30 protein-coding genes, 2 pseudogenes and 1 riboswitch (1 of these 33 running past the window's edge) are annotated in these 57,671 nt (G+C 75.6%); of the genes and pseudogenes, 19 read left to right on the top strand and 13 right to left on the bottom strand.

From position 1 onward, the window contains the following. Positions 1–702 carry the 3' portion of an SAM-dependent methyltransferase gene (locus ACWD4U_RS26275; RefSeq protein WP_363459386.1) on the top strand. It extends 111 nt beyond the left edge of the window, so the window shows 702 of its 813 coding nt (coding positions 112–813); its start codon lies beyond the left edge, outside the window; it ends in the stop codon at positions 700–702. 105 nt (positions 703–807) lie between these two features. On the opposite strand, the gene ACWD4U_RS26270 is transcribed toward ACWD4U_RS26275, so the two are convergent. Next, positions 808–2,646: a cellulase family glycosylhydrolase gene (locus tag ACWD4U_RS26270; protein WP_363459388.1), complete on the bottom strand. Its 1,839-nt coding sequence runs from the start codon at positions 2,644–2,646 to the stop codon at positions 808–810. Positions 2,647–2,889: 243 nt separating this feature from the next. Between ACWD4U_RS26270 and ACWD4U_RS26265 the strand changes: the two genes are divergently transcribed. Both ACWD4U_RS26265 and ACWD4U_RS26260 read left to right on the top strand, forming a co-directional pair. Next, positions 2,890–3,990 (top strand): class I SAM-dependent methyltransferase, encoded by a 1,101-nt coding sequence (locus tag ACWD4U_RS26265; protein ID WP_363459390.1) that lies wholly within the window; start codon positions 2,890–2,892, stop codon positions 3,988–3,990. After that, entirely contained in the window at positions 3,984–4,526 is a 543-nt protein-coding gene (locus tag ACWD4U_RS26260) for a hypothetical protein (protein WP_363459392.1), read from the top strand. Before ACWD4U_RS26265 ends, ACWD4U_RS26260 begins: the two co-directional genes overlap by 7 nt. Here the strand turns inward: ACWD4U_RS26260 and ACWD4U_RS26255 are convergent. Together ACWD4U_RS26255 and ACWD4U_RS26250 are read right to left on the bottom strand one after the other, a co-directional pair. After that, complete coding sequence (locus tag ACWD4U_RS26255; RefSeq protein WP_449787320.1) at positions 4,497–5,429, bottom strand: aldo/keto reductase; 933 nt, start codon at positions 5,427–5,429, stop codon at positions 4,497–4,499. The two genes, ACWD4U_RS26260 and ACWD4U_RS26255, sit on opposite strands and share 30 nt — an antisense overlap. A 116-nt stretch (positions 5,430–5,545) precedes the next feature. Continuing rightward, on the bottom strand, positions 5,546–6,475 hold the full coding sequence (locus tag ACWD4U_RS26250; protein ID WP_363459395.1) for an NAD-dependent epimerase/dehydratase family protein: 930 nt from the start codon (positions 6,473–6,475) through the stop codon (positions 5,546–5,548). Positions 6,476–6,807: 332 nt separating this feature from the next. Here ACWD4U_RS26250 and ACWD4U_RS26245 point away from each other — a divergent pair, with 332 nt between their 5' ends. Then, on the top strand, positions 6,808–7,737 hold the full coding sequence (locus ACWD4U_RS26245) for a LysR family transcriptional regulator (RefSeq protein WP_363459435.1): 930 nt from the start codon (positions 6,808–6,810) through the stop codon (positions 7,735–7,737). Here ACWD4U_RS26245 and ACWD4U_RS26240 read toward each other — a convergent pair. Then, complete coding sequence (locus ACWD4U_RS26240) at positions 7,727–8,023, bottom strand: hypothetical protein (RefSeq protein WP_363459397.1); 297 nt, start codon at positions 8,021–8,023, stop codon at positions 7,727–7,729. The two genes, ACWD4U_RS26245 and ACWD4U_RS26240, sit on opposite strands and share 11 nt — an antisense overlap. Before the next feature lie 191 nt (positions 8,024–8,214). Between ACWD4U_RS26240 and ACWD4U_RS26235 the strand changes: the two genes are divergently transcribed. Continuing rightward, positions 8,215–9,153: a carbohydrate kinase family protein gene (locus ACWD4U_RS26235; protein ID WP_363459398.1), complete on the top strand. Its 939-nt coding sequence runs from the start codon at positions 8,215–8,217 to the stop codon at positions 9,151–9,153. A gap of 25 nt (positions 9,154–9,178) precedes the next feature. Here the strand turns inward: ACWD4U_RS26235 and ACWD4U_RS26230 are convergent, their stop codons facing one another. Together ACWD4U_RS26230 and ACWD4U_RS26225 are read right to left on the bottom strand one after the other, a co-directional pair. Continuing rightward, entirely contained in the window at positions 9,179–9,616 is a 438-nt protein-coding gene (locus tag ACWD4U_RS26230; protein WP_363459400.1) for an SRPBCC family protein, read from the bottom strand. Further along, on the bottom strand, positions 9,613–9,936 hold the full coding sequence (locus ACWD4U_RS26225) for an ArsR/SmtB family transcription factor (protein ID WP_363459401.1): 324 nt from the start codon (positions 9,934–9,936) through the stop codon (positions 9,613–9,615). Before ACWD4U_RS26225 ends, ACWD4U_RS26230 begins: the two co-directional genes overlap by 4 nt. 107 nt (positions 9,937–10,043) lie before the next feature. Here ACWD4U_RS26225 and ACWD4U_RS26220 point away from each other — a divergent pair, with 107 nt between their 5' ends. From ACWD4U_RS26220 to ACWD4U_RS26210, 3 genes are all read left to right on the top strand, one after another. After that, on the top strand, positions 10,044–10,625 hold the full coding sequence (locus ACWD4U_RS26220; protein WP_363459403.1) for a TIGR03086 family metal-binding protein: 582 nt from the start codon (positions 10,044–10,046) through the stop codon (positions 10,623–10,625). Positions 10,626–10,713: 88 nt separating this feature from the next. Further along, entirely contained in the window at positions 10,714–11,274 is a 561-nt protein-coding gene (locus tag ACWD4U_RS26215; protein WP_363459405.1) for a GNAT family N-acetyltransferase, read from the top strand. Between the two features lie 197 nt (positions 11,275–11,471). Continuing rightward, positions 11,472–13,499, top strand: coding sequence for a HelD family protein (locus ACWD4U_RS26210; protein WP_363459436.1), 2,028 nt, complete (start codon positions 11,472–11,474; stop codon positions 13,497–13,499). On the opposite strand, the gene ACWD4U_RS26205 is transcribed toward ACWD4U_RS26210, so the two are convergent. After that, on the bottom strand, positions 13,480–14,166 hold the full coding sequence (locus ACWD4U_RS26205; RefSeq protein WP_363459407.1) for a response regulator transcription factor: 687 nt from the start codon (positions 14,164–14,166) through the stop codon (positions 13,480–13,482). The genes ACWD4U_RS26210 and ACWD4U_RS26205 overlap by 20 nt on opposite strands. Continuing rightward, positions 14,163–15,344 (bottom strand): sensor histidine kinase, encoded by a 1,182-nt coding sequence (locus ACWD4U_RS26200; RefSeq protein ID WP_363459409.1) that lies wholly within the window; start codon positions 15,342–15,344, stop codon positions 14,163–14,165. Before ACWD4U_RS26200 ends, ACWD4U_RS26205 begins: the two co-directional genes overlap by 4 nt. 208 nt (positions 15,345–15,552) lie before the next feature. On the opposite strand from ACWD4U_RS26200, the gene ACWD4U_RS26195 reads away from it, so the two are divergent. Both ACWD4U_RS26195 and ACWD4U_RS26190 read left to right on the top strand, forming a co-directional pair. Further along, the gene (locus tag ACWD4U_RS26195) at positions 15,553–16,473 is read left to right on the top strand and encodes an ABC transporter ATP-binding protein (protein WP_363459411.1); all 921 of its coding nucleotides are present in this window, start codon (positions 15,553–15,555) and stop codon (positions 16,471–16,473) included. Next, positions 16,470–17,303 carry an ABC transporter permease gene (locus tag ACWD4U_RS26190; protein ID WP_363459413.1) on the top strand — a complete coding sequence of 278 codons (834 nt, stop codon included), beginning with the start codon at positions 16,470–16,472 and terminating at the stop codon, positions 17,301–17,303. Before ACWD4U_RS26195 ends, ACWD4U_RS26190 begins: the two co-directional genes overlap by 4 nt. A gap of 73 nt (positions 17,304–17,376) precedes the next feature. Here ACWD4U_RS26190 and ACWD4U_RS26185 read toward each other — a convergent pair whose 3' ends face one another. The 3 genes from ACWD4U_RS26185 to ACWD4U_RS26175 all read right to left on the bottom strand — a co-directional run bounded on the left by ACWD4U_RS26185 (position 17,377) and on the right by ACWD4U_RS26175 (position 20,805). Further along, positions 17,377–18,093 carry a class I SAM-dependent methyltransferase gene (locus tag ACWD4U_RS26185; RefSeq protein WP_363459415.1) on the bottom strand — a complete coding sequence of 239 codons (717 nt, stop codon included), beginning with the start codon at positions 18,091–18,093 and terminating at the stop codon, positions 17,377–17,379. A gap of 40 nt (positions 18,094–18,133) precedes the next feature. After that, the gene (locus ACWD4U_RS26180; protein ID WP_363459417.1) at positions 18,134–19,477 is read right to left on the bottom strand and encodes a glycosyl hydrolase family 28-related protein; all 1,344 of its coding nucleotides are present in this window, start codon (positions 19,475–19,477) and stop codon (positions 18,134–18,136) included. A 146-nt stretch (positions 19,478–19,623) separates the two neighbouring features. Then, positions 19,624–20,805 carry a MerR family transcriptional regulator gene (locus tag ACWD4U_RS26175; protein ID WP_363459418.1) on the bottom strand — a complete coding sequence of 394 codons (1,182 nt, stop codon included), beginning with the start codon at positions 20,803–20,805 and terminating at the stop codon, positions 19,624–19,626. 148 nt (positions 20,806–20,953) lie between these two features. Here ACWD4U_RS26175 and ACWD4U_RS26170 point away from each other — a divergent pair, with 148 nt between their 5' ends. Continuing rightward, entirely contained in the window at positions 20,954–22,288 is a 1,335-nt protein-coding gene (locus tag ACWD4U_RS26170; RefSeq protein ID WP_363459420.1) for a cryptochrome/photolyase family protein, read from the top strand. A 228-nt stretch (positions 22,289–22,516) separates the two neighbouring features. Then, positions 22,517–24,022: an SDR family oxidoreductase gene (locus ACWD4U_RS26165; RefSeq protein ID WP_363459422.1), complete on the top strand. Its 1,506-nt coding sequence runs from the start codon at positions 22,517–22,519 to the stop codon at positions 24,020–24,022. Here ACWD4U_RS26165 and ACWD4U_RS26160 read toward each other — a convergent pair. Next, the gene (locus ACWD4U_RS26160) at positions 23,982–24,194 is read right to left on the bottom strand and encodes an STAS domain-containing protein (RefSeq protein ID WP_363459424.1); all 213 of its coding nucleotides are present in this window, start codon (positions 24,192–24,194) and stop codon (positions 23,982–23,984) included. The genes ACWD4U_RS26165 and ACWD4U_RS26160 overlap by 41 nt on opposite strands. Positions 24,195–24,637: 443 nt before the next feature. Continuing rightward, complete coding sequence (locus ACWD4U_RS26155) at positions 24,638–25,276, bottom strand: PASTA domain-containing protein (RefSeq protein WP_363459426.1); 639 nt, start codon at positions 25,274–25,276, stop codon at positions 24,638–24,640. Between the two features lie 193 nt (positions 25,277–25,469). Here ACWD4U_RS26155 and ACWD4U_RS26150 point away from each other — a divergent pair, with 193 nt between their 5' ends. The 7 genes and pseudogenes from ACWD4U_RS26150 to ACWD4U_RS26120 all read left to right on the top strand — a co-directional run. Continuing rightward, complete coding sequence (locus tag ACWD4U_RS26150) at positions 25,470–26,117, top strand: protein kinase domain-containing protein (RefSeq protein WP_363459427.1); 648 nt, start codon at positions 25,470–25,472, stop codon at positions 26,115–26,117. 152 nt (positions 26,118–26,269) lie between these two features. Then, positions 26,270–26,398: a hypothetical protein gene (locus ACWD4U_RS26145; RefSeq protein WP_363459428.1), complete on the top strand. Its 129-nt coding sequence runs from the start codon at positions 26,270–26,272 to the stop codon at positions 26,396–26,398. Positions 26,399–26,510: 112 nt separating this feature from the next. Continuing rightward, positions 26,511–27,326: a glutathione S-transferase C-terminal domain-containing protein gene (locus tag ACWD4U_RS26140; RefSeq protein ID WP_363459429.1), complete on the top strand. Its 816-nt coding sequence runs from the start codon at positions 26,511–26,513 to the stop codon at positions 27,324–27,326. A gap of 86 nt (positions 27,327–27,412) precedes the next feature. After that, positions 27,413–27,525: riboswitch (SAM riboswitch) on the top strand. A 256-nt stretch (positions 27,526–27,781) separates the two neighbouring features. Next, positions 27,782–30,577 carry an AAA family ATPase gene (locus ACWD4U_RS26135; RefSeq protein WP_363459430.1) on the top strand — a complete coding sequence of 932 codons (2,796 nt, stop codon included), beginning with the start codon at positions 27,782–27,784 and terminating at the stop codon, positions 30,575–30,577. Positions 30,578–30,653: 76 nt separating this feature from the next. Further along, positions 30,654–39,971 (top strand): SDR family NAD(P)-dependent oxidoreductase, encoded by a 9,318-nt coding sequence (locus ACWD4U_RS26130; protein WP_449787319.1) that lies wholly within the window; start codon positions 30,654–30,656, stop codon positions 39,969–39,971. Between the two features lie 57 nt (positions 39,972–40,028). Continuing rightward, positions 40,029–52,589 (top strand): annotated as a pseudogene (locus ACWD4U_RS26125) (type I polyketide synthase); the annotation flags it as partial. A 309-nt stretch (positions 52,590–52,898) separates the two neighbouring features. Further along, positions 52,899–57,638, top strand: a pseudogene (locus tag ACWD4U_RS26120) (SDR family NAD(P)-dependent oxidoreductase); the annotation flags it as partial. Positions 57,639–57,671: the final 33 nt, after the last annotated feature.

Raw genomic sequence — 57,671 nt, 5'->3', positions numbered from 1 at the left:
GCCCTGGCCTTCGTCGCGGCCTCCGGCGTGCCGATGGACAGCACCGGACCGACGACCCCGTTGGCCCGCCGGCTGGTTGCGCAGGGCATCCTGCGTACCTGCTACTACGACGACCGGCTGCTCGCCTCGGGCGCCCGTCAGGTGGTGCTGCTCGCCGCCGGACTGGACACCCGCGCCTTCCGCCTGGCCTGGCCGGACGGCACCCGGATGTACGAGCTGGACCTGCCGGCGGTGTTGGCGTTCAAGGACCGGGTGCTGGACCAGCAGGGCGCCAAGGCGACCTGCGAACGGACGGCGCTGGCCGTGGACCTGGTCGATCCCGGCTGGCCGGACCGGCTGCTCGCGGCCGGGTTCGACCCGGAGCAGCCCACGGCGTGGCTGGCGGAGGGCCTGCTGGTCTACCTGGACGCCGCCGAGGCGGCCGAACTGCTGGGCTCGGTCGGCCGGTTGTCGGCACCCGGAAGCCGACTGCTGCTGGAGCGCGGCCGTGACGTCACCGGCACCCCGCACGAGCCGGAGCTCGCCCACATCACCGAACTGTGGCGTGGCGGCCTCGGCCCGGGCACCGGCGACTGGCTCGACTCGCACGGCTGGACCACGGAGTTCACCGCACTCGTCGACGTGGCCGCCCAGCGCGGCCGCCCGCTGCCGCCGCGCTCCGGCCCCGAGACGACCGGGTTCCTGGAGGCGCGCCGGGGGTGACGCTCCGGGGCTCGGTGGATCGAAGGGAGCGGCTTGCCGCCGCAGACCAAAGGGTCTGCGGCGGCGAGGCGACATCCGACGGGGGAGGTCACGCCTGACGATGTGTCAGGAGGTGGCGGTGCAGGTGGCGGTGGCGGTGGCCACGGCGGTCGAGTCGGTGCGGGAGGCCTGGACGCCGAAGGTGGTGGCGGCGCCGACGGCCAGAGCGCCGTTGTAGGGGAGGCTGGCCGCGGTCAGGGTCTGGCCCGACCGGGTCAGGGTGGTGTTCCAACTTCCGGTCACCTGAAGGGTGGTGGGCCAGGTCCAGGCGACCTGCCAGCCGGTGGTCGGCCGGGTGCCGGTGTTGGTGACGGTGACCGTGGCGGTCAGGCCCGAACCCCAGTCGTTCAGGCTGATCGTCGCCGAGCAGCCCGAACTGCCGCCGCTCGCCGAGGTCGTCGCGGTGACCGAGGCCGAGGCCGCCGAGACGTTGCCCGCCGCGTCCCTGGCCCGGACGGTGTAGGTGTAGGCGGTGGCGGCGCTCAATCCGGTGTCGGTGTAGGAGGTGCCGGTGGCGGTGGCCACCTTGGTGCCCGACCGGTACACGTCGTAGCCGGTGACCGCGGTGTTGTCGGTGGCCGCCGTCCAGGACAGCGACACGCTGCTCGCGGTGGTGCCCGTGACGGTCAACCCGGCGGGGACGGTGGGGGCCTGGGTGTCGCCGCCGCCGGTGGAGCCGCCGAAGCCGGGCGCCTTGATCGAGGCCAGGTAGCCGTCCTTGACGGTGTTGACGGTGGTCCAGTCGTCGTTCAGGATGCCGCCGGTGTCACCGGAGTTGGGGTTCCACGACCAGAACGTCCACTGGAAGGAGTCCGCTCCGCTGGTGGCCGTCGGGCGCAGGTACTGCACGATCGCCTTCAGCCAGGTCTGGTCGACTGCGGACTGCAGGGTGGTGCCGAACTCGCCCACCCAGACCGGGGCGAGGTTCTGGTTGAACAGGTAGCCCCAGTTCTTGTCCCAGATGCCGGGCATGTTGGCCGGGAAGCTCGGGTCGGAGAACCAGGTCTGCTGCGCGACGCTGGTGGCGTAGTCGTGCGCCGAGTACACCACCCGGTTGGGGACGCTCAGTTGGACCGGGTACTGGCCCGCTCCCTGCAGGTTGCCGCCCCACCAGTACGAGCTGCCGTTGAAGGTCTGCACGCCCTCGACGAAGATCAGCAGCTTCGGGTTGGCGGCGAGCACCGCCTCACCGCCGCGCTGGGCCGCCAGCCGCCAGTCCACCGTGGTGTCGCCGCAGCCCCAACAGGCCGGGTCGTGCGGCTCGTTGTGCAGGTCGATGCCGACCACGGCCGGGTTGCCGTTGTACCGGGTGGCGATCGACTTGAGGTTGGCCAGCCAGGTCGACTCCGGCACCGCGGAGGTGTACCAGAGCGCCGACTGCCCGCCAGAGTCCGGGCGGTGGCGGTCCAGGATCACCTTCATGCCGATGCTTCCGGCGTAGTTGACGAGCTTGTCCATCACGCCGAGCGAGTCCAGTCCGACCAGGTCGGCGTTCATCCCGTTCGCGGTGTTCAGGCTGGCCGGGGTGGTGCCCTTGAAGATGTCGTCGCTGTACGGCAGCCGGATCGTGTTGTAGCCCAGCGTCTTCATCTGGTCGATCATCGACTTGTAGTCGCGGCTCCACAGGCCGTGGGCCACGTAGTTGCCGGTCTCGAAGCCGAACCAGTTGATCCCGGCGATCCGGACCGGCTGGCCCGCCTCGTCGAGGATCTGTCGACCGCTGGTGTGCCAGTACCCGGCCCCGGCGGCGGAGGCGGCGGCGTTGGCAGTGGACGCGGTGGTGGCGGCGGTGGCGCTCGTGGAGAGGGCCGCCGGGGGGACGGCGACGACGGCGAGCGCGGCGGCGAGGGCCGCCGCACAGCTCGCCAGCCGGCGCGACAGGCGCCGGCGCAGCTGGAGGCGCATGGGTCTCGTTCCTCTCTGGACGCGGGTGGGGGCGTCCGGTGGGGGTGGGGTGGTACGAGACGGTCATCCGAGTAGCTTTGGGGAGCGCTCCCATGGTGTGAGGTGAGGGCAGCCCTTATGAAGCCAGACAGCGCATGGTCGCGTCAAGAGGCTTGGGAGCGCTCCCACTTGAGTTTGGGTGAGCAGTGGACGAATGGGTGGCGACTGGTCCGCCGATCGGCGCGGCACGTAGGGTGCTGCCTCGTGTCCCCGCTCGAGATCTCCGACCTGATCACCGCCGTCGACCCGGACTCGGGCCGCCGGCTCCCGGTGCGGCGCGCGGACGTCACACGGCGACTGCTGGAGAACGGGGACCGGCGGGCCGCCCGGATCGTGGCCGACCTGCCGGTGGACGGGGACGGCGTGCTCGACCCGGACGCCGTGGACGCGCTGCTGATCGGCGTGCACACCGAGCTGCAGCGGCTGAGCGAGGAACTCCGCATCGGCGACCGGATGCTGGAACTGCTGCGCCCGCTGTTCGCGGCGATCCGCGCCACCGGCACGCACCCCGGGCCGTACCGCCTGGTCGATGTGGGCTGCGGCCTCGGCTACGTGGTCCGGAGGCTCGCCGCGACCGGCGCGCTCGGCCCGGACGTCGAGCTGGTCGGCGTCGACCTGGACGGCGGCCTGGTCGGCGAGGCCGAGCGGCTGGCCCGGGACGAGGAGCTGGACTGCCGGTTCGTCCGCGGAAACGCCTTCGACCTGGCCGAACCCGCCACCGTCTACGTGTCGACCGGCGTGCTGCACCACTTCAGCGCCCCCGCGCTGGCCGACTTCTTCCGGGCCAAGGCCGCCTCGCCCGCCGCCGCGTTCTGCCACTTCGACATCGCCGCGAACGGCCTCGCCCCGATCGGCGCCTGGGTCTTCCATCGGGCCCGGATGCGGCACCCGCTCGGCCGCCACGACGGCGTCGCCTCCGCGCGGCGAGCCCACCCCGACGAGACGCTACTGCGCGCCGCCACCGTCCCCGGCATGAACCCGTTGATCTTCGAACCGCGCGGACGCTCGAACCCGTTCTGCACCACGCTGCGACCGGTGATCGGCGTGCGGCCCGAACTGGAGGCGCCGTTTCGGCGGGAGTTGGGGCGGGCGGCGCGCCGGCTGGCCGGCCCGGGGTGGGAGAGCGGCGGCGGGCCGGGGAGCGATCGGGGGTCGGGGAACGGCTCCGGGTGGGGGATCGGGCGTGGGCGGGAGAGCGGTTCCGGGTGGGGGAGCGGCCGGGGGCGGGAGAGCGGTGGCGGGTCGGATGGTGGCCTGGTCGTCGACGGGAGTGGTGGCGCGGTGGGCGGGGAGGGGGCGTGGTGAGTCCGGCGGTGCCGTTGCTGGTGCTGGGCCTGATCGACGCGTCGTTCAGTGGCTTCCGGGCGTACGCCGGGCGGGATGCGCGGATCCGCAAGCGGCGGGCCGTCGTGCGGTCCGCCGGGCGGGGGCTCGGGGTGGGCGCGGTGCTGCTGCTGGCGCCGGTGCTGACGGCGTGTGGGATCTTGGCGGTGGCGGGCGACTCGGGCCGTGCGTACGCGGTGCTGGCCGCCGGGGCGGTCGGGTACCTGCTGCCGATCGCGGTGTACGCGGCGGTGGTCGCGCTGTCGTTCGCCGGGTACTTCCTGCTGCCGTTCCGGGTCAGCACGCTGGCGGTGGTGATGGGGCTCGGGCCGTTGACGCTGGTACGACCGTTGGTGCTGGTGGCGGCGTGTGCCGGTGCTGTCCTCAACGGTGGCGGGTGGGCGGGACTGGCGGTCGGTGTCGTCGCGGCCGCGGCCGTGCTGACCGTCGAGCCGGTGGTGCACCGTCGGTGGTACCGGTTCGCGCTGTCACCGGGCGGGCGTGGCGTGGTCCGGTGACGGTGTGGCGCTGCTGGTGCCGGTGCGCTGACGGAGGGTCGGGGCGTCGGCGGCGAGGGCGGCGTGGCGGGCGGTCGCGGCTGAGTTGAGGTGGGTCAGGTCGTCGGCGGTGAGGGTGAGGTGGGCGGCCTCGGTCGAGTCGCGGATGGAGGCGGGGCGGCGGGCGCCGGGGATCGGGATCACGGTCGGGGACTGTGCCAAGTGCCACGCGAGGCAGACCTGTTGGGGGCTCACGCCGTACCGGGCGGCCAGCGTGTGGAACGGGGTGTCGCTGGTGGCGGGCCGGATGGTGGTCGGGTCGTCGACGGCGCTGGGTGAGATGCCGCCGAGCGGGCTCCACGGGAGGAAGGCGAGGCCGAGCTCGGTGCAGAGGTCGAGGGTGTCCCGGGTCTCCTGGTGAGCCGGGGAGAACCTGTTCTGGACGGAGACCAGCAGCGGACCGAGGATCCGGTGGGCGGCTCGGATCTGCGCCGGATCGACGTTGGACAGGCCCACCATGCGAATCGTCCCGGCGTCGGCCAACTGGCGTAGTGCGCCGACGGATTCGGCGAACGGGACGGTCGGGTCGGGCTTGTGCAGCTGGTACAGCCCGATGGTGTCGACGTCGAGGCGGGAGGCGGAGGCCTCGGCCGCGCGGCGCAGGTGCTCCGGTCGGCCGTCGACCGTCCAGGAGCCGTCGCCGGGGCGGCCGCGACCACCCTTGGTGGCCAGCAGGACGTGGTCGGCGTCGCGGCTGCGAGCGGCCAGGGCGCGGGCGATCAGCCGTTCGTTGTGGCCGACTTCGTCGGCGTGCCAGTGGTAGGAGTCGGCCGTGTCGATCAGGCGGACTCCCGCGTCGAGCGCGGCGTGGAGGGTGGCGAGGGCCTGTCGCTCGTCCGGGCGGCCCTCGACGGAGAGTGGCATGGCGCCGAGTCCGATCGGTCCGACGGGATCGTCTCCGATCATGCGGGGGACGGGAGTTGGGGTGGTGAGGGGCATGGTGGCCTTCGTTCGGGTGGTGGTGTGCGGCTTGGAGGTGGTCAGCGCTGGGTGCTCTCGCGGATGGTCTGGGGGAGCCAGGTGGTGAGCGGGGCGAAGGTGAACCCGAGGTCGCGGGCGCGGCGGGTGTCCATCGGGTAGGCGCGGTCGAAGGAGAACGGGGAGGGTGGCTCCGTGGTGGCGGTGGCGGTGGCGGTGGCGGTGCTGGTGCTGGTGGGGTGCAGTGTCGGGGTGGGGGAGCCGGTGATGTCGGCGATCAGGGTGCTCAACTCTGCTGCGGTGAGCGTGCCTTGGGAGGAGGCGTTGATCGGGCCGGTGAAGGTGGCGGTGCTGGTCCAGGCGAGAAAGCGGGCGATGTCCGGGGCGTGGACGAAGGACGCGGCCTGCGGGTCGGGGTGGACGGTGACGGGGCGGCCGGCGGTGATGCGGTCGAGGTAGTGGGCGAGGCGGCCGGTGAAGTCGGTACCGCCGAGGACGTGGGCGGTGCGGACGGTCGCGACCGGGAAGGCGGCGTCGCGGAGCAGTACGGCCTCCGCCTGGCGCTTGCCCTCGCCGTAGTGGGACTCGAGGAACTGCGGTTCGTGCCAGGGGAGTTCGAGGTCGATCGGATGCGAGGTGAGGTCGAGGGCGGACTCGGGCAGCAGTGGTCCGCCAGGGCGGCCGAGGTCGGCGTAGACCTCGACGGTGGAGGTCATCACGTAGCGGTCGGTGTGGTCGGCGAACACCCGGGTGGCCAGGGCGGCTTGACGTGGTGTGTAGCAGACCTGGTCGATGACGACGTCGAAGTGGCGGCCGGCGAGGGCGGCGCGGAGGGCGGTTTCGTCGTCGCGGTCGGCGAGGAGGTGGGTGACGCCGGGGGGTGGGGGGACCGAGCCGCGATTGAGGACGGTGACGGTGGCTCCGGCGTCGAGGAGGTGGGAGATGAGGAGGCGGCCGAAGTAGCGGCTGCCGCCGATGACGCACACGTGCATGGGGGCTCCTTCGGAGGGAGGTGGAGTTGGAGCTGGGGAGGGGGTGGGGGATGGAGCTGGGGGAGGGGGTGGAGGTGGGGGAGGCGGTGGAGGTGGGGAGTTGGGAGGGGGCGGAGTTGCGGATGGGGGAGTTGGGAGGTGGGGGAGTTGGGAGTTGGGAGTTGGGAGGTGGGGGAGTTGGGAGGGGGTGGAGATGGGGGCGGGAGGGTGGTGGGGGTGGTGGGGGGCTGGTTCGGATGAGGAGAGTCTGCTGGGGGTTGGTTTACAGCGGTAGTGTGTAGATGGGTGGTTGGTCGTAAGGGGGACTGTTGATCGACGTTCAGCGGTTGGCCGTGTTGCGGGAGGTTGCGCGGCTGGGGAGTTTCAACCGGGCGGCGGCCGTGTTGCACTGCACGCCGTCTGCGGTGTCGCAGCAGATTGCCGCGCTGGAGCGGGGACTTGGCAGTGCGGTGGTGGAGCGGTCCACTCGGGGCGTGACGTTGACGGACGCGGGGCGGCTGCTGGTGGAGGCGGCCGAGGCGATCGCGGCGGAGCTCGTCGACGCCCAGCAGCGGCTCGACCGGTTGACCGCCGAGCGGACGGCGTTGACCGTTGCGACCTTCGCCAGTGCGGGCCGTCGGCTGCTGCCCGCGGCGCTGGCGGGCTTCGTCGCCGACCACCCCGAGGTGGAGCTGACCATCCTGGAGGGCGAGCCGGAGGAGAGTCTGCCCGCCGTCCGTCAGGGCCGCGCCGACCTCGCGCTCGCGTACCACTTCGACGGGCCGCCACCGTCCCGGCCGGGTGACCGTTCGGGCCTGGACTGGACGCCGTTGGGCGTCGACCCGTTGCGGGTGGTGGTGCCGCGAGGGCATGTGCTGGCGGCCGGGACCGGCGGGCCGCTGCACCTGGCTGAACTGGCCGACCAGCGTTGGATCCTGGGCTGCCGGAAGTCGGCGGCGCAGTTCGCGCGGTACGCGGAGCTGGCGGGTGTGGAGCTGCGGGTGTGCTGTACGGCGACGGACTACGACTTCGCGCAGTCACTCGTCCGGGCCGGGGTCGGGATCGCGCTGATCCCCCAGCTGGGGTTGGCGCGGGAGGCGGAACTGGTGGCGCTGCCGTTGGCCGAGCCGAGTCCGCGGCGGCAGCTGGGGTTGGCGCTGTCCCGGCGGCGGCGCGGGCCGGCGGCCCGGTTGGCGGAGGAGTTGGCGGGACGGATCGAGCTCGCCGGGCGGGTGGGGCGGGACGGGCGGATGGAGCGGGACGGGGCGGTGATCAGTACCTGAACCAGGCGCTCTCGCCGTCGACGTGGAGCAGGAACTCGGTCACCGGACCCTTGGGGGAGGCGAGTTGGACGTTGCGGCTGATCTCCTCGACGACCGGCTCCCAGGCGTCCCAGTCCTCCGCCTCGGCCAGCGCGAGTTCCCGTTCGAACAGCGGCCGCAGTGCGTCGAAGCCGGGTTTCGAGGTGAAGTGGCCCGAGAGCCAGGGCCAGTCGCCCTCGTCGACGGCGATCTCGCCCACCACCTCGCCGCCGCTCAGCACCTGCCAGACGTCCCCCGGCTGCCACATCTCGGGTCTCCCTCCCGTTCGGCTGCGTCGTCCGGCCCGGAGCGTTTCACGCGCCACTGACAGCGCGGCACTGACAGGTGCGCATGGTGAGGGCGGCGCGGCACGCGCGGGCGATGGCGTTGACGCTGGTGGGGGGTGGGTGATGGAGTCCGCTGGGTCGGGTGGTGGGCTGGTGGAGAGGGGTGTCGGGGATGGGTGCGGGGTCGATCACGGTGGTGGGGGAATGCGTGGCGGACGCCTTCGTGGAGCGGGAGGCGGGGCGGGCGGGGGAGTTGGTGCTGCGGGTCCTGGCGGGCGGCGGGCCGGCCAACACGGCGGTGGCGTTGGGGCGGCTGGGGACGGCGACGCGGTTCCTGGGGCGGGTGTCGGGCGACCCGTTCGGGGTGCTGTTCCGGGAGCAGTTGGGCGGCGCGGGGGTGGACCTGTCGGGTGTGGTGAGTGCGGCGGAGCCGAGCACGCTCGCGGTCGCGGCCGTGGACGAGCAGGGGCACGCCCGGTACTCGTTCCACGCGGAGGGCACCGCGGACTGGCAGTGGACCGCCGAGGAGTTGGCGGCTGCCGACGGCACGGATGCGGTGTGCCTGCACACGGGTTCGCTGGCGTTGGTCCGGGAGCCCGGCGGGCGGCGGATCGAGGAGTTGCTGGCGCGGGCCCGGGAGGGAGCGACGATCTCGATCGACCCGAACGTACGGCCGTTGCTGGTCGAGCCTGCCGCGTACCGCGAACGGCTGGGCCGGTGGTGCGAGTTGGCGGACCTGCTGCGGCTGAGCGAGGACGACCTGGCGGTGCTGCTGCCCGGCGCGTCGCCGGAGGAGGCAAGCGACCGGTGGCACGCGGCCGGGGCGCGGCTGGTCGTGGTGACGCTCGGCGAACGGGGCGTGTTCGCCTCGCTGGACGGGCGGCGGGTGACGGTGCCCGCGCCGGAGGTGGAGGTGGTGGACACCGTCGGCGCGGGGGATTCGTTCACCGCCGGGCTGCTCCACCACCTGGACGGGCAGGGCCAGTTGGGCGGTCGACTGGAGTCGCTGACGGTGGAACAGGTGGCGGAGGCCTGTGCCTTCGGTACGCGGGTGGCGGCCCGGACGGTGGGCGTGGCGGGGGCCAACCCGCCCTGGGCGTACCAGCTCTGACGGTAAGTCAGAGGCCTGCCGGGGGTTACCCGTTGAGTGTGTCCGGTCCGGGGTCGCCGCCCTCGGCACGGGTGGCCAGGCGGGCGAGGTAGTGCGTCCAGCCCTCGCGGTGCGGGGCGCGGGCCTCCGGTGGCAGGTCGCGGTGGACCCAGGTGAGCAGGGTGCCCTCGCCGTCCGGGGTCAGGGTCACCTCGATGGTGCTGGAGCCGGGCGGCACGGCCATGGCGCCGTCCTCCCAGCCCCAGGTGAAGACCACCCTGGTGTACGGGTCGAGGACCAGGAACTCCCCGACGGCGTGGTGGTCGGCGTTGACGTTGGTGCGGAACGCGCCGCCCGGGGTGAAGGAGAACTCGCCGTCCCGACCCATCCAGGAGAGCCACTTCTCGCGATCGGTGAAGAAGGCGAACACCGTCTCCGGCCGGGCGGCGATCCGCCGCTCCAGCACCACCTGATCGCCCGTCATCCGCCGGTCCCCTTCGACCCCTCGGCCCGTTCGGCGGCCTCCGCCAGCTCGGCGAGCACGTCCAGCTTCTCGGACCACATCGACTGCAGGTAGGCCGCCAGCGGCCCCATCGCCTCCAGGTCGGCCCGGTAGTACCGCTTGCGACCCTCCTGGCGCAGCGTCACCAGGCCCGACTCGCGCAGCACCTTCAGGTGCTGGGAGATCGCTCCGAAGGTGACGTCGAACCGCTCGGCGATGTCGCTCGCGCACAGCTCGTCGTCCCAGACCAGGCGCAGGATCTCGCGCCGGCGGGGTTCGGCTATCGCTTGGACCGCTTCCACGGATGACATTTTAGTCGAGGCTTCAGCTTGCGAGGCAAGGGGGCGTTATTTTAGTCTCGACTAAAGCGATGGGTTCGACTGTTGCCGACTGATTCGAGGAGCCAGCCATGCAGACTGCAATGACCGAGTTCGCCACCCTGTTCGCCGGTGCGGCCGCTGCCGTCCCGGCTGACCGGCTGGCCGCCGCCACCCCGTGCGAGCGGTTCACGGTCGCCGAGCTGCTGGAGCACATCGGCGGGATCCTCGCCGACTCCGAGCGGGCCGCCGCGCGGGTCCCGCGGGGCGAGGCGTCGAGCGCCGCCGGTTCGGCCCCGGCCGAGGTGGCGGCCGGGGCCGAGCGCGCGGCCGCGGCCTGGCTGCGGCCGGAGGCGATGGAGGGTGAGACGGAGTTCGGTCCGGGCCTGATGCCCTCGAGCCTCGCCGCGGCCGTCACCCTGCAGGAACTCGCCATCCACGGTTGGGACTTGGCCCGGGCCACCGATCGGCCCTACCCCGTCGGCGAGGAGGCGGGCGCGGTGCTGCTGGGCGTGGTGGAGCAGCTCGCCGAGCAGGCCCGGGCCACCGGGGGCTACGGGGAGCCGGTCGCCGCGCCGGACGGTGCGAGCGCGTTCGAGCGGGCGCTCGCGCTCAGCGGTCGCGACGCCAGGTGGGGGACGGACGTCCCGGCGGTGGCGGCGGACGCGGTCTAGATGCCGGTCAGGGGCTGGTCAGGGGCCGGCCCGGGTGGAGTTCGGCGTTTTCGGTCGGGTCGGGCCGGTGGCCTGTTAGCGTGCGCGGATGGACGATCTTGGACGCATAGTGTGGCCGCCCGAGCCGATCAGGACCGAGAGGCTGGTGCTCCGTGAGCCCGAGGCCCGGGACCGGGCGGCGTTCGTCGAGTTGCTCGCCTCGCCGGAGGTGCACACCTATCTCGGCGGTCCCCGGCCGCTGGACGAGCTCGAGCGCGAGCTGTCCGCGGTGCCCGAGCGGTGGCCCGGGAGCTTCGTCGTCGACCTCGACGGGCTGATGATCGGTCAGATCCTGCTCAGGCGGGCCACGGGGCACCGCCGCCCGGCCGCAACGGGGAAGGTCGACCTCGGCTACCTCTTCCTCCCGCGGGCGTGGGGGCGCGGGTACGCGGCCGAGGCGTGTGCGGCAGCGCTCGACTGGCTGGCCGGGGTGCTCCCCGGGGAGCCGGTGGTGCTCACCACCCAGAGCGCCAACGTCTCCTCGATGCGGCTCGCGGCGAAGCTGGGCTTCACCGAGGTGGAGCGGTTCGAGGCGTGGGGGGCCGAGCAGTGGCTCGGTATGCGGTCCGGACTCGACGGCGGTGACGGGGAGATTTCCGGCCGATCATGAGCTGCGCGGTATCGGGAGTGCAATTGGCGATATGCGGAACAGCGGAATTCATTTGGCAGGGACATGGATTCGCCGGGTAAGTCAAGACTTACCTTGACGGAACGACAACCGTATGGTGTGGCTCGAACCGAAGGAGCCTGCTGTTGTCGAAAGCGAATGACCCTGCTGCGCGTGCGGTTGACTCGGAGCGGGATTATGTGTCCTCCCTTTATCGGGTGCTCTCCGAGCGGCTGTCCGCGGCGCAAGTAGACCGGGCGAGTGTGCTGAAGGCCCCGGCGGAAAGCGCTGGTGAGGCGTACGAGAGGGAAATCGCCGCCGAGCGTCTGGCCACGGAAATCGGCCGGCTGGAGGGCGCCGAAAAGGGGCTGGTATTCGGGCGCGTCGACTGGGCGGACGGCACGGCCCTGCGTATCGGGCGGATCGGACTGCACAGGGACGAGGACGAGCTGCCGCTGCTGGTGGACTGGCGCGCGAATGCGGCGCGGCCGTTCTACGAGGCGACACCGGTCCACCCGATGGGCCTGCGGCGGCGCCGGCACCTGCGCCTCGAGGAGCGCACGGTCGTCTCGGTGAGCGACGAGTTGCTGGACGGGACCGCCCCGACCGATGAGGACGTGGTGGGGGACGGTCCGTTGACCGAGGCGCTGGCGGCGCGGCGTACGGGCAGGATGCAGGCGGCCGTCGCGACGCTGCAGGCCGAGCAGGACGAGATCGTCCGGTCTGCCCACCGCGGGGTGACCGTGGTGCAGGGCGGGCCCGGCACCGGCAAGACGGTGGTCGCTCTGCACCGGGCGGCCTACGTGCTGTACGCGTTCCCGCGCGCCGCGGAGGAGGGCGTCCTGGTGGTGGGCCCGAACACCCGGTTCCTCGACTACATCTCCCAGGTCCTGCCCTCGCTCGGGGAGAACGACGTCGTGCTGGCGACCTGCCGGGAGCTGGCCGGCGTGTCCACGGACGCGGTGGAGCCGTTCGACGCGGCGCGGCTCAAGGGCGGCTCCGACCTCGCCGACGCCCTGGCCTGCGTGTTGCGCGTCCACCAGGCCCCCGCCGGGGGCTTCACCGTGCGGGTCGGGCAGGAACTGGTCCAGCTGTCCGACGAGGTGGTCGCCACGGCGCGCGACGCCGCCGTGGTGGCCGTACCGGGGCACAACCGCGCGCGGCGGGTGTTCAGGGAGCTCCTGGTCGACGCCGTCACCGACGCGATGCAACGTGACCTGGGCGACGTCCTGGAGCAGATCGACGCCGATGCCGCCAGGATGACGGGCTTGGACCTCGACCGGTTCACGGGCGCCGCCCAGCACCGTGCCGAAGGGGCGGGCGACCCGGGTCCGGGCCATGAGCTGGACGTGGACGCCGTCCGCGCCGAACTCCTCGACGACGCCGGCGTCGACCGAGCGGTCGAGGTGCTGTGGCCGCGGCTGGCTCCCGGTGACCTGGTGAAGGCGCTGCTGACGGACGCCGGTGCGCTCGCCGCGTACCTGCCCCGGCTGACCGCGCAGGAGCGGTCCCTGCTGCTGCGCGGTCCTGACGACCCGTGGACCGATGCCGACGTGCCGTTGCTGGACGAGGCGGCGAGCCTGGTCGACGGTCCCCCCGAGCGGACGTACGGGCACGTAGTCGTCGACGAGGCGCAGGAACTGACGGCCATGCAGTGGCGGATGATCGTCCGCCGGTGCCCGGCCAGGGCGATGACGCTGGTGGGCGACTTCGCGCAGGCGGGCCCGGTCGCGACCGCGCGCGACTGGAAGGAAGCCCTGAGTCCCCACGTCGGACCGCGGTTCAGGCTGCACCACCTGACCGTCAGCTACCGCACCACGCAGGAGATCCTGGAGAGCGTCCGGGACCTGCTCGCGCGGATCGCGCCGGACCAGGAGCCCACCCGGTCACTGCGCAGCGGTGAGGTCCCGCGCATGGTGACCACAGCTCCGGACGGGTTGGTCACCTCGGTCGTCCAGGAACTCCGTGCCCAGAGCGCCGCGCACCCGGGGGAACTGCTGGGCGTGATCTGCGCCGACACCAGGGTGCGCGAACTGACGGAGCGAGGGATCGCTCAGCACGCACGCGTCGTGCCGGCCTCCGAAGCACGCGGGCTGGAATTCGACGGGGTCGTCGTGATGGATCCCGAGGAAATCATCGCGGCTCGCCCCGGCGGGGAAAGGGACTTGTACGTGGCTCTGACCCGGGCCACCAAGCGGCTGTGCACCGTCACAATCCAGCCTGTCTGACGCCCGCGGTGACGAGGCCGCTCTCGTAGGCGGTGATCACGAGCTGGACCCGGTCCCGGGCGCCCAGTTTGGTGAGCAGGCGGGACACGTGCGACTTGGCGGTGGCCACCGTGATGAAGAGGTCTTCCGCGATCTCGGTGTTCGACCGGCCGTGGCCGACCAGGGTCAGGACCTCTCGTTCCCGCTCGGTGATGCCCTCGATCACGTGGGGGGAGCGGGCCGGGGTGGCTGCGGGGCGGCCGGCGAACTCGGCGATCAGGCGGCGGGTGACGCCCGGGGCGATCAGGGCGTCGCCGGCGGCGACCACGCGGACGGCGGCGAGGATGTCGTCGAGTGCCATGTCCTTGACCACGAAGCCGCTCGCTCCGGCCCGGAGCGCGCCGTAGACGTGGTCGTCCTCGTCGAAGGTGGTCAGGACGAGGACGCGCGCCGAGGTCGGCCCGGCGGTGATCAGCCGGGTGGCCTCGATCCCGTCCATGCCGGGCATCCGGACGTCCATCACCACGACGTCGGGGCACAGGTCCGCGACCAGTCGGACCGCCTCGCCGCCGCCGGAGGCCTCGCCGACGACCTCCAGGTCGGGGTGGTCGGCCATGATCACGCGGAGGCCGGAACGCACCAGCGGCTGGTCGTCGACGAGCAGGACGCGGATGTGACGGTCCGTCATCGGGCCGCCGCCGCTGCTCCGGTGGCCGCGGGCAGGGGCAGTCGCGCCGCCACCCGGAAGCCGCCCTCGGGACGCGGCCCGGCGCTGAGGCGGCCGTGCAGCAGCGCGACCCGCTCGCGCATGCCCACGATGCCGAAGCCCTGGGTCGGGCCGTCCGCTGCGGTGCCGCGCCCGTCGTCGACGATCTCCACGGATAGCTCCCCGTCCCCGTCCCCGTACTCGATGGTCACCCGGCAGTGCCCGGTGCCCGCGTGGCGGACCACGTTGGTCAGTGCCTCCTGGACGATACGGTAGGCCGACAGGTCGATGTCGGCCGGCAGCGGGCGCTGGTCCCCGCCGCGGTGCAGGTCGACCCGTACGCCGGCGTCCGCCGTCGCCGCCACCAGCCGTTCGAGGTCCGCCAGGCCGGGCGACGGCGCGAGCGGGGCCCGTGCCGAGACCTCGGTGTCCGGGTCGGTCTGACGGAGTGCCACCAGCGTGCGCCGGAGACCCGACAGGGTCTCCCTGCTGGTGGTTTCGATCGCCCGCAGGGCTTCGCGGGCCTCCTCGGGCTGGGTGCGAATGACCCGGCTGCCCACCCCGGCCTGGATGGCGATGATGCCGATACTGTGCGCGACCATGTCGTGCAACTCCCGTGCGATCCGCAGCCGTTCGGCGACCACGGCCTCCGCCACCGCCTGCGCGCGCAGCTCCACCGCGTGCTCGCGGCGCTCCCTGCTCAGCAGGCCGACCGTGCCGGCCGCGACCATCGCGAGGAGGGCGATCAGGAGGTTGACGGCCAGTCCGTCGCCGTGCGCGAACCCGCCGACGAGCAGCAGTTGGACGGCCAGGGAGACGCCCACCGCGACGGCCGAGGCCCGCCGCGGGCGGGTGGCGACGAGGAAGCCCAGCACCAGGTCCACCGCCAGGAACGACAGGAACTGGCCCTGGTACGAAGCCGACAGGTCCGCACCGGCGGAGCTCGGGGGACCCGCCACCGCGGCCGCGGACCCGAGGAGCGTCAGGGCCAGGGCCAGGACCGGCGCCCTGCGCAGGACGCCGACGAGCAGGCTCGCCGCCAGCAGTGTCCCGACGCCGTGGACCGTGCCGGAAGCCCGCGGCGCGCCGCCCACGAGCAGGGCCACCGCGAGGAGGTACAGCACGCCCCCCGCCCAGGCCGTGAGGTTCGTTCGCGTCATCGGAGGTGCGCCCTCGCGGTGCGAAGGCCGCACGGTGCGACGGTCGCGGGCGGCGGGGCGGTCGGTAGGTTGATCATCCCGCGACACTATCCAGCCGCCGACCCCGCGGCGTCCTCCCGGGGGCTTACGCCCCAGGGCCAACCCGGCCCCGCGATTGCCGTCCCCGGCCCCATGACCGGCCGGGGCCCGTCCCGGCAGTGTGGTCCACATGATCGAAGTACAGGAACTCACCAAGCGCTACGGCGGCAGGACCGCCGTCGCCGGGCTGTCCTTCACCGTGCGGCCGGGCCAGGTCACGGGCTTCCTCGGCCCCAACGGAGCGGGCAAGTCCACCACCCTGCGGATGATCCTCGGCCTGGAGGCGCCCACCGGCGGCGCCGCCACCGTCAACGGGGTCCCCTTCCGCAGCCACGCCCGCGGGCTGCGGCACGTCGGCGCCCTGCTGGACGCCGGCCAGGTCCACGGCGGACGCACCGCCACGGCCCACCTGTCGGCCCTGGCCCGCAGCAACGGGATCTCCGCGCGCCGGGTGGGCGAGGTGCTGCACGAAGTGGGCCTGGCCGAGGCGGCGGGCCGCCGGATCAGCGGGTTCTCGCTCGGCATGAAGCAGCGCCTGGGGGTCGCCACCGCGCTGCTCGGCGACCCGCCGGTGCTGATGTTCGACGAACCGGTCAACGGCATGGACCCGGAAGGTGTGCTCTGGATGCGCCGCCTCTTCCGCCGCCTCGCGACCGAGGGCCGCACGGTCTTCCTCTCCAGCCACCTCATGTCGGAGATGGAGAACACCGCCGACCAGCTCGTCGTCATCGGCCGGGGCCGGCTCATCGCCGCCGAGTCGGTACGGGAGTTCGCGGCCCGCAGCACCAGCCCCGGCGTGGTGGTGGGCACGCGGCAGGCCGCCGAGCTGACGGCGGTGCTGACCGCCGCCGGCGCGTCGGTCGAGCCGGAGGGGTCCGCGGGTACCGAGAAGCTCGTCGTGACCGGACTGCCGACGGACCGGATCGCCGCGCTCGCCTTCGAGCACCGGATCCTGCTCAACGAACTCACCACCCGGGCGGCCTCGTTGGAAGAGGCCTTCATGGAACTCACCGCCGACAGCGTCGAATACCAGGCAGGACAGCCCCGATGACCACACTCGCCACCGCCCCCGCGACCAGCTCGGCCGCCCCCCTCGCCGAGCCGCCCGCCCGCTTCCGCGACCTGATCGCGTCCGAATGGATCAAGACACGGTCGCTGCGCTCCACCCCGTGGGTGCTGGTATTCATCACCCTGTTCGTGATCGGGTCCGCCGCCGTGGCCACGTTCTCCGACCGGGCCGCGGGCTCCGAACCCGGCAGTTTCCTGGCCTACGACGCGTTCTCCTCGCCCGGCTACCTGACGCTGATACTCGTCGCCGGCAGCATGGGCGCCCTCGGCGTCGTCAGCGAGTACAGCAGCGGCCTGATCCGCACCACCCTCGCGGCCGTCCCCGCCCGCGGCGCGGTCGTGCTGGCCAAGGCGGTCGTCACCGCCGTGCTGTGGACCGCCGTCGGCACGGTCGCCGCCCTCGGGTCCTTCCTGGTCTCCCAGGCCGTCCTGCGCGGGCACGGTGCCGACGTCCCGATCACCCACCCCGACGTGCTCCGCCCGCTGGTGGCCTCCGCGTTGCTGGCTCCGGTCTGCGCCCTGACCGGCCTGGGCCTCGCCGTCCTGCTCCGCCATGCCGCCGCGACCATGCTCACCAGCGCCTTCGCGCTGCTGATGCTGCCCACCATGTTCTCCGAGGGCAACCGCTGGTCCGCCGACATCAGGCACACCATGATCTCCGCCGCCTGGACCCGTCTCGTCCAGACCTGGGAGCCCGATCCCGGATCCCTGGGCTACGCCGCCACCCTCCCCGGCTGCTGGCTCGTCTACGCCCTCTGGCCGCTGACCGCGGTCGCCCTCGCGGTGCTCGTCGTACGGCGCCGCGACGTCTGACCGGCGACGGCGCCGGGACGTGTGACCGGCGACGGCGCCGGGACGTGTGAACGGCGCGTGCTCGCGGGGCGGTTCAGGGCTGGACGGGGTCGGCCCGGAAGGCGAGTTCGGACCAGGTGACGCCGTTGCGGGAGTGCAGGTCCTGGCGTTCGGAGTGGTGGACGGGGTGGAGGTGGTGGCGGGCGGCGAGGGTGGTGGTCTCGGCGGCGGAGACGTCGTACATGACGCGTCCGGGTGGGACCGGGCCGTGGCGGAGGGTGAGGAAGAGACGGCCGGCCGGGGCGAGCAGGGCGGCGATGCGGGCCATGGAGCGTTCGCGTTCGGCCGGCGCGAGGTGCATCCAGACGGCGGTGGCGAAGACGGCGTCGAAGGCAGCGTCGGACGTGGCGTCGAAGGTGGCGTCGAAGGCAGCGTCGGACGTGGCGTCGAAGGTGGCTTCGAGGGCGGCGTGGTGAGGGAGCGTCAGGTCGGGGAGGGCGGCGTCCAGCCAGGTGATCGCCGGGTCGGGGTGCAGGCGGCGGCCGTGGGCTCGCAGTTCGGCGGTCGGCTCGACGGCGAGGACCTGGTGGCCGCGGGCCGCGAGGGCGGCGGCGTCGCGGCCGGTGCCCGCGCCGAGGTCGAGGATGCGGGCCGGGGCGGCGGGGAGCAGGTGCAGGACCCGGGCGTGGACCTGCTCGAAGGTGACCTCCTCGTACTGGACGGCGAGGGTGTCCGCGGCCTCCGCGTAGCCGGCCGTGCCGGGGACGGGGGGAGTGGTGGGAATGCCGGAGGTGGGGTGGGAGGGGTGCATGGGGCCTCGGGTGGGTGCGGCGGAGCGGGGCTGGCGGGGGTCAGTTGTTGAGTGCCGTCCACTGCCAGGTGCCGCCGACGCGGACGTACAGGCGGTGGTTGACGGTGTCGACGGCGAGGGTGCCGTCGGCGGGCGGGCGGGTGAAGGAGGCGTCGGTGACCGGGCCGGTGACCTGGCGCAGGGCCGGGTTGGGCGCGTGCTTGACCGGGAGCGTGCCGCCGGCCTGGCTGCCGGTGTTGGCGTAGGTGTTCTCGACCCGGAAGTCGCCGGTGCTGGTGGACTCGTAGTACACGTGGTGGCCGGTCGGCTTGGTGCCGTACAGGCCGACCACGTCGCGCAGCACCGCGACGGTGCTCGGCCCGACGTACAGGTCGACGCCCGAATTGACCGTCGCCACCGACCCGTTGGCGATCAGCACGTTCTCCAGGCTGGAGGCGATGCCGGCCCAGGCGATGATGTTCTGCGGCTGCGGGGTGTAGCCGGACGCGAAGTTGCCCGCGTACGCGTAGATGTCGCGGGCGTGGACGTGCTTGCAGGAGGCGTCGACCTTCAGGTGCGGGCCGCCCTGCATCTGCGAGGTCTCGAACTTGCAGTCCGTCAGGTAGATGCCGTTCGGGTTGTTGGCGTTGCCGGGGCCCTGGGTGATCCACAGCGCGCCGGTGCCGAACGCCTCGAACCGGCAGCCGATGAGGTGCACCTGGTTGACGTTGTCCGTGCTGGAGCCCCAGCCGGTGGCGGCGGACGCGTTGCGCAGCCACATGTTCGGGTGCGCGTTGCTGTTGGCGGGGCCGGTGCTGGACTCCACCACCAGGTTGTAGATCCGGGTGTCCCACAGCTCGACCGCGTCGATGCAGACGTCGGCGTTGCTGGTGACGTAGACGTCGCGGATCACCGAGTTGTTGTTGTAGTACAGCTCCAGCACGAGGCCGGTGCGGCCGGCGCCGTTGAACCCGAGGTTCTCCACCGCGCAGTAGCTGCGGTGGGTCGCCCCGCTCGGGTCGCTGCCCGCGCCCGACATCCGCAGCAGGATGCCGTCGCCGCCCTTCACCAGCATCGAGGCCTTGCTGCCCGCCCCGATCAGCCGGATCCCGTTGCCGCCCACCCGCAGGGCGGGCGCCCCGGCGGTCGGCACCACCAGGTACCGGCCGCCCGGGAAGTACACCGTGCCGCCGCCCGCCGCGGCCGCCGCGTTCAGCGCCGCCTGCACGCCCGCCGTGTCGTCGTGCACCCCGTCACCGACCGCGCCGTACGCCTTGACGTCGAACCAGTCCGTCCCGCCGCCGCCGGCCGCGGCCGCGGGCGTCGTGGTGGTCGCCGCCACTGCCACCCCCGCGACGGCTCCCGCCAGTAGCGCCCGCCGCCGAAACGCCTCGGTCCCGCCCATCGGATTCCCCCTCGATGCCGTCACACCGGGGAATCGGTTCGCCCCCCGGCCCGGGACAAGATCGCAGGCGACCTGTCGGGGCGTCAAGGCGCGTCCCGGGGACGGGTGATGGCCCGGTCGGGGACGGCCGGCGGTGGACGGGCCGGTCAGTCGGCGAGGAGGTGCTGCAGGTGGTCGAGGGCTGCGGCGAGGGTGCGGGGGCGGGGGGTGGCGGTGGTCGTGAGGGTCGGGGGTGGCCAGCCGGGGCCGAGGGGGAGGAGGCGGGGGTGGGTGCGGGAGCCGCGGTTGCCCCAGGTGGTGGCGGTGATGCGGTGGGCGAGGGTGCGGTCGGCGGTGGTGCGGGTCTGGGACCAGAGGGCGACGGCGGCCGGGCCGGTGCGCTCGACGGCGTCCAGGAGAGCGAGCGGCGGGACGGCCGGGCCGAACATGCGGACGGGGAGGCCGCGTTCGGCGAGGGCCGCGGCGAGGGCGTCGAGCGGGAGGGTGTGGAGCTCGCCGGGTGCGCCGGCCAGCAGGGCGCACGGTCCGGCCGCCGGGGGCGGCTGGCGGTCGGCGACGACGCGCAGCGCGGTCGAGACGTGCCAGGACAGCAGGTGCTCCACCTCGACGTAGCGTTCGCCCTCGGTCGCCCACTTGCGGCCGGTCGCGCGAAGGGCCGGGACGACCACTTCGGTCCAGGCGGTGACGGTGCCCAGCTCGGCCAGCACCCGGCGGAGGATCGCGGACACCTCGGCGGCGTCCAGCCGGACCGCCGCCCGCGCCAGCCCCCGGCACTCGGGCCGCACCCGTCCCACCGGCAGGGTGCTGCCGCCGCCGGGGGCGGTCGGGGCCGCGGTGGTCACGGAGGGGCGGTCGCCCCGGTCGGCCACCACACGGGCGGCCTCGCCCGGAGGGACGCCGCGCGCGGTCAGCGCGCACATCGCCTCCAGCACCGCGACGTCCGCCGCGCTCCACCGGCGGTGCCGTCCCGGCTCGCGCGCGGCCGGGCCGATGCCGTAGCGGCGTTCCCAGGAGCGGATGGTGGCCGGTGCGACGCCTAGGCGGCGGGCGACCTCGCCGGTGGTGACGGCGGGTGGGGTGCGGTGCCCGGCGGGGGTGGGGGTGGAGGAAGGGGTGGGGGAAGCCGGGACGGTGGAGGCGGGGGAGTCGGAGGGAGTGGAGGTCGGGGTGGTGGGGGGAGCGGCGGCGGAGGAAGCCGGGGAGGTGGAGGCAGGAGAGGCAGGGGGAGTGGAGGTGGAGGGAGTGGAGGTGGAGGGAGTGGAGGTGGAGGGAGTAGCGGAGGCGGGGGAGGTGGCGGTGGGGGGACGGGGGGAGGTTTGGCGGGGCATCGGTGGTCTCACGGGGGGGCGTCAGGGTGGTCGAGTCTACGGGTGACGGGGCGTCAGGCGTTGTTGCGCGTGGCGGTGGGGGTGAACGTTGCACGAACGGGGCGAGTGGCGGGGGTGGGGGGTGGGGAGGAGGGTGGGGGTTGTGTCGATGCGTTCGTCTTCCGTCGCCGTCGTGCTGTTCACGCAGGATCTGCGGCTGCACGACAATCCCGTGCTGCACGCCGCGGTGTCCGCCGCCGAGCAGGTGGTGCCGTTGTTCGTGGTGGATCCCGCGGTGGGGCGGGCCGGGTTCGCGGCGGCCAATCGGGTGGCGTTCCTGGCGGAGTGTCTCGCCGGGTTGGATGCCGGGTTGCGGCGGGTCGGGTCGCGGTTGACGGTGCGTCACGGCGACCCGGCCGAGCAGGTGGCGCGGGTGGTCGCGGAGGTCGGGGCGGGCGGGGTGCACGTCGCGGCGGGCGTGAGCGGGTACGCCCAGCGGCGGGAGGCGCGGTTGCGGGCGGTGTTCGGGGAGCGGCTGCACGTGCACGAGGCCTCGCTGACGGTGGTGCCGGCCGGGCAGGTGACGCCGGCGGGTCGCGACCACTACGCGGTGTTCACGCCGTACTACCAGGCCTGGCTGCGGGCCCCGCGGCGTACCGTGCATCGCGCGCCCCGGGCGTTGCGGACGCCCGAGGGGATCGGCAGCGACCCCCTGCCCGTCGCCCGCCCCGACTCGCCCGGCCTGCCGCCCGGCGGGGAGGGTGCGGCCCGTGCCCAGTGGCGGGGGTGGGACGTCGACGGGTACGCGCAGCAGCACGACGACCTGGCCGCTGACGGCACGTCACGGCTCTCGCCGTACCTGCACTTCGGGTGCCTGTCGCCGTCCGAGCTGGCCGCCCGGGTGCAGGGCCGCGAGGGTGACGGGGCGCAGGCGTTCCTGCGGCAGCTGGCCTGGCGGGACTTCCACCACCAGGTGCTCGCCGCCCGCCCCGACGCGGCGCGGCAGGACTACCGGCCGCGCGGCGACCGCTGGCACCGCGACGAACGCGAGGCCCGGGCCTGGCGGGAGGGCCGTACCGGCTACCCGATCGTCGACGCCGGGATGCGCCAACTCGCCCACGAGGGCTGGATGCACAACCGGGCCCGGCTGATCACCGCGAGCTTCCTCGCCAAGAGCCTCTACCTGGACTGGCGGACCGGCGCCCGGCACTTCCTGTCGCTGCTGGTCGACGGCGATGTCGCCGACAACCAGCTGAACTGGCAGTGGGTGGCCGGGACCGGCACCGACACCCGTCCCAACCGGGTGCTCAACCCGCTGCGGCAGGCCGACCGGTACGACCCCGACGGGGCGTACGTCCGCCGCTGGGTGCCCGAACTCGCCCACGTGCCCGGCCCCGCCGTCCACCGCCCCTGGCTGCTCGCCCCCGACTACCCCGAACCGATCATCGACCCGGGTGAGTTGGGCACCCGGTTCCGGCACGGCCGGGCGCTGGACGCTCCGTGACCGCACGCGGTCGGCAGGCGGAGTCGACGCGAAGGAGAGGCGGCGGGGCGGCCGCGAAGGAGAGCTGGACGAGTCGGCGCGAGGGAGTGGTGGTGGAGTCGACGCGAAGGAGAGCCCGCGGAGTCGACGGGAACGAGGAGCAGACGGCGCAGACGCGAACGAGGAGCCGGCGGGGCCGACGTGGGCGAGAGCTGGAGGAGCAGACGTGAACGAGCAGGAGGAGCCGACGTGAACGAGCAGGACGTCGAACCGCTGCGCTGCCTCGTCACCGGCGCGACCGGTTACCTGGGGGGTCGGCTGGTGCCGAAGTTGCTGGACGCGGGACACCGGGTCCGTTGCCTGGTGCGCGACCCCCGGCGGCTGCGCGACCAGCCGTGGCGGGCGCGGGTGGAGAGTGCGACCGGTGACGTCACGCGGCCCGAGACGTTGACCGGGGCGCTGCGTGGCATCGACGTCGCCTACTACCTGGTCCACTCCCTCGGCACCGGGCCGGACTTCGAGACCACCGACCGGACGGCGGCCCGCGCGTTCGGCGCCGCCGCGCGGGCGGCCGGGGTGCGCCGGATCGTCTACCTGGGCGGTCTGATCCCCGACGGCGTCCCCGAGCGGGAGCTCTCGCCGCACCTGCGCTCGCGCGCCGAGGTCGGCCGGGAACTGCGCGAAAGCGGTGTCCCCACCGCCGAGTTGCGCGCCGCGGTGATCATCGGTTCGGGCTCCGCCTCGTTCGAGATGCTGCGCTACCTCACCGAGCGGCTGCCCGTCATGGTCACCCCGCGCTGGGTCGACACCCGGATCCAGCCGATCGCCGTGCGCGACGTGCTGCGCTACCTGGTCGGCGCCGCCGCCCTGCCGCCCGAGGTCAACCGGCACTTCGACCTCGGCGGCCCCGACGTGCTCAGCTACCGGATGATGATGCGGCGCTACGCCCGGGTGGCCGGCCTGCCCCGGCGGCTGATCGTCACCGTGCCGGTGCTCACCCCGCGGCTCTCCAGCCACTGGGTCGGCCTGGTGACGCCGGTGCCGAACGCGCTCGCCCGCCCGCTGGTCGAGTCGTTGCGCCACGAAGTCGTCTGCGCCGACCACGAGGTGGCCCGCTGGATGCCCGACCCGCCGGAGGGGCTGATCGGCTTCGACCGGGCGGTGGAGCTGGCGCTGCGCCGCATCCGCGACACCGACGTCGCCACCCGCTGGTCGTCCGCCTCGCTGCCCGGCACGCCCTCCGACCCGCTGCCCTCCGACCCGGACTGGGCCGGCGGCAGCCTGTACCAGGACGTCCGGGAACGCACCGTGGCCGCTCCGCCCGCCGCCGTCTGGCAGGCCGTCGAGGGGATCGGCGGCGAGCACGGCTGGTACTCCTTCCCGCTCGCCTGGGCCGTGCGCGGCGTCCTCGACCGGATCGTCGGCGGCGTCGGCCTGCGCCGCGGCCGCCGCGACCCGCACCGGCTCCGGGTCGGCGACTCGGTGGACTTCTGGCGGGTGGAGGAGATCGAACCCGGGCGACTGCTGCGGCTGCGCGCCGAGATGAGGCTGCCCGGCCTGGCCTGGCTGGAGTTCGAACTCGCCCCCGACGGAAGCGGCGGCACCCGCTACCGGCAGCGGGCGCTGTTCCATCCGCACGGCCTGGCCGGGCAGCTCTACTGGTGGTCGGTCGCCCCGTTCCACGCCGTCGTCTTCGGCGGCATGGCCCGCAACCTCACCGGCCCGGCGCTCCCGCCGGCACCGGGGTCACGGTGACCGCCAGGCCGCGCCGGCGGTGCCGGTCGGCCCGCGCGGCCAACGCCTGCCGGCAGGCCGCGTCCAGGTGGGTGAGCGCGCTCAGGTCCAGCTCGACCGGACCCTCCGGCGAGACCTCCTCCAAGCGGTCCACCAGGGACGGGAGTTTGAGGAAGGTCGCGTTGCCGTGCACCCGCACCACGGTGCCGTGCGGCCCGTGGTCGACGTGCAGGCGGATGTGGGTGACGTCCCAGGCGGTCTTCGCCAGCGCGGCGACGATGCCGATCCCACGCCGGCTCGGTGGTCGGCCGGGCCGTGGAGGCGGGTGCGGACGCGGGGGGCGGGGCCGCGCCGCGCTGGGCGGTGGCGGGCCGGTCGGGCGTCAGGAACGTGATCAGGACGGCGAGCAGCGCGCAGCCGAGCAGGACCGCTCTGCGCATACGGCCACCCCCGGGTCGTGCCAGCCTGACGCATCGTCATGTTACGTTCCGTAGACGATGTTTGGCGCGCGGGGGCCGGTTTCCGCCAGCGTGGCCGGGATCTTTGTCCAGTTCCCGGTCCGGGGGGCGGCGGGCGCGGGGCGGTGCACGTGCGGCGAGGGCGCCCCGGGCAGTGGGGCGCCCTCGGGTGGCGGGGCTACGGGCACTGCTCGCCGAACTTGACGACCCGCAGGGTCACCGGCTGCCCGGTCAGCGCGGCCCCGGGGGCGGGATCCTGCGCGCAGACCTGCCAGTTGGACTCCACCAGGACGGCGCGGCCCTGCGCGGCGTCCTTCACGGTCAGGCCGGTGGAGCGCGGCAGCACGTCCCGCACGGACGCCACCGACTTGCCCTTCACGTCCGGCATCGACGATCCGGCCGACGGCGTCGAGCCGCCCTGGTCCTGGGCGGGGCACTGCTCGTCCAGCTTCACCGCGGCGAAGTCGATGGCCACGTTGATCGACTGCGGGCCGGCCGCGGGGGTCTGCGCGCACACCTTCCAGTCCCGGTCGACGAGTTGGGTGCGGGAGCGGCCCAGCGCATCGTGCGAGTGCAGGCTGTAGAACCCGGCGGCCTGGGCCTTGTCCTGGGCGGACTGCAGGCCCAGGCCGGTGAAGTTCTGCAACTCGGCGGTGCGGGTGGCCCCGACGCCGGCGGGCGAGGGGGAGGCGGCGGAGGCGGCGGGGGTGGGGGGAGCCGCGGGCGGGGGCGTCCCGGTGGCGGTGGTGGTCGGCTCGCAGGCGGTCAGCGCCGCGGCGGCCAGGAGCAGGGTGGTGGCGAGGGTGGCTCGGTGCACGTTCGACGTCCCTGGGGCTGGGGGTCAGGTGGTTGGGACCGTAGTGGCGGTGGGGGAGTGGTGTGCGAGGTGTGGCCGGACTGTGACCGAGTGCCCGGTGGTGCCCGCGGACGGGGGCGGGCGGTTCGTGATCTGGCAGACTGGCCCGCGAGTTGACGGCCTGTCGGGGACAGGTCAGTGCTGAGGGGGCGGGATGCGTGGTCGGGGGACCGTGCTCGGCGGGCGCTACACGCTCGCCGAGCGGGTGGGCAGCGGCGGCACGGGCGAGGTCTGGCGCGCCGAGGACGGCGTGCTGAAGCGCCAGGTCGCGGTGAAGATCATGCAGCCGGGCCTGCCGGCCGAGCACAGCTTCACCGAGCGGTTCCGGCGCGAGGCGCGCGTGCTGGCCACCCTCAAGCACCCCGGAATCGTGCGCGTCTTCGACTACTCCGAGCCCGACGAGAGCGCCGCCGACGCCGACCGCGCCGACCAACCGGCGTACATCGTCATGGAGTTCATCGACGGCCGGCCGCTGCACCAGGTGCTGGCCGCGGAGGGCCCGCTGGTTCCCGCCCGGGCGCTCGGGCTGCTCGCGGAGGCGCTCGACGCGCTGAACGCCGCGCACCTGCAGGACATCGTCCACCGCGACCTGAAGCCGTCGAACCTGATGCTGCGCCGCGACGGCGGGCTGACGGTCACCGACTTCGGCATCGCCGCGGCGTCGGCCGGCACGAAGATCACCACCAGCAACTACATGGGCCGGCAGTGCCTCACCGACAACGGCACCGGGAAGCCCGCCACCATGCAGACCTGCACCCCGGGCAACACCTCCCAGCAGTGGTACGTGCCGCCGTCCGGATGAGCCGACCGCTCGAGGTTTCGAGGGACCGTCAAGTGGCCTGCCGCTGAAGGGAGTCAGGTCTCGATGCGGCGGCGGGTGCGGCGCGGGCTCTTGACGGCGGGCCGGGCCGGGGTGACACTCCGGGCGGGAATCCAAGCACCTTCGGGGGTCACGTGCGGCACACGGAGCGGTTCGTCGAGGGCGTGGCGCACGCCGTCCGCCTGCTCCCCGTGCTGACCTGCCGACTGCACATCGACCTGCTGCGGGTCTGCAGCAGCATGGCACGGCCGCCCCGCGACTGACGCATCGTCAGCTCCGGCCCGTCCACGTCGAGTTCCCTTCACCCAACCCTGCCCCGCCCCGCCGCGGCACGCCCCGTCCGCGTGCCCGCGCAGCCCTGTCCGGGAGACCCACATGCCCGTGCCGTTCCCCTCCGCCGTGCCCGCCTTCCGCAGCCGGATCGGCCGCGACGCCGACAGCGGCTACCCCGCCGTCCCGCACCGCTACCGGCTCCACCTGGTGCGCACCGACCCGCCCTGTCGGTGGCTCGCCGTCACCCACGCCCTGCTCGGCCTCGACGAGATCCTCCCCACCGACATCCTCCCGGACCTGCCCGACGCCCCCGACGGCGGCTACCGCGCGCTGCGGCCGCTGTACGAGGCCGGCGCGCACCGGCACCCCGGACCGGCCCGACCCCCGGCGCTCAGCGACGGCTGGACCGGACGCATCGTCAGCACCGACCCGTACGCCATCGCCTGCGACCTGGCGCGCCGCTTCGACCGGACCGGCGCCGACCTGCTGCCGGCCGGCACAGAGACCGCCGTCGCCGCGATCGACCGGCTGTCCGCCCGGGGCATCGAGTCGGCCGCCGGGCAGGCCGCCACCGCCGCCGACCCGGCCGTCCGCGCGGCGGCGCTGCGCACCCTGTTGCACAGTCTGGACACGGTCGAACGCCGGCTGGCCGAGGGCCGCGGGCTGCTCGACGGGCCGCTCACCCTGGCCGACGTCCGGCTCTGGGCAGCCTTGCACCAGCTGGACACCGTCCACCTCCGCGGCCTCGGGAGCGCCGCCGCGCAGCAGGTCGCCGACCACCCCCGTACCTGGGGCTACACCCGCGGACTGGCCGCCCACCCCGCCTTCGCCCGCCACGTCGACCCGCCCGCGGCGCTGCCCGACCCGGCGCCGCACCGCACCGCGGACGCCGACGTGCCGGTCCGGCTGGCGGGTTGACTGGGCATCAGCACGCGCGGCGGGGTGACGCAGACGACGCCGGATCCGATTGACGCCTTCAGAACGGCGTTCCTAGAATCACCACCGGCGAAGAGTGTCAGTCCCAAGGCCCCGGCCGACTGACCGGCAACCCCCACACTGCGGTGGGGTGCCCCGGGGATAAGCCAGGCGGCACGGCATCGTGCCGCAAGCGCAGGACGGTTTGCCCGGATCGGGCGGGGATGGAGAAGGCCGTGAGCCAGGGGGTAGCCGGGCGTCGCTCCGCCGACCTTCGGCTGGTGGCGCGGCTCGACATCGACCTGCTCCGGCGGGCCAGCTCCCTCTGTCGCTGACGGCGGCCGGCCGGCGGCCCTGACCTCGGGCCCCGGCCGGCCAGACGATTCCCGATCACGAACTCCGCGTGAGGAGGCGCGCCGTCCGGCCGAACTTCCGCGCGCCCTGTTTCAGGAGTACGGATGTCCATCGTCCCCACGCGGACCGCGCGTGACCTTCCGCGAGCACTGCCGGCCGGCCGGGAGGCCGAGTACCGGCAGCTGTCCGAAGCGCTCCACCGGTGCGAGACGGGCACCGGGTCCGTCATCGCGCTGCACGGATCGGTGGGCAGCGGCCGCAGCGAACTCCTCTACGCCTTCGCCGACGTGGCCGCCGACCGCGGCGCCACCGTGCTGCTGGGCACCGGATCGCCGCTGGAGCACGACTTCCCGCTGGGCCTGGCCCGGCAACTGCTGCAGAGCGCGCCGCTCGACCCGCAGGAGGCCGCCGCCGCCGAGATCCTCCTCGCCCAGGGCACCGCGGAGGCGGCCCGCCGCCACCAGCCCGCCGACGGACTGCAGCGCCGACTCGGCCAGCTCACCCTGGAGGGCCTGTTCGGCCTGGTCCGCGGCCTCACCGAGCGCGCCCCCGTGGTGATCGCGGTCGACGACCGGCAGGACGCCGACCCGCAGTCGCTGGAGTTCCTGCTCTACCTGGTCCGCCGCACCCGCAGCGCCGGTGTCCTGACCGTCCTCAGCTCGCGCGAGACCATGACGCCCCCGAACCCGTTCTTCGAGGTCGAACTCGCCCGGCAGCCGCACTACCGGCAGGTCCGGCTGGACGTCCTGCCGCCCGGCCCGACCGCCGCCCTGTTCCGCGACCGCTTCGGGCCCGCCGCAGCCGCCGCCGACGATGCGCACCGCCTCACCGGCGGCAACCCGCTGCTGCTGCACGCCCTGATGGACGACCACCAGCGAGCCGGAGCACCGGCCGAGCTCGCCGTCGGCGAGGGCTACCGCCGCGGCCTGATGCACTGCCTGCACCGCATCGACCCGCTGGCGCTGCGCTACGCCCGCGGCGTGGCCGTCCTCGGCCCGGCCGCCACCCCCGCGCTCCTCGCCGACCTGCTGCTGCTGCCCGCCGAGGCCCTCCCGCGGGCGCTCTACCTGCTGCACGCCGCCGGGCTGTTCCAGGACGGCGGCTTCCGCCACCCGAGCGCGGCGGGCGACCTGCTCGCCGCGATGCGCCCCGAGGACCAGGCGGCGCTGCACGAGCGGGCCGCCCGCCTGCTGCGCGACGCCGGCGTCGAACCGGCCGCCGTCGACACCCACCTCCGGGTCGCCGAAGGCCACCGGCGTCCCCCGTGGGCCGTCCCGCAGCCGTCCGTCCCGCAGCCGTCGGCGTCGCAGCCGTCCACCGGGCACGCGTCGGACGGGTCGGCCCGGCCCGATCCGGACGCCGGGCGGGCCGTGCACCTCGCGAGCGCCCCGCCGAAGGGGTCCGCCGCGCCCGCCGCCCCGGAGGAGCCGAGGCGTACCGGCGGGTCCGCGGCGGTGGTCGTCGGAACCGACGCCAAGACGGTGGCCTTCCGCTGCGTGCCGTCGCTGCCGGGCACCGAGGTGCTCGGCGAGGACGGAACCGGGCGGCGGCTCAAGGAGATCCGGCACCTGTTCTGGCAGGGGCGGCCCGAACAGGGGCTCGCCGAGCTGGAGCGGTTCGAGGCCGAACCCGGGCGCGCCGGCGCGGGCGAGAACCTGCGCACCTGGCTGCGGTACTGGTACCCGACGTTGCAGCCGGCCGCCGCACCCGGGCCGGACGACCCGGCCGGCGGGATGCGGCTGCTGACCGCGCTGCTCCAGGGCACCACCGGCCCGGAGCAGGCGGTGGTCCGGGCCGAGGCCGTGCTGCGCGACGCCCGCCCGGGCGGGCGCGACAACGAGGCGCTCACCACCGCACTGACCGTGCTGCTCTACGCCGACCGGGCCGACCGGGCGGTGCGCTGGTGCGGCACGCTCGCCGAACGGGCGGCCACCCGCTGCGGCAGCACCTGGCAGGCGCTGTTCTCCGCGCTGCGCGCCGAGGCGGCGCTGCGCCAGGGCGACCTGCGGACCGCCGACGAGGCCGCCCGGGCGACGTTCGCCCGGTTCGCCCCGGCGGCGTGGGGCGTCGCGGTCGGCCTGCCGCTCTCCACCATGATCGCCGCGCGCACCGCGCTCGGCCTCCACCAGGACGCCGCGCGCTACCTGGACCTGGCCGTCCCCGAGGCCATGGACCGCACCCCGGCGGGCCTGCACCACCGGTACGCCCGGGCCGGCCACCTGCTCGCCGTGGGCCGGGCCGAGGACGCGCTGGCCGAGTACCGCGCCTGCGGCGACACCATGGCGCGCTGGGGACTGGACCACCTGCCGGCCATCGCCCCGTGGCGGCTGGGCGCGGCCCGCGCCCACCTCGCCCTCGGCCGCCCGCAGGCCGCGGCCCACCTGGCCGACCAGCAGCTCGCCCGGCTCGGCAGCTCGGGCCACCGGCGGCTGCGCGGCCTCGCCCTGTGGACCCGGGCCGGCGCGGCGGAACGGACCGAGCGCACCGTGCTGCTGGAGCGCGCCGTGGACGAGCTGGAGCAGGCCGGAGCCGAGGCCGACCTGGCGAAGGTCCTCGCCGAGCTCAGCGAGGCCCACCAGCGCGACGGCGACCCCGGCCGGGCCCGGCTGGTAGACCGCCGGCTGCCGCGCACCCCGGCGCTGTCGGTGGTCCCCGCGCCGGAGGGCCTGTCGGAGGCCGAACGCCGGGTCGCCGAGCTCGCCGTGCAGGGCCTGTCCAACCGGGACATCGCCCGCAAGTTGTACATCACCGTGAGCACGGTCGAGCAGCACCTGACCCGGGTCTACCGCAAGCTCGGGGTCCGCCGCCGGATCGACCTCGCCGCGGTGGTCCGGGCCGAGCAGCAGGCGGCCGAGCAGCCGCTGGTGATGGCCACTAGGGGTTCGACAGGGGTTGCCTAGGGGGCCGCCGGGGCCGGACGGCGCGGGACGCTGCGGGCACAGCGACGACACCGGCCCCACAGGAGTGGAATCCACCATGGCGGAACCCTTCGACCAGTCCGTGCCCGACGCCGGCTCCCCGGAGGCGGTCGCCGTGATCGGTGTCGCCTGCCGGCTGCCCGGCGCGGCGGACCCGGAGGCGTTCTGGGAGCTGCTGGACTCCGGCCGCAGCGCGGTCGGCGCCGTCCCCCCGGCCCGGTTCGCCGACGGCGGCCCGGACCGGCCCGGCGGCCACCTCGACCACGTCGACCGGTTCGACCCCGAGTTCTTCGGGATCTCCGCCGCCGAGGCCGCCGCCGCCGACCCGCAGCAGCGCCTCGTGCTGGAGCTGGCCTGGGAGGCGCTGGAGGACGCCGGGGTGGTGCCCGGCCGGCTGGCCGGCGGCCGCACCGGGGTGTTCGTCGGCGCGATCGGCGGGGACTGGGCGGCCCTCACCGCCCGCACCGGTGCCATCTCCCGGCACACCCTCACCGGCCTGAACCGGGGCGTGATCGCCAACCGGGTCTCCTACGCCCTGGACCTGCGCGGGCCCAGCCTGACCGTGGACGCCGCGCAGTCCTCCTCGCTGGTCGCCGTCCACCTCGCGCTGGAGAGCCTGCGTTCCGGCGAGTCGGAGTACGCCCTCGCGGCCGGCGTCCACCTCAACCTGGCGCCCGACTCGGCGGTCGCGCTGGAGCGGTTCGGGGCGCTGTCGCCCGACGGCCGGTCCTACACCTTCGACGCCCGCGCCAACGGCTTCGCCCGCGGCGAGGGCGGCGCCGTCCTGGTGCTCAAGCCGCTGCCGCGGGCGCTCGCCGACGGCGACCGGGTGTACGCCGTCCTGCTGGGCAGCGCCGTCAACAGCGACGGCGCCACCGACGGCCTCACCGTGCCGAGCGCCGCCGCGCAGGCCGACGTGGTCCGGCGGGCGCTGCGCCGGGCCGGGGTGGCACCCGCCCGGGTCGACTACGTGGAGCTGCACGGCACCGGCACCCGGGTCGGCGACCCGATCGAGGCGGCGGGCCTCGGTGCGGCGCTCGGCACCGGGCGCGCCGCGCAGGCGCCGCTGCTGGTCGGGTCCGTCAAGACCAACGTGGGGCACCTGGAAGGCGCGGCCGGCATCGTCGGACTGCTGAAGACGGTCCTCGCGGTGCACCACCGCAGGCTGCCGGCCAGCCTCAACTTCCGCACCCCCAGCCCCGAGATCCCGTTCGACCGGCTCGGACTGCGGGTGCGCACCGAATCTGGCCCCTGGCCCAACGACGAGCGCACGCCGGTCGCGGGCGTGAGCTCGTTCGGCGTCGGCGGCACCAACGCACACGTCGTGGTGACCGCCGCGCCGGACATCTCCGCCGCCCCCGCGGGCGGCGGCGCGGCCGAGGACGCCGAACCGGCGCTCTGGCCGCTCTCCGGTCACACCTCCGCCGCGCTGCGCGAACAGGCCGCCCGGCTGCGGGAGTTCGCCGAACGGCGGACCGACCTGACCCCCGCCGCGATCGGCCGCGCGCTGGCCACCGCCCGCACCCACCACGGGCACCGCGCCGCCGCGGTCGGCCGGGACCGCTCCGAGCTGCTCGCGGCCCTCGACGCGCTCGCCGCGGGCGGGCAGGCCGGCGGCCTGGTCCGAGGCCGGGCGCTCGCCACCGGCGGCACCGTGCTGGTCTTCCCCGGCCAGGGCTCCCAGTGGGACGGCATGGCGCGCGAACTGCTCGACAGCGCACCGGAGTTCGCCGCCGAACTGGCCGCCTGCGAGCAGGCCCTCGCCCCGCACGTGGACTGGTCGCTCGGCGCCGTGCTGCGCGGGGAGCCCGGCGCGCCCGGCCTCGACCGGGTGGACGTGGTGCAGCCCGTGCTGTTCGCGGTGATGGTGTCGCTGGCCGCCCTGTGGCGGGCCCACGGCGTGGTGCCGGACGGGGTGATCGGCCACTCGCAGGGCGAGATCGCCGCCGCGTACGTGGCCGGTGCGCTCAGCCTGGAGGACGCCGCCGCGGTGGTCGCCCTGCGCGCCCGGGCCATCGCCGGGCTCGGCGGCTCGGGCCGCGGCGCGATGGCCGCGGTCCCGCTGCCCGCCGCCCAGGTCGCCGACCGGCTGGTCCGCGAGGCGGACCGGGTCACCGTCGCCGCCGTCAACGGGCCGGACACCACCGTGATCTCCGGCGACCGGGAGGCCGTCGAGCGGCTGGTCGCCGAGTACCAGGCGCAGGACGTCCGGGCGAAGCTCGTCCCGGTCGACTACGCCTCGCACTCGCCGCAGGTCGAACCGCTGCGCGACCGCCTGCCCGCGCTGCTCGCCGGGATCCGCCCGCGCCGCGCCGCCACCGCGTTCTACTCCACCGTCACCGGCGGCCGGCTCGACACCGCCGAGCTGACCGGCGACTACTGGTACCGCAACCTGCGCGGCACCGTGCAACTCGAACGCGCCGTGCGCGCCGCCCTCGCCGACGGCCACCGCGGCTTCGTCGAGGCCAGCGCCCACCCCGTGCTCACCGTCGGCCTCGGTCGGATCGCCGAGGACGCCGCCGTCACCGGGACGCTGCGCCGCGACCAGGGCGGCCCGGAGCAGTTCCTCACCTCGCTCGCCGAGTTCCACGTGCGCGGCGGCACTGTCGACTGGCAGGCCCGCCACGGCCGTCCCGGCCCGCACGTCGCGCTGCCCACCTACGCCTTCCAGCGCCGGCTGCTGACGTCCGCCGCCGTGCCGTCGCCGCTGCCGCAGGCGGCCGAGCCGGCCGTCGAGCGGGTGCCGGACACCGCCGAACACGCCGGGGAGTGGACCGAGGAACGGGCGCTGGCCGCGGTCCGGGCCGGGGCCGCGCTGGTGCTCGGCGAGGCCGGCCCCGAGCAGGTCGACCCCGACCGCACCTTCAAGGACCTCGGCTTCGACTCGGTCGCCGCCGTCGAGTTCCGCGACCGCCTGGCCGGTGCCACCGGCCGGGCGCTGCCCTCCACCCTCACCTTCGACCGCCCCACCCCGCGGGCCGTCGCCGCCTACCTGGCCGCCGACGGCGCCGAGGTCGCGCCGCCGCCCTCGCCCGTCGCGCCGGCCGAGGACGACCCGGTCGCGGTGGTCGCGCTGAGCGGCCGGTGGCCCGGTGGCGCGGACAGCCCCGAGCAGCTGTGGCAGCTGCTGCGCGAGGGCCGCGACGCGATCGGCCCGTTCCCCGACAACCGGGGCTGGGACCTGGACGCCCTCTACGACCCCGACGGCGAACGGCCCGGCAGCTCCTACACCCGGCAGGGCGGGTTCCTGTACGACGCGGACGCCTTCGACGGCGCGTTCTTCGGCCTCGCCCCGCGCGAAGCCGCCGCGATGGACCCCCAGCAGCGCCTGCTGCTGGAGTCCGCCTGGGAACTGGCCGAGCGGGCCGGGATCGTCCCCGGCGCGCTGCGCGGCACCCGTACCGGCGTGTTCGTGGGCGCGATGCCGCAGGAGTACGGGCCCCGGCTGCACGAGACCCCGCCCGGCTACGAGGGCCACGCGCTGACCGGCACGCTCACCTCGGTCGCCTCCGGCCGCCTCGCCTACACCCTGGGCCTGGAGGGCCCGGCGATCACCGTCGACACCGCCTGCTCCTCCTCGCTGGTGGCGATCCACCTCGCCGCCCAGGCCCTGCGCACAGGCGAGTGCGAGCTGGCCGTCGCGGGCGGCGTCACCGTGATGTCGACCCCCGGCATGTTCACCGAGTTCAGCCGCCAGCGCGGCCTCGCCCCCGACGGGCGCTGCAAGCCGTTCGCGGCCGCCGCGGACGGCACCGCGTGGGCGGAGGGCGTCGGCCTGGTCCTGCTGGAGCGGCTCTCCGCCGCCCGCCGCCACGGTCACCCGGTGCTCGCCGTGGTCCGCGGCAGCGCCGTCAACCAGGACGGCGCCTCCAACGGCCTGACCGCGCCGAACGGCCCCGCCCAGGAACGGGTGATCCGGCAGGCGCTGGCCGCCGCGGGCCTCACCCCCGCCGAGGTCGACGCCGTCGAGGCGCACGGCACCGGCACCGCGCTCGGCGACCCGATCGAGGCCCAGGCACTCCTCACCGCCTACGGCCAGGACCGCGAACTCCCGCTGCTGGTCGGATCGTCGAAGTCCAACCTCGGCCACACCCAGGCCGCCGCCGGGGTCACCGGCGTGATCAAACTGGTCCAGGCGATGCAGCACGGCGAGCTGCCCGGCACCCTGCACCTGGACGCCCCGACACCGCACGTCGACTGGAGCACCGGCCGGGTCCGGCTGCTGGAGCACACCACGCCCTGGCCCGACACCGGGCGTCCGCGCCGCGCCGCGGTCTCCTCCTTCGGGATCAGCGGCACCAACGCGCACCTGGTCCTGGAGGCCCCGCCCGGTCTCGTCGAGCCTCTTGCCGCCCCCGCCGAGCCTCCTGCCGCCCCCGTCGAGCCCGCCGCCGTCGCCCCGTTGCTGCTGTCGGCCCGCACCGACCAGGCCCTGCGCGCGCAGGCCGCCCGGCTGCTCCCGCTCGCCGAACGGGACGCCTCCGGACTCGGCCGGGCGCTCGCCACCACCCGCACCCACTTCGAGCACCGTGCCGCCGTCCTCGCCGACCCCGTCGGGGCGCTGCGCGCGCTCGCCGAGGGGGCCGACGCCGCCGGGCTGCTGCGCGGCACCGCCGCCCGCACGGTGCGCACCGCCTTCCTCTACTCCGGCCAGGGCAGCCAGCGGCCCGGCGCGGGGCGTGCGCTGTACGCGGCCGAACCGGTCTTCGCCGCCGCGCTGGACGAGACCGCCGCACTGTTCGACCGGCACCTCGCCGAGCCGCTCGTCCGGGTGATGTTCGCCGAGCCCGGCTCCGCGGACGCCGCCCGCCTCGACACGACGGCCTACACCCAGCCCGCGCTGTTCACCCTGCACGTCGCGCTGCACCGGCTCGCCGAGTCCCGCGGCCTGCGCCCGGACCGGCTGATCGGCCACTCGGTCGGCGAGCTGAGCGCGGCCCACCTCGCCGGGGTGCTCACCCTGCCCGACGCCGTCACGCTGGTCGCCGCGCGCGGCCGGCTGATGGAGTCGCTGCCCGCGCTCGGTGCGATGGCCGCCGTCCAAGCCACCGAGGCCGAGATCGCCGCCGACCTCGGCCCGGCGGTCTCCCTCGCCGCCGTCAACGGCCCGTCCTCGGTGGTGCTCTCCGGCGACGCCGACGAGGTCCGCCGCCTCGCCGACGCCTGGCGCGGCCGCGGCCGGCGCACCAAGCTGCTCCCGGTCGGCCGGGCCTTCCACTCCGCCCACATGGACGCCGTCCTCGACCAGTTCCGCGCCGTCGCCGCCGAGCTGGAGTTCCACCCGGCGCGCCTGCCCGTGATCTCCAACCTCACCGGCGAGCCCGCCACCGACGAGCAGCTGCGCAGCCCCGACTACTGGGTGCGGCACATCCGCGAGGCGGTCCGCTTCCACGACGGCGTGCGCGCCCTGCACCGCGCCGGTACCACCGCGTACCTCGAGCTCGGCCCCGGCCCGGTCCTCACCGCGCTCGCCGAGGAGACCCTCGACGCGGAAGAGGGACCGCGCGTCTTCGCCACCCTGCTGCGCGCCGGGCGACCGGAAGCCGAGACGCTCACCGAGGCGCTGGTCCGGCTGCACCTGCACGGCGCCGAGGTCGACTGGGACCGCGCGCTGCCCGCGGCACCCGCCCGCGCGCTGCCCACCTACCCGTTCCAGCGCAGTCGGCACTGGCTCGACCAGCCCGCCGCGCCCGCGGACGCCGGCGGCCTCGACGCGACCGGGCACCCGCTGCTGGGCACCGCCGCCGAGCTGCCCGACGGCGCGGGCTGGCTGCTGGCCGGACGGATCTCGCTGCGCACGCACCCGTGGCTGGCCGACCACGCCGTCGGCGAGCACGTGCTGCTGCCCGGCACGGCCTTCCTGGAGCTGGCCGTCCAGGCCGCGGCGCGGGCCGGTGCCGACCGGATCGAGACGCTCGACCTGGAGGCGCCGCTGACGCTGCCCCAGCAGGGCGGCGTCCGCCTCCAGGTGCTGGTCGGAGCCGCCGCCGACACCGGGCGCCGCCCGCTGCAGATCCGCTCCCGCCCCGACCTGCCCGACGCCGCATGGACCCGGCACGCGGCCGGTACCGCCGCTCCGGCCGCCGCCGACGCCCAGCCGGCCGCCACCGCCGCCGACGCCGACCATGCCCTGCACCGCGCCGCCGACGAGGCCGGCGCGCCGTGGCCGCCGCCCGGGGCCGAACCCGTCGACCTGTCCGGCCTCTACCCGGAGCTCGCCGAGCGCGGCTACCGCTACGGGCCGGCGTTCCGGCGGCTCGCCGCACTGTGGCGGCGCGGCGAGGAGCGGTACGCCGAGATCGCGCCGGCCGCCGACGCCGCCGACCACGCCCTGCACCCCGCCCTGCTGGACGCCGCCCTGCACGCCGTGGTCCGCGACGAGGAGCGCACCGTCCTGCCGTTCTCCTGGCGGGAGGTGACGGTCCGTCAGCACGGAGCCACCGCCCTGCGGGTGCGGATCACGCCCGCCGGACGGGACACCGTCGCCCTCGCGGTCACCGACACCGGAGGCCGCCCCGTCGCGGACGTCGCCGCCCTCACGCTGCGCCCGGCCGCCGCGACACCCGCCGACGCGGCGTACCGGCTCGACTGGCTGCCCGCGCCGGCCGCCGCCCCCGTCGGCCCGGCCGCCGAGCCGCTGCCGGTCGGCGCGGACGCCGCCCGGCTGCTGCCCGGCCGGCCGCTCCTCGACCCGGCCGCGGCCGGGCCCGAACAGACCGGTCTCGCCCTGGTGCGCGACGCCGAGCAGGCCCTCGCCCTGCTGCAGGACTGGCTGGCCGGCGACGGCGGGACGCTGGCCCTGGCCACCGAGCACGCCGTCGCCACCCACCCCGGCGAGGACGTCCCCGACCCGGCGGCGGGCGCCGTCTGGGGCCTGGTGCGCGCCGCGCAGGCCGAGCACCCGGAACGGCTGCTGCTGGTCGACCTCGACGGCGCCGCCGAGTCGCTCGCCGCCCTACCCGCCGCCGTGGCCGCGGGAGAACCCCAACTCGCGCTCAGGTCGGGCGAGTTGCTGGTGCCCAGGCTGGTCCGTGGCCGGGCCTCCGGGCTGCTGGAGCCCGCCCCCGGGCCCTGGCGGCTGGACACCGACACCCCCGGCAGCCTGGACAGCCTCGCCGCGCTGCCCGCCCCCGAGGCCGAGCGGCCGCTGGCACCCGGCGAGGTCCGGCTCGCGGTGCGCGCCGCCGGGCTCAACTTCCGCGACGTGCTGATCGCCCTGGGCGTCTACCCGGGCGGCGCCCGGATCGGCGCCGAGGCGGCCGGCACCGTGCTGGAGACCGGCCCCGGCGTGGAGCGGCTCCGGGTCGGCGACCGCGTCGCCGGCCTGGTCCAGGGCACCCTCGGACCGGTCGCGGTCACCGACCACCGGCTGCTGGTGCGCGTCCCCGACGGGTGGAGCGACGCCCAGGCCGCCACCGTGCCGGTGGCCTTCCTGACCGCCTACCACGGCCTGTACGACCTGGCCGGGCTGCGGCCGGGCGAGCACGTGCTGGTCCACGCGGCGACCGGCGGCGTCGGCCAGGCCGCCGTCCAACTCGCCCGCCACGGCGGCTCGGTGGTGTACGGGACGGCGAGCCCCGGCAAGTGGGAGGTGCTGCGCGGGCTCGGCCTGGCCGACGAGAGGATCGCCTCCAGCCGCACCCTGGACTTCGAGGCCGGCTTCCGGGAGGCGTCCGGCGGCCGGGGCGTGGACGTGGTCCTGAACGCGCTGGCCCACGAGTTCACCGACGCCTCGCTGCGCCTGCTGACGCCCGGCGGGCGGTTCGTCGAGATGGGCAAGACCGACCCGCGCGACCCGGCCGTGGTGGCGCGCGAGCACGGCGGCGCAGCGTACCTGGCGTTCGACCTGTTCGACGTGGACCCCGACCGGATCGCCGCGATCCTCGCCGAACTCGCCCCGCTGTTCGCGTCCGGCGCGCTCACCCCGCTGCCGGTCCGGGCCCAGGACGTCCGGCACGCGCCGCAGGCGGTGCGCCGGCTCAGCCAGGCCCGGCACACCGGCAAGCTCGCGCTGACCGTGCCCGCCCCGCTCGCCGCCGACGGCACCGTCCTGGTCACCGGCGGAACCGGTGCGCTCGGCCGGCTCGTCGCCCGCCGCCTGGTCACCCACCACGGCGTGCGCCACCTGCTGCTGGCGAGCCGTCAGGGCGTCCGCGCCCCCGGCGCCACCGACCTGCTCGCCGAACTCGCTGAGCTCGGCGCGGAGGCCGCCGTCACCTCCTGCGACCTGGGCGACCCGGCCGCCGTCGACGCCCTGGTCGCCGCCGTCCCCGCCGCGCACCCGCTCACCGCGGTGGTGCACACCGCCGGCGTCCTCGACGACACGGTCCTGACCTCGCTCACCCCCGAACGGCTGCGCCGGGTGGTGCGGCCCAAGGCCGAAGCGGCCTGGCACCTGCACCGCGCCACCGCCGGGCTCGACCTCGCCGCGTTCGTGCTGTTCTCCTCCGCGGTCGGCGTCCTCGGCAACCGCGGCCAGGCCAACTACGCTGCCGCCAACGCCCAGTTGGACGCGCTCGCCCAGCACCGGCGGGTCCGCGGCCTGCCCGCCGTCTCGCTCGCCTGGGGCCACTGGGCGGAGGCCGGCGGCATGGCCGCCGGGCTCGGTGCGGCCGAGACCGAGCGGCTGGCCGCCACCGGCCTCGCCCCGATGGACAACGCCCACGGCCTGGCCCTGTTCGACACGGCCCTCGGCGACAGCGGCGGCGCCCCCGGCACCCCGTACGCCCTGCTGGTGACGGCCCGGATCGACACGGCGGCCGTCCCCGCCGAGCGGCTGGCGCCGGTGCTGCGCGCGCTGGCCCGGCCCCGCCCGCAGCGGGCCGCCGCCGACGGCCCCGCCGTCCTGGCGGCCAGGCTGGCCGGTGCCACCCCGGCCGACCGGGAACGGCAGCTGCTGGCCCTGGTCCGGGCCAGCGCGGCCGACGTGCTGGGCCACCCGGACGCCGCCGCGATCCGGCCCGACCTGGGGTTCATGGACGCCGAGTTCGACTCGCTGAGCGTGATCGAGCTGCGCAACCGGGTCAACGCCGCCACCGGACTGCGGCTGCCGACCACCGCCCTCTTCGACCACCCCACCCCGGCCGCCCTGGCGGCCCACCTCGCGGAGCGGCTCACCCCGGCCGCGAAGCCCGCCGCGCCGCCCGCCGCGGCGCCGGACGCCGCCGAGGAGTTCGACCGCCTGGAACGGGCCCTCGCGGCCCTCGACGACCACCCCGAGGCGCGCGCCGACGCCGCCGCCCGGCTCACCGGCCTGCTGGCCGCCCTCGGCGCACCCGCGCCGGACGCGCAGGGCGACGACCTCGCCGCCCGGATAGGCGAGGTCAGCAACGACGACATCTTCGACTTCATCGACAACGAGCTCGGGATCTCCTGAGGAAGGCACGCAGAGATGAGCACGAACGAGCAGAAGCTCCGCGACTACCTCAACAAGGTCGCCACCGAGCTGCACCAGACCCGCCAGCGGCTGCGCGACGCGGAGGCCAGGGCCGCCGAGTCCGCCGGCCCCGACGAGCCGATCGCCATCGTCGGCATGGCCTGCCGCTTCCCCGGCGGCGCCGACACCCCCGACGCGCTGTGGCGCCTGGTCGCCGACCAGCGCGACGTGATCGGCCCGTTCCCCGCGGACCGCGGCTGGGACCTCGACCACCTCTACGACCCCGACCCGGACACGCCCGGCCGCAGCTACGCCCGCGAGGGCGGATTCCTCTACGACGCCGGGGAGTTCGACGCCGCGTTCTTCGGCGTCTCGCCACGCGAGGCGCTGGCCGCCGAGCCCCAGCAGCGGCTGCTGCTGGAGACCGCCTGGGAGGCGCTGGAGGACGCCGCGATCGACCCGGCCGTGCTGCGCGGCACCCGCACCGGCGTGTTCGCCGGCGTGATCGCCCAGGAGTACGGCCCGAGCATGCACCACCTGCCCGCCGAGCAGACCGACGGGTACGTGCTCACCGGCACCACCACCTCCGTCGCCTCCGGCCGGATCGCCTACACGCTCGGCCTGGAGGGCCCGGCGGTGACCGTGGACACCGCCTGCTCCTCCTCGCTGGTGGCCGTCCACCTCGCCGCCCAGGCGCTGCGCGCCGGGGAGTGCTCGCTGGCGCTGGCCGGCGGCGCCACCGTGCTCTCGGCGCCCGGACTGTTCATCGAGTTCTCCCGGCAGCGCGGCCTGGCGCCCGACGGGCGCTGCAAGCCGTTCGCGGCCGCCGCGGACGGCACCGGCTGGGGCGAGGGCGCGGGCCTGCTGGTCCTGGAGCGGCTCTCCGACGCCGTGCGCAACGGCCACCGGGTGCTGGCGGTGGTCCGCGGCTCCGCGGTCAACCAGGACGGCCGCAGCAGCCAGCTCACCGCGCCCAGCGGGACCTCGCAGCAGCGGGTGATCCGGCAGGCGCTGGAGTCGGCGGGCCTCGGCGCGGCCGAGGTGGACGCGGTGGAGGCGCACGGCACCGGTACCCGGCTCGGCGACCCGATCGAGGCACAGGCGCTGCTCGCCACCTACGGGCAGGAGCGCACCGAGCCGCTGTGGCTGGGTTCGGTGAAGTCCAACATCGGGCACACCCAGGCGGCCGCGGGCGTGGCGGGCGTGATCAAGATGGTGCAGGCGATCCGGCACGGCGTGCTGCCGCGCACCCTGCACGTGGACGAGCCGTCCCCGCACGTGGACTGGGAGGCGGGAGCGGTCCGGCTGCTGACGGAGGCTCAGCCGTGGCCGGAGGCGGGCCGTCCGCGCCGGGCGGCGGTGTCGGCATTCGGCGTCTCCGGCACCAACGCGCACCTGATCATCGAGCAGGCCCCGGCCGAGGCGCCCGCGGCGCCCGCCGAGGCCGACCCGGTGCAGGCCCCGCCGGTGCTGCCGTTCGTGCTGTCCGCCCGCACCCCCGAGGCGCTGCGGGCGCAGGCCGCGCAGGTCGCCGACGCGCTCGCGCACGCCGACCCGTTCGACGCCGCCCACCAGCTGGCCCGCGGACGGGCCCACCTGGAGGAGCGGGCCGTCGCCGTGGGCACGCCGCAGGCGCTGCCCGCGTTCGACGACCCGGCGGTGGTCCGCGGCCGGGCCGGCACCCCCGGCAAGGTGGTCTTCGTCTTCCCCGGCCAGGGCTCCCAGTGGACCGGCATGGCCGCCGGACTGCTCGACACCGAACCGGTCTTCGCGGCCGCCCTGGAGGAGTGCGCAGCCGCCCTCGCCCCGCACACCGACTGGTCGCTGCTGGACGTGGTGCGCGGCCTGCCGGGCACCCCCGACCCGGACCGGGTGGACGTGGTCCAGCCCACCCTGTGGGCGGTCATGGTCGCCCTCGCCGACCTGTGGAAGGCGTACGGCGTACACCCCGACGCGGTGGTCGGCCACAGCCAGGGCGAGGTGGCCGCCGCCTACGTCGCCGGCGGGCTCACCCTGCCCGACGCGGCCCGGATCGTCGCCCGCCGGGCCCAGGCGCTCGCCACCCTCTCCGGGCGCGGCGGCATGCTGTCCGTGCCGCGCCCGCTCGCCGAGGTCGAGGCGCGGATCGCCGACCGGCCCGGCCGGCTGTCCATCGGCGTGGTCAACGGACCGGAGTCCACCGTGGTCTCCGGCGACCTCGACGCGCTGGCCGAACTCGCCGACTCCTACGGCGCCGAGGGCGTGCGGGTCCGCCCGGTCAACATCGACTACGCCTCGCACTCGGTGCAGACCGACGCGCTGCGCGCGGACCTGCTCGAGCTGCTCGCCCCGGTCCGCCCGCGGGCCGGCACCGTCCCGCTGCTGTCCACCGTCACCGGCGACTGGCAGGACACCGCCGGACTCGACGCCGGGTACTGGTTCCGCAACCTGCGGCAGACCGTCCGCTTCGAGCAGGCCACCCGGCGGCTCGCCGCCGACGGCCACACCGTCTTCGTCGAGATCAGCCCGCACCCCGTGCTCACCGGCGCGATCGAGGACACCCTCGCCGACGCCGGTCCGGCCGACCCCGTGGTCACCGGCTCGCTCCGCCGCGACCAGGGCGGCCGCGACCGCTGGCTCACCTCGGTCGCCGAACTGCACGTCCGCGGCGTCGCCGTCGACTGGACCCCCGCCTTCGCCGGCCGCACCCCGCGCCACGCCGACCTGCCCACCTACCCGTTCCAGCGGCAGCGGTACTGGCTCGACGCGACCCGCTCGCCCGAGCACCTGCTCGGCGGCGCGGCCGCCCCCGACGGCCGGTTCTGGGACCTGGTCGCCGACCGCGACGCGGGCCGGCTCGCCGAGGAGATCGGCGTCGACGGCGAACGCCTCGCCCCCGTGCTGCCCGCGCTCGCCACCTGGTGGGACCGACGGCGCGCCGCGAGCACTGCCGACGCCTGGCGCCACCGGGTGGTCTGGCGGCCGACCGCCGTCCCCAACACGCCCACCGCGCAAGGCAGCTGGCTGCTCGTCACCGCCCCGGAGCACGCCGACCACCCCTGGACGGCCGCCCTCGCCGGGGCGCTCACCGCCCTCGGCGCCCGCACCGCGGTGCTGCCCGTCACCGGCGACCGCGTGGAGCTCGCCGAGGCCCTGCGCGCCGCCGGCCCGCTCGCCGGCGTGGTCTCCCTGCTCGCCCTGCGGACCGGCGCCCACCCCGAGCACCCCGCCCTGCCCCACTGGTACGCGGACTCCGTCGCCCTCGCCCAGGCCCTGGACGACGCCGAGGCCCCCGCCCCGCTCTGGTACCTGACCCGCGGCGCGGTCGCCACCGCCACCTCCGACCCGGTCACCGACCCCGAGCAGGCCCTCGTCTGGGGCTTCGGCGCGATCCTCGCGGTCGAGCAGCCCGGCCTGCACGGCGGCCTGCTCGACCTGCCCGCCGAACCCGACGACCGGCTCTGGCAGCAGGCGGCCGCGCTGATCGCCGACGCGCGCGCGGACCGTGAGGTCGAGCTCGCGCTGCGCCCGGCCGGCGCGTTCGCCCGCCGCCTGGTCCCGGCCGCCCCGGCGGGCGAGGCCGCCGACCCCTGGCAGCCGCACGGCACCACCCTGATCACCGGCGGCACCGGCGCGCTCGGCGGCCACGTCGCCCGCTGGCTCGCCACCCGAGGCGCCGAGCACCTGCTGCTGGTGAGCCGGCGCGGCGCCGAGGCGCCCGGCGCCACCGAGCTGGCAGCCGAACTCGCCGGGCTCGGCGCCCGCGTCAGCTTCGCCGCCGCCGACGTCGCCGACCGCGACGCGCTGGCCGCCGTGCTCGCCGGCATCCCCGCGGACGCGCCGCTGACCGCGGTGGTGCACACCGCGGCCGCCCTGCACGACGACCTGATCCCCGGCCTGACCCCCGGACAGCTGGCGCAGGCCCTGCGGGCCAAGGTCGGTGCCGCCGCCCTGCTGCACGAGCTGACGGTCGGTCAGCAGCTCGACGCGTTCGTGCTGTTCTCCTCCGTCGCCGGACTGTGCGGCATCCCCGGCCAGGCCAACTACGCGCCCGGCAACGCCTACCTGGACGCCCTCGCCGACCACCGCCGGGCCGCCGGACTGCCCGCCACCTCCGTCGCCTGGGGCCACTGGGCCGGCGACGGCATCGCCGCCGACGGCGCCGAGCAGCAGCTGTACCGGCACGGCCTGGTCCCGCTCCCGCCGTCCGGCGCGGTCGAACTCCTCGGCCAGGCCCTGGACCACGGCGACACCCACCTGGTGGTCGTCGACGCGGACTGGTCGCGGCTCTACCACGGCCGCCGGCACCCGCTGGCCGCCGAACTGCTGCCCGCCGCCCAGGACTCCGCGCACCGGACCGCCCCGGCCGCCGACTCCGGCCTGCTCGAGCGGCTGGCCGCGCTGCCCGCGGCCGAGCGCCGCCGCAGCCTGCTCGGCGTGGTGCGGGCCGAGGCCGCCGCCGTGCAGCGGCACCGCTCGGTGGACGCGGTCGACCCGACCCGGGCCTTCCGCGAGCAGGGCTTCGACTCGCTCACCGCCGTCGAGTTCCGCAACCGCCTCGGCGCGGCCACCGGACGGCGGCTGCCCGCTACCGTGGTCTTCGACCACCCGACCCCCGCCGCGCTCAGCGACTGGCTGGCCGACGAGCTGTGGGGCGCGCAGCCGGGACCGGACGAGGCGGCGACGGTGCTCGCGGCCGCGGACGACGACCCGGTCGTCATCGTCGGCATGGCCTGCCGCTACCCCGGCGGGGCCGGTTCGCCCGAGGACCTGTGGCAGCTTGTCCACGACGGCGTCGACGCGCTCACCGAGTTCCCCGCCGACCGCGGCTGGGACCTCGCCAACCTGTACAGCCCCGACCCGGACCGGCCCGGCACCTCCTACGCCCGGCACGGCGGATTCCTCGACGCCATCGGCGACTTCGACGCCGAGTTCTTCGGCATACCGCCGCGCGAGGCCCCCGCCGTCGACCCGCAGCAGCGCCTGCTGCTGGAGACCGCCTGGGAGGTGTTCGAGCGCGCCGGGATCGACCCGACCGCGCTGCGCGGCAGCCGCACCGGCGTCTTCGCGGGCATCTCCGGCCGCGACTACGCCACCGGCGTCCGGCAGGCCCCCGAGGAGCTGGAGGCCTACCTCGGAATCGGCAACGCGGGCAGCGTCGCCTCGGGCCGGATCTCGTACACCTTCGGGTTCGAGGGGCCGGCGGTGACCGTGGACACCGCGTGCTCGTCCTCACTGGTCGCGCTGCACCTGGCGGCGCAGTCGCTGCGCTCCGGGGAGAGCGACCTCGCGCTGGCCGGCGGCGTGCTGCTGATGACCACCCCGACCACCTTCGTCGAGTTCTCCCGGCAGCGGGCGATGTCGCCCGACGGGCGCTGCAAGGCGTTCGCGGCCTCCGCGGACGGCACCGGCTGGGCGGAGGGCGCCGGCGTGCTCCTGCTGGAGCGGCTCTCCGACGCCCGCCGCCACGGCCACCGGGTGCTGGCGGTGGTCCGGGGCAGTGCGGTCAACCAGGACGGCGCGTCCAACGGCCTGACCGCCCCGAGCGGGCCGTCGCAGCAGCGGGTGATCCGGGCCGCGCTCGCCAACGCGGGTCTGACGGCCCGTGAGGTCGACGCGGTCGAGGCGCACGGCACCGGCACCACGCTGGGCGACCCGATCGAGGCGCAGGCGCTGCTCGCGACCTACGGGCAGGACCGCGACCACCCGCTGTGGCTGGGCTCGGTGAAGTCCAACATCGGGCACACCCAGGCCGCGGCGGGCGTGGCGGGCGTGATCAAGATGGTGCAGGCGATCGAGCACGGCGTGCTGCCGCGCACCCTGCACGTGGACGAGCCGTCCCCGCACGTGGACTGGGAGGCGGGCGCGGTCCGGCTGTTGACGGAGGCTCAGGACTGGCCCGCGGTGGACCGTCCGCGCCGGGTCGGCGTCTCGGCGTTCGGCGTGTCCGGCACCAACGCGCACGTGATCATCGAGCAGGCCCCGGCCGAGGAGCCCGCGGCGCCCGCCGAGGCCCCGCCGGTACTGCCGTTCGTGCTCTCCGCCCGCACCCCGGAGGCGCTGCGGGCGCAGGCCGCGCAGGTCGCCGACCTCGCGGAGCGGGCCGATCCGCCGGCCCTGGCGCAGGCGCTGGCCGTGTCGCGGGCGCACCTGGAGGAGCGGGCGGTGGTCCTCGGCGACCCGGCCGCGCTGCGGACCTTCGACGGACCCGCCGTGGTCCGCGGCACCGCCGGCTCCGGCGGCCTGGCCTTCCTGTTCTCCGGTCAGGGGAGTCAGCGGGTGGGGATGGGTCGTCAGTTGTACGGCGCCTTCCCGGTGTTCGCGTCGGCGTTCGATGCGGTGGAGCGGGCGTTGGGGTTCCCGGTGGGTGAGGTGATCGCGACGGGCGAGGGTCTGGATGACACGGGGTGGACGCAGCCGGCGTTGTTCGCGGTGGAGGTGGCGCTGTTCCGGTTGTTCGAGTCGTGGGGGGTGCGGCCGGACTTCGTGGCGGGGCACTCGATCGGTGAGGTGGCGGCGGCGCATGTGGCGGGTGTGCTGTCGTTGGAGGACGCGGCGCGGTTGGTGGTGGCGCGCGGCCGGTTGATGCAGGCGCTGCCCGGCGGCGGCGCGATGGTCGCCGTCGAGGCCACCGAACAGGAGGTCACCGTCGTCCTGCGCCCGGGGGCGGAGATCGCGGCGGTCAACGGGCCGCGCTCGGTGGTGGTGTCCGGCGACGAGGAGGCGGTGCTCGCGGTCGCGGCCCGGTTCCCGGACCGGCGGACCCGGCGCCTGCGGGTCAGCCACGCCTTCCACTCCGCCCACATGAACGGGATGCTGCCCGCGTTCGAGGCCGTGCTCGCGACGCTGACCTTCCACGCCCCCGAGCTGCCGGTGGTCTCGAACCTGACGGGCCGTCCGGCCATGGCCGCGGAACTCACCGACCCCGACTACTGGGTGCGGCAGGTCCGCGAGGCGGTCCGGTTCGCCGACGTCGTCGACACACTGGCGGCCGAGGGCGTCACCGGGTTCCTGGAGCTCGGCCCGGACGGCACCTTGGCCGGCCTGGTCGGGCGTGCGATCGACGGCGCGGTGACGGCGGCGGCGCTGCGCCGCGACCGTGACGAGGCGCAGGCCGTGCTGACCGCCCTGGCCCGCCTGCACGTCCACGGCCACCACGTCGACTGGACTGCCCTGTTCGGCGGCGCCCGCCGCCCGCTGGTCGACCTGCCTACCTACCCGTTCCAGCGCCGCCGCTACTGGCTGGACGCCGACGCGGCCGCCGCGGACGCGGGCGGCCTCGGACTCGGCACGGTGCGCCACCCGATCCTCACCGCGGCCCTCACCCCGGCGGGCACCGGCGGCGTCCTGCTCACCGGACGGCTGTCGCTCGCCACCCACCCGTGGCTCGCCGACCACGTCGCCCACGGCACGGCCATCGCGCCCGGCGCGGCCCTGGTCGAGCTGGTGATCCGGGCGGGCGACGAGGTCGGGGCGGGCGTGCTCGACGAACTCGTCGTCGAGGCCCCGCTGGTGCTGCCGGAGCACGGCGCGCTGCAGGTGCAGGTGGCGGTCGGCGAGGTCGACCCGCAGGGCCTGCGCAGCGTCGCCGTCCACTCCCGGACCGGCACGGACCCGGACTGGACCCGGCATGCCACCGGCCGGCTCGCCGAGGCCGCCGCGGCCCCGTCGGCGCACGAGGACGAGCCGCTGCCGGCCGACGCCGAGGAGATCCCCGCCGAGGAGGCCTACGAGCTGCTCGCCGCCGTCGGGCTGGCCTACGGGCCCGCCTTCCGCGGCCTGCGGTCCGTCCGCCGCTCCGGTGCGGTGCTGACCGCGGAGGCCGTCCTGCCCGCCGAACTCGCCGCGGACGCCGCCCGGTTCGGCATCCATCCGGCGCTGCTCGACGCCGCCGCCCAGCTGCCAGCCCTGCACGGCGGGCCGGCCGCCGGCCGTCGCCTGCCGTTCGCCTACCGCGGCGTCACCCTGCACGCGACCGCCGCCACCGAGCTGCGGATCCGGGTGACCGCCACCGGTCCCGACCAGTACGCCCTGCGGGCCGACGACCCGGACGGCCGTCCGGTGGTGTCGATCGACGCCCTGGTCACCCGGCCGGTGGCCGACACCTCCGCCGCGTCCTCGGTCGGCCGGGACTCCCTCTTCACCGTCGACTGGGCGCAGGTGCCGGTCGGCTCGTCGGCGGGGGAGCAGTTCGAGGAGCTGCGGGTCGAGGGGTGGTCGTTGGCGGAGGTGCTGACGGGTGTTCAGGAGTGGCTGTCGGCACACGAGTCGGGACGGCTGGCCGTGGTGACCCGGGGTGCGGTGGGGGAGTCGCCGGAGTTGGCGGCCGCGCCGGTGTGGGGTCTGCTGCGCTCGGCGCAGTCGGAGCACCCGGATCGGCTGGTGCTGGTGGATACGGACGGGTCGTCGGCGTCGGAGGAGGTGCTGGCCGCCGCGGTCGCCACGGGTGAGCCCCAACTCGCCCTGCACGAGGGTGTGGTGACGGTGCCGCGGCTGGTGCGCGCGGTCCGCCCTGCGGACGCTGCGGCGCCCGGCTGGGATCCGGATGGCACGGTGCTGATCACCGGTGGGACGGGTGTGCTGGGCGCGTTGCTGGCCCGGCACCTGGTGGCCGAGCGCGGTGTGCGGCGCCTGCTGCTGCTGTCCCGTCGCGGTGCGGACGCGCCGGGCGCGGCGGAGTTGCGGGCGGAGCTGGAGGCGGCGGGCGCGAGCGTCACGCTCGCAGCCGTGGACGTGGCCGACCGGGCCGCGCTGGCGGCGGTGATCGCCGCGGTTCCGGCCGCGCACCCGCTGACCGCGGTGGTGCACACCGCCGGTGTGGTCGACGACGGCGTCTTCACCTCGCTCACGCCCGAGCGGCTGGCCGCGGTGTGGGAGCCGAAGGCCGAAGCCGCCCGCCATCTGCACGAACTGACGCGTGGTCACGACCTCGCCGCGTTCGTCCTGTACTCCTCCGTCGCGGGCGTACTGGGCTCGTCCGGCCAGGCGAGCTACGCGGCCGCCAACACCTACCTGGACGCGCTCGCCGCGCACCGCCGTGCGATCGGCCTGCCCGCCCAGTCCCTGGCCTGGGGCCAGTGGGCCGAGGCCAGCGGCATCACCGGCCACCTGACGGCCACCGACCACGCCCGCCTCGCCCGGTTCGGCATCCGCCCGATCGGCAGCGCCGAGGGGATGGAACTCTTCGACGCCGCAGCGGAGTTCGACGTGGCCGCAGTGGTCCCGGCCCCGCTCGACCTGGCCGCCCTGGCCGGCCGCCCGGTGCCCACGCTGCTGCGCGGCCTGGTCCGCCCCGCCCGCCGGGCGGCCGGCGCCGGCCCCGCCGCCGACGCGGGCCTGGCCCGGCGGCTCGCCGCGCTGCCCGACTCCGCCGAGCGCCGTGCCGAGGTGCTGCGGCTGGTCCGCGCCGAGGTGGCGGCCGTCCTGGGCGGCGACGCCGAGACGGTCGGCGCCGCCCGCGCCTTCACCAGCCTCGGACTGGACTCGCTCACCGCCGTCGAACTGCGCAACCGGCTGACCGCCGCCACCGGCCTGCGGCTGTCGGCGACGCTGGTGTTCGACCACCCCAACCCCGGCGCCCTCGCCGACCACCTGCTCGCCGAACTGGTCGGCGTCGCCGAGGTGCAGGCCCCACTGCCGGTCGCCGCGGCGCCGCGCGCCGACGAGCCGATCGCGATCGTCGGCATGGCCTGCCGCCTGCCCGGCGGGGTCACCAGCCCCGACGAGCTGTGGCGGCTGGTCGCCGAAGGCCGCGACGCCATCGGCGAGTTCCCCGACGACCGGGGCTGGGACCTGGAGTCCCTGTACTCGCCGGACCCGGACAGCCCCGGCACCTCGTACACCCGGCACGGCGGATTCCTCGACCGGGCCGCCGAGTTCGACGCCGCCTTCTTCGGCATCTCGCCGCGCGAGGCGCTCGCCACCGACCCGCAGCAGCGGCTGCTGCTGGAGGCGGGCTGGGAGGCGATGGAGGACGCCGGGATCGACCCGGCGGCGCTGCGCGGCAGCCGCACCGGCGTGTTCGCCGGCGTGATGTACCACGACTACGCGCCCCGGGTCCGCGAGGTCCCGGCCGAGCTGGAGGGCTGGCTCGGCAACGGCACGGCGGGCAGCGTGGCGTCCGGCCGGATCTCGTACACCTTCGGGTTCGAGGGGCCGGCGGTGACGGTGGACACCGCGTGCTCCTCGTCGCTGGTCGCGCTGCACCTGGCGGCGCAGTCGCTGCGCTCCGGCGAGTGCGACCTGGCGCTCGCGGGCGGCGTCGCGGTGATGTCCACCCCGACCACCTTCGTCGAGTTCTCCCGCCAGCGCGCCCTGTCGGCGGACGGCCGCTGCAAGGCGTACGCCGGGGCCGCCGACGGCACCGGATGGGGCGAGGGCGTCGGACTGCTGCTCGTCGAGCGGCTCTCCGACGCGCTCCGCAACGGGCACCGGGTGCTGGCGGTGGTCCGCGGCAGCGCGGTCAACCAGGACGGCGCGTCCAACGGCCTGACCGCCCCGAGCGGGCCGTCGCAGCAGCGGGTGATCCGGCAGGCGCTGGCCGCCGCCGGCCTCTCCACCGCCGAGGTGGACGCCGTCGAGGGCCACGGCACGGGGACGCGGCTCGGCGACCCGATCGAGGCGCAGGCGCTGCTCGCCACGTACGGCCAGGAGCGCGAGGAGCCGCTCTGGCTCGGCTCGTTGAAGTCGAACATCGGCCACACCCAGGCCGCCGCCGGCGCCGCGGGTGTGATCAAGATGGTGCAGGCGATCCGGCACGGGGTGCTGCCGCGCACCCTGCACGTGGACGAGCCGTCCCCGTACGTGGACTGGGAGGCGGGCGCGGTCCGGCTGCTGACGGAGGCTCAGGACTGGCCCGAGAGCGGGCGTCCGCGCCGCGCCGGGGTGTCCTCGTTCGGCGTCTCCGGCACCAACGCGCACGTGATCATCGAGCAGGCCCCGGCCGAACGGCCGCAGCCCGGCCGCGGACCGACCCCGCCGGCCGTCCCGTTCGCGGTGTCCGCCCGGAGCGGACAGGCCCTGCGGGCCCAGGCCGGACGGATCGCCGAGCTGCTGGACGGCGGCGCCGAACCGGTGGACGTCGCGCACGCCCTGGCCGCCACCCGCGGCGTGCTCGAGGAGCGGGCCGTGTCGGTCGGCGGAGCCCAGGCGCTGCACGCGCTCGCGGCCGGCGACTCCTCGCCGACTGCGGTCCGCGGCACCGCGGACGTCACCGGGCGAACGGTGTTCGTGTTCCCCGGCCAGGGCTCGCAGTGGGCCGGCATGGCGCTCGAACTCCTCGACACCGCACCGGTGTTCGCCGCCCGGATCGGCGAGTGCGCGGTCGCCCTCGCCCCGCACACCGACTGGTCGCTGCTGGACGTGCTGCGCGGCACCCCGGGCGCGCCCGGACTCGACCGGGTCGACGTGGTGCAGCCCGTGCTGTGGGCGGTGATGGTCTCGCTCGCCGAACTCTGGCGCGCGCACGGCGTCCACCCCGACGCGGTGGTCGGCCACAGCCAGGGCGAGATCGCCGCCGCCGTGGTGGCGGGCGGCCTCACCCTGGAGGACGGCGCCCGGGTGGTCGCGCTGCGCAGCCGCGCGATCCTCGCCCTGTCCGGACGCGGCGGCATGGCCTCGGTCGCGCTCCCCGCCGCCCGCGTCGCGGACGACCTCGCCCCGTGGGCCGACCGGCTGTCCGTCGCCGTGGTCAACGGACCGTCGGCGACGGTCGTCTCGGGCGAACCCGGCGCGCTGGCCGAGCTGGTCGCCCGCTACCAGGCGGAGGAGGTCAGGGCCCGGCTCATCCCGGTCGACTACGCCTCGCACTCCGCCCAGGTCGACGAGCTGCGCGAGGAGTTGCTCGAGCTGCTCGCCCCGGTCCGTCCGCGGGCCGGCACCGTCCCGCTGCTGTCCACCGTCACCGGCGACTGGCAGGACACCGCCGGACTCGACGCCGGGTACTGGGCCGCCAACCTGCGCGAGACCGTGCGGTTCGAGGACGCCACCCGGGCCCTCGCCGAACAGGGCCACAGTGTCTTCGTCGAGGTCAGCCCGCACGCGGTGCTGGCGGTACCGCTCCAGGAGACCCTGGAGTCGGCCGGCCTGGCCCGGCGCAGCGCGGTGGCCGGCACGCTCCGGCGCGACCACGGCGGACTCGACCGGTTCCTGCTCTCCGCCGCCGAGTTGTGGGTGCGCGGCACCGACGTCCGGTGGACGGCCGCGGTGGCCGGCGCCCGGCCCCGCCCGGTCGCCCTGCCCACCTACCCGTTCCAGCGGCAGCGCTACTGGCTGGAGGCGACCGTCTCCAACAGCACCGTCACCGTCCCGGCCGCCCCGCAGGCCGGCCCCGCCGACGAGCAGGCGCCGTGGCTCGCCCGGCTCACCGCGCTCGACGACGCGGCCGCCCGCGAAGCGCTGCTGCTCGACCTGGTCCGCCGGGAGTCCGCGGCGGTGCTCGGCCACGAGGACACCACCGGCGTCACCCCGGACCGGGCCTTCCGCGAACTCGGGCTCAGCTCGCTGACCGCGGTCGAACTGCGCAACCGGATCAGCGCCGGCACCGGCCTCGACCTGCCCGCCACGCTGGTCTTCGACCACCCGAGCCCGGCCGCCCTCGCCGCCCACCTGCTGGCCGAACTCCCGCTCGCCGGCGGCGACCGGCCGCTCGACGCCCTGGAGTCGCTGGCCGCCCTGGAGCGCGCCCTCGCCGGTCCCGCCGCACCCGCCGAACTCGACCGGGGATCGGTGCTCGCCCGGCTGCGCGCCCTGGTCGACCGGTGGGAGGTCGAGGGCGAGCTCGACGAAGGCGGCGACTTCGACTTCGAGAACGCCACCGACGAGGAGCTGTTCCAGCTGGTCGAACGCAACTCCGACGCCCACTGACCCCACCGAGCCGCACCGGCCCGCCGGCACCCGAACCACCCGAACTCCGCGACGCGAGAGGCACCGATGTCCAACGACCAGAAGCTCAGGGACTACCTGAAGCGCGCCCTGGCCGACGCCCAGAAGGCCAACCGGCGACTCCAGGAAGTGGAGAACGCCAAGCGCGAGCCGATTGCCATCATCGGCATGGCCTGCCGGCTGCCGGGCGGCGTCGCGTCCCCCGAGGACCTGTGGCGGCTCGTCACCGAAGGCGGCGACGCCATCACGGGCTTCCCCGACGACCGCGGCTGGGACCTGGACGCGCTCTACCACCCCGACCCGGACCACCCCGGCACCTCCTACACCCGGCACGGCGGTTTCCTGGACACCACCGCCGACTTCGACGCCGAGTTCTTCGGCATCTCGCCGCGCGAGGCGCTCGCCACCGACCCGCAGCACCGCCTGCTGTTGGAGAGCGCCTGGGAGGTGTTCGAGCGCGCCGGGATCGACCCGACCGCGCTGCGCGGCAGCCGCACCGCGGTCTTCGCGGGCATCGCCGGCGGCGACTACACCCCGCGGCTGCACGACGCGCCCGGCGAACTCGAGGGCTACCTCGGCATCGGCGGCCTGGACAGCGTCGCCTCGGGCCGGATCTCGTACACCTTCGGGTTCGAGGGTCCGGCGGTGACGGTGGACACCGCGTGCTCGTCGTCGCTGGTCGCGCTGCACCTGGCGGCGCAGTCGCTGCGCTCCGGCGAGAGCGACCTCGCACTGGCCGGCGGCGTCAGCGTGATGGCCACCGCGCAGGGCTTCGTGGAGTTCGCCCGCCAGCGCGGGCTCTCCGCCGACGGGCGCTGCAAGGCGTTCGCGGCCGCCGCGGACGGCACCGGCTGGGCCGAGGGCGTCGCCCTGCTGCTGGTCGAACGGCTCTCCGACGCCCGCCGCCACGGCCACCCGGTGCTCGCGGTGCTGCGGGGTTCGGCCGTCAACCAGGACGGCGCGTCCAACGGCCTCACCGCCCCCAGCGGGCCCGCCCAGCAGCGGGTGATCCGGCAGGCGCTGGCCGGCGCCCGGCTCGCCCCGGCCGACGTGCACGCCGTCGAGGCGCACGGCACGGGGACGCGGCTGGGCGACCCGATCGAGGCGCAGGCACTGCTCGCGACCTACGGCCAGGAACGCGAGGAGCCGCTCTGGCTCGGCTCGTTGAAGTCCAACATCGGGCACACCCAGGCCGCAGCGGGCGTGGCGGGCGTGATCAAGTCGGTGCAGGCGATCCGGCACGGCGTCCTGCCGCGCACCCTGCACGCCGAGGAGGCCACCCCGTACGTCGACTGGACCTCCGGGCGGGTCGAACTCCTCACCGAGCAGCGGGAGTGGCCCGCCACCGACGGCCCCCGCCGGGTCGGCGTCTCGGCGTTCGGCGCCAGCGGCACCAACGCGCACGTGATCATCGAGCAGGCCCCGACCGAGGAGCCCGCCGCCGAGGCCGACCCCGTGCAGGCTCCGCCGGTGCTGCCGTTCGTGGTGTCGGCGCGCTCCCCGGAGGCGCTGCGGGCGCAGGCCGCGCAGGTCGCCGAGCTCGCGGAGCGGGCCGATCCGCTGGCGCTCGCCCGGGCGCTGGCCGTCTCGCGGGCGCATCTGGAGGAGCGGGCGGTGGTCCTTGGTGACCCGGCCGCGCTGCGCGTCCTGGAGGGGCCCGGCGCGGTCACCGGCAGCACCCTGGGCACCGGCCGACTCGCCCTGCTCTTCTCCGGTCAGGGGAGTCAGCGGGTGGGGATGGGGCGTCAGTTGTACGGGGCGTTCCCGGTGTTCGCGTCGGCGTTCGATGCGGTGGAGCGGGCGTTGGGGTTGCCGGTGGGTGAGGTGATCGCGACGGGTGCGGGGCTGGACGAGACGGGGTGGACGCAGCCGGCGTTGTTCGCGGTGGAGGTGGCGCTGTTCCGGTTGTTCGAGTCGTGGGGTGTGCGGCCGGACTTCGTGGCGGGGCATTCGATCGGTGAGGTGGCGGCTGCGCATGTGGCGGGTGTGCTGTCGTTGGAGGACGCGGCGCGGTTGGTGGTGGCGCGCGGCCGGCTGATGCAGGCGCTGCCGGGCGGCGGCGCGATGCTCGCCGTCGAGGCCACCGAGGCCGAACTCCTGCCGCTGCTGGGCGAGTCGGTCGCCCTCGCGGCGGTCAACGGGCCGCGCTCGGTGGTGGTGTCCGGCGACGAGGAGGCGGTGCTCGCGGTCGCGGCCCGGTTCCCGGACCGGCGGACCCGGCGGCTCCAGGTCAGCCACGCCTTCCACTCCGCCCACATGGACGGGATGCTGGAGGACTTCCGCAAGGTCGCGGAGTCCCTCGCCTACCGCACCCCGACCGTCCCCGTGGTGTCGACCGCGACCGGCCGCACCGCGACCACGGAACTCACCGACCCCGCCTACTGGGTGCGGCAGGTCCGCGAGGCGGTCCGGTTCGCCGACGCCGTCGACACGCTGGCCGCCGAAGGCGTCACCACGTACCTGGAACTCGGCCCGGACGGCACCCTCGCCGCCCTGGTCGGGCGTGCGATCGACGGCGCGGTGACGGCGGCGGCGCTGCGCCGCGACCGCGACGAGGCGCAGACCGTGCTGACCGCCCTGGCCCGCCTGCACGTCCACGGCCACCGCGTCGACTGGACCGCGGTCCTCGGCACCGACACCCCGCCGACCGGCGTCGAGCTGCCGACCTACCCGTTCCAGCGCCGCCGGTACTGGCTGGAGCCCGCCGCCCGGGCCGCCGACGCCGCCGGCCTCGGCCTCGCCGACCCCGGGCACCCGCTGCTCGGCGCGGCCCAGCGGCTGCCCGACGGCGGCGGCGCGCTGCTCACCGGACGGCTGTCGCTCGCCACCCACCCGTGGCTCGCCGACCACCGCGTCCAGGGCACCGTGATCGTCCCCGGCACCGCGCTACTGGAACTCGCGATCCGGGCGGGCGACGAGGTCGGGGCGGGCGTGCTCGACGAACTCGTCGTCGAGGCCCCGCTGGTGCTGCCCGATCACGGTGCCGTCCACGTCCAGGTGACGGTGCGGGAGCCCGACGACACCGGCGCCCGTTCGGTCGCCGTGCACTCCCGCCCGGCCGGTGGCGACCCGGAGTGGACCCGGCACGCCTCCGGCATCCTGCTCGGCGAACCGCCCGCCCCCGGAACGCCGTTGGCCGCCTGGCCGCCGCCGGGCGCCGAGCCCCTGGCCGTCGACGGGCTGTACGACGACCTCGACGCCGCCGGGCTGGCCTACGGGCCCGCCTTCCGCGGCGTGCAGGCCGCCTGGCGGGACGGCGACACCTTCTACGCCGAGGTCGCGCTGCCCGCCGAACACCGCGACCAGGCCGCCCGGTTCGGCCTGCACCCGGCTCTGCTGGACGCCGCCGTCCACGTCACCGCCCACCACGGCCTCGCCGACACGCCGCCCGGCCACAGCCGGCTGCCGTTCGCGTACACCGGCGTGCGGCTGCACGCGACCGGCGCGCACACCCTGCGGGTCCGGCTGCGGTTCACCGGCCCGGAGGCGATCTCCGTCGACGTCGCCGACGCGGACGGCGCGCCCGTCGCCTCCGTCGAGGCGCTGCGCGCCCGCCTGGTCGCCGCCGAACAGCTCACCCCGCAGGACGCCCGCGACCGCGACGCACTGTTCGCACTCGACTGGCCGCAGGTGCCGGTCGGCGCGTCGGCGGGGGAGCCGTTCGAGGAGTTGCGGGTCGAGGGACGGTCGTTGGCTGAGGTGCTGACGGGTGTTCAGGAGTGGTTGTCGGCGCACGAGTCGGGACGGCTGGTCGTGGTGACGCGGGGTGCGGTGGGGGAGTCGCCGGAGTTGGCGGCGGCGCCGGTGTGGGGTCTGCTGCGCTCGGCGCAGTCGGAGCACCCGGATCGGCTGGTGCTGGTGGATACGGACGGGACGGTCGCGTCGGAGCAGGTGCTGGCCGCCGCGGTCGCCACGGGCGAGCCTCAACTCGCCCTGGACGAGGGCGTGGTGAGGGTGCCGCGGCTGGTGCGCGCGGTCCGCCCGGCGGACGCTGCGGCGCCGGCTTGGAACCCCGACGGTACGGTGCTGATCACCGGTGGGACGGGCGTGCTGGGCGGTCTGTTGGCCCGGCACCTGGTGGCGGAGCGCGGTGTGCGGCACCTGCTGCTGCTCTCCCGCCGTGGCACGGACGCGCCGGGCGCGGCGGAGCTGCGGGCGGAGCTGGAGAACCTCGGGGCGACGGTGGCGGTCGCGGCCGTGGACGTGGCCGACCGTGCTGCGCTGGCGGCGGTGATCGCAGACGTTCCGGCCGGGCATCCGCTGACCGCGGTGGTGCACACCGCGGGCGTGGTGGACGACGGCGTGTTCACCTCGCTCACGCCCGAGCGGCTGGCCGGGGTGTGGGAGCCGAAGGCCGAAGCCGCCCGCCACCTGCACGAACTGACGCGGGGTCACGACCTCGCCGCGTTCGTGCTGTACTCCTCCGTCGCCGCCGTCCTCGGCGGCCCCGGCCAGGCGAGCTACGCGGCCGCCAACACCTACCTGGACGCGCTCGCCGCGCACCGCCGTGCGATCGGCCTGCCCGCCCAGTCCCTGGCCTGGGGCCAGTGGGCCGAGGCCAGCGGTGTGACCGCCCACCTGACCGAGGCGGACCGGAGACGGGCCGCCCGGGCGGGCCTGCGGGCGATCACCGCCGACCGTGGCGCGGCGCTGTTCGACGCGGCCGCCCGGAGCGGCGCGCCCTACCTGGTGGCCGCACCGCTGGACCTCGCGGCGCTCCGGGCCCAGCCCGAACTCCCGGTCCTGCTGCGGAGCCTGGTCCCGGCCGCCCGCCGGGCGGGCGCGGCCCGCGGGGCCGTTCTGTAGTTCACACGGCTGTTCTACCGTCACACAACCCGA

The organism is Kitasatospora sp. NPDC002522, assembly GCF_053595195.1.
This window is presented reverse-complemented; position numbering and strand designations above follow the sequence as displayed.

What these genes read in the sequence shown, in the direction of transcription:
- ACWD4U_RS26200 (WP_363459409.1), bottom strand. Translation starts at nt 15,344, where the DNA reads ATGACGCGAACGAACCTCACGGCCTGGGCGGGGGGCGTGCTGTACCTC.
- ACWD4U_RS26175 (WP_363459418.1), bottom strand. Translation starts at nt 20,805, where the DNA reads ATGCCCCGCCAAACCTCCCCCCGTCCCCCCACCGCCACCTCCCCCGCC.
- ACWD4U_RS26180 (WP_363459417.1), bottom strand. Translation starts at nt 19,477, where the DNA reads ATGGGCGGGACCGAGGCGTTTCGGCGGCGGGCGCTACTGGCGGGAGCC.
- ACWD4U_RS26205 (WP_363459407.1), bottom strand. Translation starts at nt 14,166, where the DNA reads ATGACGGACCGTCACATCCGCGTCCTGCTCGTCGACGACCAGCCGCTG.
- ACWD4U_RS26270 (WP_363459388.1), bottom strand. Translation starts at nt 2,646, where the DNA reads ATGCGCCTCCAGCTGCGCCGGCGCCTGTCGCGCCGGCTGGCGAGCTGT.
- ACWD4U_RS26190 (WP_363459413.1), top strand. Translation starts at nt 16,470, where the DNA reads ATGACCACACTCGCCACCGCCCCCGCGACCAGCTCGGCCGCCCCCCTC.
- ACWD4U_RS26215 (WP_363459405.1), top strand. Translation starts at nt 10,714, where the DNA reads ATGGACGATCTTGGACGCATAGTGTGGCCGCCCGAGCCGATCAGGACC.
- ACWD4U_RS26140 (WP_363459429.1), top strand. Translation starts at nt 26,511, where the DNA reads ATGCCCGTGCCGTTCCCCTCCGCCGTGCCCGCCTTCCGCAGCCGGATC.
- ACWD4U_RS26250 (WP_363459395.1), bottom strand. Translation starts at nt 6,475, where the DNA reads ATGCACGTGTGCGTCATCGGCGGCAGCCGCTACTTCGGCCGCCTCCTC.
- ACWD4U_RS26130 (WP_449787319.1), top strand. Translation starts at nt 30,654, where the DNA reads ATGGCGGAACCCTTCGACCAGTCCGTGCCCGACGCCGGCTCCCCGGAG.
- ACWD4U_RS26240 (WP_363459397.1), bottom strand. Translation starts at nt 8,023, where the DNA reads ATGTGGCAGCCGGGGGACGTCTGGCAGGTGCTGAGCGGCGGCGAGGTG.
- ACWD4U_RS26195 (WP_363459411.1), top strand. Translation starts at nt 15,553, where the DNA reads ATGATCGAAGTACAGGAACTCACCAAGCGCTACGGCGGCAGGACCGCC.
- ACWD4U_RS26220 (WP_363459403.1), top strand. Translation starts at nt 10,044, where the DNA reads ATGCAGACTGCAATGACCGAGTTCGCCACCCTGTTCGCCGGTGCGGCC.
- ACWD4U_RS26235 (WP_363459398.1), top strand. Translation starts at nt 8,215, where the DNA reads ATGGGTGCGGGGTCGATCACGGTGGTGGGGGAATGCGTGGCGGACGCC.
- ACWD4U_RS26170 (WP_363459420.1), top strand. Translation starts at nt 20,954, where the DNA reads ATGCGTTCGTCTTCCGTCGCCGTCGTGCTGTTCACGCAGGATCTGCGG.
- ACWD4U_RS26185 (WP_363459415.1), bottom strand. Translation starts at nt 18,093, where the DNA reads ATGCACCCCTCCCACCCCACCTCCGGCATTCCCACCACTCCCCCCGTC.
- ACWD4U_RS26150 (WP_363459427.1), top strand. Translation starts at nt 25,470, where the DNA reads ATGCGTGGTCGGGGGACCGTGCTCGGCGGGCGCTACACGCTCGCCGAG.
- ACWD4U_RS26255 (WP_449787320.1), bottom strand. Translation starts at nt 5,429, where the DNA reads ATGCCACTCTCCGTCGAGGGCCGCCCGGACGAGCGACAGGCCCTCGCC.
- ACWD4U_RS26230 (WP_363459400.1), bottom strand. Translation starts at nt 9,616, where the DNA reads ATGACGGGCGATCAGGTGGTGCTGGAGCGGCGGATCGCCGCCCGGCCG.
- ACWD4U_RS26135 (WP_363459430.1), top strand. Translation starts at nt 27,782, where the DNA reads ATGTCCATCGTCCCCACGCGGACCGCGCGTGACCTTCCGCGAGCACTG.